The organism is Aeromonas sp. QDB63 (genome assembly GCF_027707425.1).
Taxonomy (GTDB): domain Bacteria; phylum Pseudomonadota; class Gammaproteobacteria; order Enterobacterales; family Aeromonadaceae; genus Aeromonas; species Aeromonas caviae.
The window spans coordinates 1-53,792 of sequence record NZ_JAPCIS010000031.1 but is presented as its reverse complement, the minus strand read 5'-3'; the positions used below and the strand labels follow the sequence as shown (position 1 = coordinate 53,792).

Genomic DNA, 53,792 nt, shown 5'->3' with positions numbered 1-53,792 from the left:
GGCGGGACACGGAATGGATCTTAAGCTGTTGAGAAGATGTGAGATTATATCTTCATCACTTTAAGAACACAGCCTAGTAGCAGCCCCTTGCAGCGAGAAGTCTAAGCCCTCTGAGTTCGGCAGCGCCGGTGATTCCTGGTCAGATACTGGCTGGGAGGTCCGCATCGACTGGGAGCTGCTGGAGAAGCCAATCCGTCCGAAGGACCACCTGGAGTTGATTGTTCCCATCCTCCCCTCGAAAAACTCCCCTTTGCGGGCAAACGGGGATGGAAACCAGAGCTGCTACCTCGCCCGCATCAGCAATGAGCTGGGCAACCTGCTGCTCTCACTGGCCAACCGCGTGAACCCCGACTTTGTCGATGACATCGAGCAGCATCAGGCCGAACTGGAAGGTGATGCCATCGAGGCAGCCATCAAGGCCTCAACCCTGGAAGTCACAGAAAAGCTGCAGCTGACCAAGGCCCGTATCGGCCAGGGCGACTTCCGCAAAAAACTGGAAATTATTGAGCCTGTTTGCCGGGTCACCGGCGTCACCAACAAGGCCCTGCTCATTGCCAGCCACATCAAGCCCTGGTCTAAGTGCGATAACAACGCCGAGCGCCTGGATGGAAACAATGGCCTGCTGCTCTCCCCTCACATAGACAAGCTGTTCGACCGGGGTTGGATTACCTTCACTGACGCCGGCGACCTGCTTTGCTCTGAGCCCAGCATCGAGCAGGCGCTGCAGCAGTGGGGCGTTGAACTTCCCAAGAATGTCCGCCCGTTCAACTCCAAGCAAGCTGCATACCTCGCCTATCACCGTGACGAGATATTCAGGGCTGAACCGGTTCTTTCCGCTTAAGACCCCCAGGAGCAGGGCTTCATCCCTGCTCCACTAACGTCCTCAGCAGCCCTCCCCTGTGAATCTGTGATCCCCTTTCAAATCCCCCTTCTTTTCGCTCAACAACTGGCATCGTTTGAGATACGATTTCCGCACGGTGCCCAAGCTCCATGCAAGGCCTACCCATGACAAGGAACTGTCATCTGATCACAGGTAAAAATCAGCATCTAGGGGCTGAAACCTAAGGGCGGTAGCTACTCCGATCTACTTATCTTCTCTAAGCCCCTCCCCTCGATAGAAGTGGAAAATCCTAAATGGCGACATTGAACGAAAAGCCAGTACGTTTATTGATGCACGATATGATCGTTTCCATGGGCCTGCAACCCGGAGTCCCTTTCCTCCGAGAGCAAGCAATCCAATGGTTCAAAGAACACTATCCGAACGTAAAGCAAGGCACCGTTGCAGCCCATCTAATCAGGCAATCTATAAACGTCCCTACTCGTTTGCAGTACAGCCCGAGAACTGACGGTACAGACGATCTATTCTTCAAAATCGACACCTCGAATTATCGCCTGTACGAACCTGGCAGAGACCCAACGCCTATAACCCTTCTCACCCCGGTTGTCGATGAATCCCCCGTGGACACACCGCTCGAGGGCTGCTCCAGCGAGTTTGCCTACGAACATGACCTGAGGGACTACTTAGCCAAGAATCTGCACATCATTGAACCCTCACTAAAACTCTATATGGACGAAGGGATCACCGGCGTAGAGTTCCCTGTGGGCGGCCGCTTCATCGACTTGCTAGCTGTGGATGGTTCAGGCAACTATGTCGTGATAGAACTCAAGGTATCGAAGGGTTATGACCGTGTAGTCGGTCAGCTGCTGCGTTATATCAGCTGGATCAAGAAGAACCATGCCGAACCGGGACAGACAGTGCGTGGGATAATCATTGCCAAGCAGATCAGTGAAGACCTCAAGCTTGCCTGTTCAGAGGTCCCCTCTGTATCACTCTATGAGTACGCGTTGTCAGTTGCCGTTACGAAGGTATCGTAATCGTTCCAAGAGTTTCAGGGCTGCACCCTCGTGCGAGCTTTACGCTTCATACCCTGAGTGGGTACTTGTCTCCCACTCACTCTACCCCTTCAGCCCACACAAAATCTGTGATCCCCTCTCAAATCCCCCTTCTTTTCACTCAACAATCAGCACCGTTTGAGATACGATTTCCGCACGGTACCCAGGCTCCATGCAAGGCCTACCCATGACAAGGAATGGTCATCTGAACACTGGTCAAAAGCAGTATATGGGAACTGTAACCTAAGGGCGGTAGCTTTCCTGTCTTCTATCTATAAAACAGCTCAATAAATCTAACTTTGGGTGTAGTACAGTCCACGCTTTTTGGTGATACAACTCCCCCCCCCACCTCTTATCTATCTCACATACCATAAACAGTCTAATTTGCAATCATTGCAGGCTTTAAAATATGAATAACAAGAGTTTATACCCTGACATTCTGTTTCACTTCACTCAAGATAAATCGGCACTTTTCAATATTTTGAATTCAACCTTTAACATTTCTTATGCGCGAGAAAAAATAGAGGGTAAAACTACAGTTCGTGAGTTTGCTGTGCCAATGGTATCTTTTTGTGACCTGAGACTGTCAGAATTAAAATTTCATATGAGCAAGTACGGAAGATATGGAATTGGCTTAACAAAGGACTGGGCGAATCGACAAGGATTAAATCCTGTCATGTACATCAATAAACATTGCCCATTTACAGACAATTTCAATAATGCATTAAACAGTATTTATCAGAAAATCAATAAATTCACAGAGAATGACCATTTCAAAGGCATCTCAGATGTAAACATGAAAATTTTTGATGCTTATAGATATATAAAAAATTATGAGGGCTCTCTGAAAAGAAATGATATAAGCGAAGACCTATTTAGGTTTGCAGACGAGCGAGAATGGCGATATGTACCTCCAATCACTGAGAATGGAATCCCCCCGTTTATAGCTAAAAGCAGGATAGATACCCCTCAAAAAAAACAACAATTCAACCACCTCATTAGTGATCACAAATTACACTTCCAACCTAATGATATCAAGTATTTAATTGTAGAAAACGATAATGAAATAAATGAATTGATTGGACATTTACGCAGAGCAAAAATTAATTTTGATTCTTCAATAATTGAGAGGCTTTCTAGTAGAATTCTTACTGCAGAGCAAATAGAAAGTGATATGTAGCAGTGTCAAGAAACTAGAAATTCATACTATATATAATAAATAAGGTTATGTTATGGCTGAAAATGGACCTATAGAAGAACTAGCTAAAATTATATCAAAGGAAATATTCGATAGATTCCTTTGGAAAAGAGTTGGACCGGGAGATCAAGATTTCGACTGTGTAAATGAAGCAGAGCACAAACCACAAGATAAAGCACAAAAACACACACATCCAGTGGACGTCGTTTTTTCCTATAAGGACCCATATCTTAACAAAACAATTTATTTAAATACAGATTTAAAGAGTTACTCTAAAAAAACAATAACAGTAAAAAAAATAGAAGATGCTTTGATATCACTTGCAAACACTATCGACTGTGCAACATATAGTGAATTTTGGGAAGAGAAGTACATAACTGAAGTCGGTAATTACGACATAAGGGGGCTATTATTTATTTACAATCACGACAATGAATTTACACATAATTTTTACCATTACTTTAACCCTCCCAAACCCGAAGGTAAAGCTCGCAGACCAAATTCCATAAACACAAGTCGCATTAACATCAAAGAAAACCAACAGATTCACATTATTGAACCTGGCATTATTAATTATATGATGACATTACTGTCTGACATGGATAGTTTAATTGCAAAGAGTGAGTTTCCTAGTGAAGGGGGGTATGGTTTTTTCTACCCTCAATTAACATACCATAAAATACTTGTTAATGAACAACACCTTCCGGCTACTATTGAACTATTGACATCACCATTCCTTATTATCAAACATGATGAGGTAATGGGAGTCAATACTAAGACCATGACAGTTGAGTTGAAAAACGCAGAGGGATACATTGTATACTACAATAGAAGTGGCGATACGGACTTAGAGTTCATGTATCTATTTGAACTATTAGCAAACTATCAGATATTAAATTTCAAAAATAAAATCAAAATTAGAATAGCATCATTGAATAGAAGCGCATCTATCATATCAAATTATAAGCGAGCAGTAGAAAAATACGCACATGAATGGGGCTATGATTCAGATGCAAAAAAATATTTAGATAATATTGAACTGTTTTTGATTCCTACCGTTAAGAGTTTTTATTCATCTGAGGCATTATCCTGGGAGTAACTAGGTGAAGAATCTACATAGCGTTACTGACAAGGCAATATCTGATGCGTTAAGTCAGTCAAAAATTACCTCGAGTGAATTATCTGAATTGTTTTTAAGTAGAGGGATATTAATATCTAGAACAACTGAAAGAAAAGAACTTGCGAGATACTTTTCGAGATTCTATCATGATTACTATGATCATCAAACAATAGCCGCTCAGCTTGGTGTGCACTCTAGAAAAGAGCGAGTAACGTCTAAGATAATTCATCAAGAAATAAATCCAGATGACATTCTAAAATCAGCAAACCTCTTAAAGAAAGAGATTGAATCTCATGATGATTATTGCTCTGTCAGGAAAATTGACAACACTATTTATATAAATATAAAGTATCTCTCAACTGATTACACCAAAAGTGATTTTAGGCAAGTTGTAAATAAAGAAGCCATGTTAGAATTAGAATGTGATAATGGAAAGATAACAATCAGAAGACCTGATAACGATCAACTTGAAGAGTATGAAACTTCATTACTAAAAAAAATTGAAGCCAATGTAAAGAGCTCACTGCCTGAAGCACCTTCTTTAACAATCTCCGAAGTTACATTAATAAACATTCCATCCCCGATTGCAAGAACTAATTTTTTTATAAAATTGCTAAAAGAACTCAATGGCTATGAGTTTGATGATGTCACAGATGCATACGTATACCATCTTAAACCATCAAATATCACCCCACTTGATGAAAACGAAGATGGAGATGGAGATGGAGATGACATTGAATTCGGAGTGCATATTAGTAAGGCCTCATTAAAGGGCGAAGGTGTATTAAAATCAGAAGAATTAAGGCAGCTTTATGAAAGAGGATTTTACATATGTAAAATTCGATGGAGAATTAAAGAAAAAACGTATGACCATGATATATATGAAATAGAGGCGCAATTTAATAATCAAGAGGAGTGTTCTGGTTTCTCTTATGTAACCAAAGGTGTGAAAAGATACAGAAGCCAAGGGGAGCACACGAAAAATTTTGTACCTCTAACTAAATCAGAAGATTTGAAATTATGCCGTTTAATTGAACAGACAGCTTATTCAATAGTAAATAATCCAACAACAATCCCATCTGACACAATCATATCAGTAGATAAATCTTAGGAGTGGTTATGTCTTTACGTCTAAAACTATTAACGCTAAAAACCAGCTTGGAAATAAATTCACTCCACAGTATCTTAATACGTTGCCGATATGAGAGTGGCTTGTTTTTTGGATTCTTAGATGTCGATATGGCCAATGAAAAACTATCTGCCACTTATATAGAAATGGAGACTGTCCAGCAACAATTAACAGACCCTTTGGGTGAATCATACGAACAAACCATTACTATTTACAACAAATTCAAGTTCATTTTACAAAAGCTAGAAAACAATTCTTTTATTATGTGTGTTTTTGACCCTCCCAGAAACATTAAAAAATTCATTAATAACCTCTGTGGTGAAATCAATTCGCAATCAAGCATTAGCGCAGTCGAAATATCTATATCAAACCTCATAAAAAACATGGCCCTCTCAGAACATTTCTCATTAACCAAAATAACAAAGGTGAAGACTAGCGGACTAATAATCAACAGGGATTCAATCGCAAATTTAGAGATAACCTCTAGGATGGATGCAATCAAAGACTTGAACGACTATACCAAGCAAGAAATAACCTCTATTGATAGGATTGCAGGCTGTACAACACTTGATGATAACATGATAAATTTTGAAGCATCCAAATCTGGCGTGATTTATATAAACAATCCAAACTGTGATGTTTCAACACTAGTAATGACCGCAATAACTAAAGACAAATAACTCCAAATAATTTCACAATAAAATTCAGTGGCCGCTACTGCGGCCTTTGACTTACTGTTATAAAAATGCAATTAAATACCATATATCTTTTCTTCTTAAATAGTCCTCTGAAACATCCCCCCTCTTTCCAGCCTGCGGCTATTCTTACACAGTCTTTGAGCATGGCTCCGACTAAGTAACCACAACACCATTTTGATGCTTCTCAGCCAGCACCTGCTGCAGCTCCTTGGCCACAGCTTCGGCCGACACTGATTGATCCCGCATAAACACCCGCACCTCAGCCGCCATTTCACACGCCCTCATCGACACCTGATAGCCAGCCACAGAGGCTCGGGAAGCAGCACTGCGCTGCAAAATTGCAGCCCGCACCTCCGCCGGCCGCGGTGCGAACTGCCGATCGGCATCCTCCCCAAGCTGCAGCACTGCCTCGCGAATCTGCTGCGCATTGAAGCCCCTGAGCATGCTCCCCCAGGCCAGCGCCACGCCGCGGGCATTACCGTCCAGCTGGTTAGCACTGGCTGGCCAAAGCCCGACCATCAACGGCAGCAGCTCCTCGGCCAGGAACACCGACATCCGGGCGCTGACCTGCGCCACATCCCCTGGTGCGCTCAGGGCCGTCGTCTCGTTAGAGCGGAGTGCTGTCGTCATAGACCCCCCTCCCCGACTCTCTGAGTGCCTGAGCGGCCTGCTGGGCCGCCTGTAGGTTCTCCAGTGGCTTGCGCTGCGCAGTGGTCCGGAACGAGCTGGCAGCCCGGCGTATCCAGTTACGCCAGGTCTTCTCCCAGTCCAGCTTGACGGCCTTGGCGCCGGGCAGCGCCTGCCAGTAATCCGCGAACGTTGCCGCCTCCAGCAGGATCCGCTCTCTGGGGAGGCCAGTCTCCTGGATAGCCCACCTCCCCCACTCGCCAGGGAGCACCCAGTCATTCGGCAAACGGGTACCTCGTCGTGGCGACCCACTGTCTGGGCGTTTGTCCCCCTGGGGGGATACAGGGGGGATCTTTGGTTCAATGACTGGATCTAAAGAGTGACTGATTCTATGTGCATCTCCTGCACTAGGGGTTTGTGCATCTCCTGCACATACCATGTGAATCTCCTGCACATTTGGATGTGCAGCTCCTGCACTATCAAGTGTCAGGATATACACGTTGGATCGCTTACCTGCAGGCCCAATGCGAGAGCTCTTTTGTAACAACCCTGTCTCACAAAGCGCATCAATATGGGTAATGACTGAGCGCCTGGATATCTCACACTGATCGGCAATATGTTGATGAGAGGGCCAGCATTCGCCAGTATCGCTGGCGTTGTCCGCCAGCTTGATCAGCACCAACTTCCGAAGTGGATTGCCCACCTTGATGCTCATGGCCTTGGCCATCAGTAGCATGCTCATGCCGCCACCTTCCCTTTCTTCTTATCTTCCCTCGCCTGCTGGCGTTGTTTCTTCTGGACCAGCTTGGCCATGCGCTTGGCGACCCGCAGACACTCCGAGAACACGGCTCCCTTCCGGAAACCTGAACTCTTCTCGTAGTGGCTGACAGCTTCCTTACAGGCCAGGTGAGCAGCTTCGGCAGAGAAACCGTCAGCGAGCAGAAGTTTGCGAACATGGTGCTCGATGAACTCCTTAGGATGCATGAAGCACCTCCTGCTCGGTGTAGGCACAGGCCGGGCACTCAAAGGCGTGGTCATCGGTACTGGATCGGAGTTCACTGCCGCATCGCGGGCAGTGGTCGAGATCATGAGGCAATGGGTGGCCCCCATGGGCCATGGTTGAATTGGTCATTGGCTGGGTCCTGGTTTGTAAAGCCCGGTGGTGAGGCGGGCCAAGGAAATTAGGCGCTAGGCTGGTTCTCGGCGCGTTCAAGGGTGCGAGCCTCAAGCTCGCGGGCCAGGCGCAGGGCCTGCCGGTCGGTACCGGCGGCATGGGCAGTCGAAATCAGCGGCTCATCGAGGGCCAGGGCCAGCTCATGCATGACCGACTTCAGGATGATGTTGTCCCGATCGCTGACATGCTGGGAAGCCGGGCGCGGCGGGCGGAGTTGCGTGGTCATGGGTTACCTCCCGAGGATGAAGTTGATGAGTTTTTGCAGGGGGCGAAGGGGGCGCTCCTCGTTGTAGGTGGCCTCGTCTTCCGGGCTGAACTGGAGCAGGCCGCGCTCGGGAAGGCCGGAGCCGTCCAGGATCTCCTCGACGGTCACGGGCGGATATCCCTGTTCAAGCAGGCTCCGATTGGCCCGTTTCACGGCCCTCGCCAGGATTTGTGGCTCATGTTGAGATATGGCCTTGAGCAGGATCAGCAACGAGGTGCGGGCAAATGCGGTTTCGGTCATGCGCAGTTCTGCGCCGACTTCCTGCCACACCTGGCGCTGGCCCGGGGTGCCACGCACCTTCAGCGGTGACAGCGTGTCGAGTTTTTCATGATCGGGGAGCGATATTCTTCCCATGGAGTTGGTCCTCTGTGTTGGGTAGAAAAGCGGGCCGGTGGTTAGGCGGCCTGCTGGGTTGCGATTTGTTCTGGTCGGTAATCCTCCCATCCCATATCGAGTGAATGCCCGCTATGGATAACAAAGCTGACAGCGTGGTTTGCAGGCACTATGCCCTTGTTGTGCTTCCTCCACTTAGAGAAGTTGCACCGGTCAATGCCGATAGCCTCACTGGCCTTGGCTGCATTGCCGAAATACTGTTCGACATCTTCAATGCGCATGGGTTGGTCCTCATCATATGGTCTTTGAAGCGCCATTTTGTTGCCAAAAGGAAATTTAAGTCAAGATGATCAGTGCCCCTTTGACAATCACCACCGCGGTAGACTTGGTGCAAGAAAGCAACATTGGTGAAGTGATGAAGAATTTTGCTGAGCGCCTTGAGGCTCGAATGAAAGAGATGGGGGTGTCACCTGCCGATCTCAGTAGAAAGAGCGGGGTGAGCAAGGCCGTTATAAGTCGCATGCTCAATGAGCCCGGGCGTGAGATAAGGGCTAGTAGCCTGATGTCCATCGGCAAGGCGCTCCGGATAGACCCGGTGTGGCTGTTCTTGGGACGCTCAGCAGACAGCTTGATCAGTGACATTGAAGCCGGTCCAGGTCTTGTACCTGTATGGACTATGGCTGCCCTTCAAAGAGACCATATCAGCGACGCATGGCCGCACACCAACACAGGAAAATCACTTGCTACAGAACGTGAAGGCCACCTGTTTGCTCTCGAAGCTGATGATGATCAACTGAAAGATGCAGGCATAATCACTGGTGTCACCTGCCTTGTTGACCTCGGAGACACAACCCCAGATCACGGTGACATCATGCTGGTTAAGATCATTTCCAGTGACCAGTTCCGCCTTCTACGAGCCATCAAGGGCTTAGACTGCTGGAGGTATGGAGTTGATGACCCTAGGGTCGGGAGCCTCACAGCTAAAGAGTTGATCACACTCGGCAAGGTCGTAGAAATCCGCAGATAACCACCTCCCTCCGCCATTCAATGAAGCCCGCCATGAGCGGGCTTTTTGTTGCCTTCTATAAATTTTTCAGTTTCCTTTTGGAATCAATGTTGACACGCAGTTGTCTTTTGGCAACAATGAATTTGTTCCAGATTGGCAACTACTTGTGAGATGCGATTTCAGGAAGCAACCAAGACAAAAATCACTACCCAGAGGACCAACTCATGAAAATCAATGACCCTGTGCAGTACACCAACCCCCGTACCCGCGTCTCCGTGCCGGCCGTGATCACCGACATCACCGACCTCGGCAAACGCCGCGGGGGTGGCCTGTTCTACACCGTCAAGACCGAGGCGGGTAAGGAACACCGGGCCCGGGCAGCCAGCTTGCAAGCGGCTGCGTAACGAGTCGCTCCCGCCAAGAGTGGGAGCACTCAACCGCATGAGCATTGGCTCAGTGTTCAACCGGTTGAGAAGCATCATCGACAACCAGCAACAGGACCCAGCCCCTGACCAGGGCAGAAGTGAGGCGCCTCACCAGCGCGTAAGAACGACAAAGCCCGCACGAGGCGGGCTTTGAAGGACTGGGGTACCACCCCAATCGGATGTTGCTAGGGGACCAACCCTAGCAACAGGACCCAGCATGACGAATCACGTGGGAATTAGCGAGGACCAACTCGCCAACAGGAGTGAATGTACCATGACCAAGCGCATTTTTTCCAGGGCCGCGAAACGTGCAGACCAGATTGTAACTGCCATCGCTGACCGCCTTAACGGCAACGCTGCCCGCCGCCGAGCCATCAAACAGCGCCTGCACCTGGCCATGATGGCCACCGAGCAACACCACATCGTCGCCGCTCGTGCTGCCCAGAAGCGCACCGCCGGCATCACCAAGCACAGCGCCCTCCTCCACTGGCGGGCCGAGTTCCACCGCAACGCCATCTGACCCGGGTCTGGCGCTTCCCTCATAGCGCCGTAGCCAAAGCCTCTTTCTCAAGCACCGCAAGGATGCTTTGGCTTCGCTCACGCCAAATTCGGCTGGGCTCGCTCTTTAACAACCAGGACAGGGCCGTCACCGCACGCAATCTGCTGGCCCGGCAGATCCCCGCTAACCCGTTCAAACCGGAATGCGGGGCTGGAAGGTGACACGGTGCCGGCTTGCGAGCCGGTATCCGAAGGTGGCTCTGGTGTAGCCGTGGCCGCCTTCGGATAACCACCACAGGACCCAGACCATGAAAAAGCGTACCGACCAAAGCAACATGACCATCCCTCCGCTCAATGATGCTTGCCGCAAGCGCCTGCGTCAGTTGCGTGAACGCCTCGGCTTCAGCCGGCCGGAGTTCGCCGACAAGTTGGGCATCCCGGCAACCACGCTCAAGAACTACGAGCTGAACTACCGGGAAATCAGCGGCGGCACCCTGCTGTTGATAGCACAGCACCCCGAGCTTTCGGCCCACTTCGCCTGGCTGACGACCGGCCAAGGAAAAGAGCCAGCAAAGACGGAGATATCAGAATGAAGATCCTTGGCCTTAGTAACCCTAACTGTATCGAGAGCATCGCTGTCCAGCGCAGAGTCGTGTCCATCCACATGCAGAACGATGGGGTTGGCGATCGTCGATTCGTCCCTGAAGTTGCACAAGCACTTCGCGAGATTGCACAAGCCCTGGACGATGGGCTCATTGGTAATGAAGCCGTGGACTTTCTAAAGAGTTCCGGAGGGACTGAAATCACCATGCATGGATTTAGCCTCTTCATGGGTGCTAGCGCAGTTGAACCGCAGGTCCAATCCGAAGAAAACCCACCGCTCTTGGTATTTCAGGTGAGGAGCCGTGACGGGAGAGTCATCAACATCTACAGCGATGGCTTTATCGATGGCGATGGGACTGCCGAATTTGGCTTCGTCAGGAACTACTTCACCCCTCGGTTCGATGCGATCAGGGGGCTACTCGTTCGGATGAAGGATCGAGAGATCTCCGATGACGAGCTTAAGCGAATTTTCGCTGGCTTTTGAGGGCATCTCACAAGGCACCGCCTTAAGCGCCAACGCTATCGGTTCAAACTCAGCCGAAAGAAAGTAAGTCAGCTGACCATTGTCTTCGTTAAAAGCGGAGAAAACGGTATGCCCTAGGATGCCCTGATCAATTAACACACTGTCCCACTCAGTAATTTGCTTGTGTTCAGCACCGCTAGTGCTGTCCGTAACCACCTTAAACCACGCCATAACTCCCCCAGCAAATGAAGTGCCAAATGATTCCAAGTTAACGTTTCTTGCTGGCGATTACCACCAGGACCCAGACCATGAAGCCACTGACCGAAGCCCAGATGATGGGATTTCGCGGCTCAATGCCGCCCCGCACCCAGCATCGCTACAGCGTGACCGTCGAACCCGGCGCAGCAGAGCGCCAGCTTGCCCACCAACGCACTGCAACCCGCCGCGCCATCGAGGAGTATCACGAGGCGCGAGCCCTGCAACTGGAAATGGAGATGTAGCCATGACCAACGAAACCGCCCTGCTTGCCCTGCTGGAGAGCCAGGAGGCCGAGGCCAACGCCAAGGCCGAGTGGGTCGCCGAGTGGATCGCGGCCAACCGTCCCCTGCTACTGGCCGGGGAACTCGATACCGACCTGTCCACCCTGCTGGCCGAGGTGAACCACGACCAGGGCCTGCAGCTCAACCAGGCGATGTTCCTGCTGATGACCGAGGGCGATCCTGCCCCGCTGATGCAGTTCACCAAGCAGTTGATGGACGCTGCCCTGGCCGCCCTGGCCCAGGCCGCCTGGCGCAGTCACCTCGCCGCCCTGCACGACGCCATGAGCGAGGAGCAATGGGAGCAGTACCAGCACAGGAGCGCAGCATGAATGCCATCGCCGACACCTCCGCCGCGCACCCGCTTGGCCGGGTGTTCGGCCTCTCCAACGAGGAGTACCACGCTGGCCCCGGGGTCAGCAAAAGCCAGCTCGACCAGATAGCCGAGAGTCCGGCCACCTATATCTGGGCCAAGAATGCCCCGGTAGATGAGGAGAAGCTCAAGGCCTTCGACATGGGCAGCGCCATCCACTGCCTGCTGCTGGAGCCCGACGAGTTCAAAGACCGCTTCATCATCGCCCCACCGTTCAACCGCCGCACCAACGCCGGCAAAGCAGAAGAGGCAGAGTTCCTGGCCAGCTGCGCCGAGCTGGGCAAGACGGTGATGGATGCCGAGGAGGGACGCAAGCTCTACCTGATGCGCGACAGCGTGATGGCCCACCCGGACGCCCGCTGGCTGCTGGAACAAGAGGGGCACAGCGAGGCCTCCTTCTACTGGATTGACCCCCAGACCCAGGAGCTGTGCCGGATCCGCCCCGACCGCCACCTGAGCGATCACCCCATCATGATCGACGTGAAGTCGGTGGACGATATGGGGCGCTTCGAGCGCCATGTCGAGGACTTCCGCTACCACGTGCAGGATGCCATGTACTCCGAAGGCTTCCACCGGGTGATGGGCGAGGAGCCGGAATTCGTCTTTCTGGCTGTCAGCACCAGCGTGAACTGTGGCCGCTACCCGGTGCGGGTGCGCCCCCTGACGGATGACTGGAAAGATGCGGGCAAGGACCTGTTCCGCCGCGACCTCCATCGCTTCCACGACTGCCGGGTCAACAACGACTGGCACGACTTCAAACCCCTCCAGCGCCCAGCCTGGGCGACAAGGAAAGCAGCATGAATGACGTATCAAACGTAGAGACTTTGGTGCCATTAGAGGGCAGCTCTGGCCACTTCTTCGCAATGATTGCACCCCAGCTTCGCAGCCAGGGCATTGAGGCCCTTCTGCCGTCAGGCGTGAGCTTTGAGGCTTTTGTGCGGGCCGCCGCCACTGCCATGGCACAGAACCCAGAGTTGGCAAACGCCGACCAAAAGTCAGTCATCCAGTCCCTTATCCGGTGTGCGACACACGGGCTTGTGCCGGACAACCGAGAGGCGGCACTGGTCACCTTCAAGGAGAAGCAAGGCACCGACTTCGTCCTCAAAGCGCAGTACATCCCCATGGTTGACGGCGTGCTAAAGCGCGCCCGCATGAGCGGTCAGATTGCCGTCATTGCCGCCAAAGCCGTGTTTGATGGCGACGCCTTCGATTACTGGATGGACGAACAAGGTGAACACATCAACTACCGCCCCACCTTCAAAGGCCGGGGCAAGTTCTCACTGGCTTTCGCTTTTGCCAAGCTGCACTCAGGCGAATTGATTGTCGAGGTCATGCCAAAAGAGGATATCGAGCGCGTCAAAAGTGCCAGTAAGACCGGTAATAGCGAATACGGGGCTTGGGCCAAGTGGTACGACAGGATGGCGGTAAAAAGCGTCCTACATCGCCTCGCCCGACGTCTCCCGTCCGCATCAGAACTGGTTACCTTGCTGGAGTCTGGCGATGAGTTCGACTTCTCGCGGCAGCCAGAGAAACCCATCCCAAAACAAGGCGGTAGCCGCGCCTTGGATGCCATCCGCGGCCAGAGCACCGAATCGGTCACCCTGGAACATGAGCAGATGGCCGAACCCGCCCAAGCGGACCACGCCAACGCCTACGCCGACCACTGCGCCGCCATTGAGGGGGCCAGCGATACCGTCGAGTGGCAACAGGCCTACACAGGCGCCTGGGCATGGGCCAACGAAACCGGCGACCAGAACATCATCGCCGGCATCAAGCAGATCGCCGGCGAGCGCAAGAAGCAGCTCAGTACCGGGCACAGCGCCCAGCAATAACCAACAAGGCCCGCTCACTGCGGGCCTTTTCAATCCGAAGGACCCGCCATGACCGAACAAGCCAAAACAGAGACAACCCAGGCCCAACTGGTTGTCATCGAACCCACCTCCGCCGTCGCCCTGTTCACCGAGGGCCAGGGCGTGGCTGAACTGCTGGCAGACATTCGCCAGAAGGCAACCAGCCTGGTGCCCGACATCACCACCGCCAAGGGCCGCAAGGAGGTCGCCAGCATCGCCCATGCCGTCGCCCGCACCAAGACCTACCTGGACGGGCTCGGCAAAGAGCAAACGGACAAGTTCAAGGAGATCCCCAAGCGCATCGACGCCAATCGCAAGCAGATCCGCGACACCCTGGACGCCCTGAAAGACGAGGTGCGCGCCCCGCTCACCCAGTACGAAGCGGCAGAGGAAGCCCGAGTGGCAGCACTGCAATCCCGACTGGCCCGCCTCAATGAACTGGGATCCTCTGCCAGCATCGAGATCGCCGCCGCCGACCTGCAGGTCATGCTGCAGGAGGTCGAGCAGAACGCCCTGGACGACTCCTGGCAAGAGCTGCTGCCCCAGGCGACCGTCGCCAAGGAGCTCGCAACCAAGCGCCTCGGCGAGGCCCTGGCAGCCCGCCATAAGTACGAAGCAGAGCAGGCCGAGCTGGAGCAACTGCGCCAGAAGCAGGCCGAACAGGATCGCATCGACCGCGAGCGCCTGATAGCCGAGCAGGCGGCGGAGCAAGCCCACCGGGAGGAAGAGAATCGCCAGCGCCTGGAGCGTGAAGCCGCCCAGCACCGCGAGCAGGAGGCCCAACGCCAAGCCCAGGTGGCACAACAGGCTGCAGAGAAGGCCCGGCGTGATTCCGAAGCCTCTGAGATGGCCCGCCAGCAGGCCGAAGCCAACGCTGCTCGCCAGGCGGAAGAGGCCGCCGCTCGCGCTGCTGAGCAAGAGCGTCAGCGCATCGCCGACGAGCAGCGCCAGAAAGCCGCAGAGGATGCTGCACGCGCCGCCGATATGGAGCACCGCCGCACCATCAACAACGCCATCCTGATGGACCTGATGGGCCTGGGAATTGAGGAAGAAAAAGCCATCAACCTTATCAAGCACATCGCTGGCAACAAGATCGACCACCTGACAATCAACTACTGATGACACGGTTCCAAAAGGAGAGGTTCCAATATGGCAGACTACCGTGGCTCCACTACCCCCACCGGCACCCGGGACATGACCCAGACACCGCTCTGGCTGTTCCGGGCGCTGGATCTGGAATTCAACTTCGCCCTTGATGCCGCCGCACTGCCGGAAACGGCGCTCTGCGAGAAGTACCTGACACCGGATATCGACGCCCTGAGCGTGGACTGGGGCGACTTTATCAGCCCGTCAGTGCGCTCACCTTGGGCATGGCTCAACCCGCCCTACTCCGATATCGGGCCGTGGGTGGAAAAAGCCATCGAGCAGCAGGGGCGCGGCATCGGCACCGTCATGCTGGTCCCCCAGGACACCAGCACAGAATGGTATCCCGGTATGCGTGCCAGCGAGGTGCGGCACATCACTGGTTACCACGATGAGAACGGCAAGTGGCGCAACGGCCGGGTGAGCTTCATCAACAAGGCAACCGGCGAAGAGATGAAGGGAAACCCCAAGGGCTCCATGCTCCTCATCTTCGCCCCCAACTGGCGCGGCGAATGCCGGATCCGCGATGTCAGCAAGCTGACGCTGCTGCTGTCTGGTGTGGAGCCGATCAGCACTGCCGCCTGATCCCATCTCTCTCACACCCTGGATTCCGGGGATAACGAAATCACGGCCCTTCCTTCAATCAAATTGGCGCCCCATCCTCTGAAACAGGAGGGCCACGCCATGCAACAACTTCAACTGACCATCGACCAGGACAGCCAGCTTCTCAATGAGCTGGTCAGCACCGTGCGCTCCCCCACCCTTTCCCGATCGGCCAAGCTCGCCGAGATCGGCCGCATCCTGGCGCACTTCGACCTGCCCATCGAAGCTCCCCGGGTTGCCGGCCAGCTCTGGAGCGCCACCGACCTGGGCAAGGAGCTGGGGGTCAGTGCCCAGGCCATTGGCCGGCTGGCCAACCAGCACCAACTCAAACGCCCGGCGTTCGGGGAGTACCGCCTTGACCAGGCGGTCAGCAGCAGGAAGCAGGTTGAATGCTTCCTCTACAACCGAGCAGGCCGGGATGAAATAACCAGACTAATGAGGACCAACAGATGCAGCAATTCGTCTACCCATGTGCCAGGTGGGTGAGGCCGAAATTATTCGCCGAACTGACAGGCATGACAGAAAAAGCCGCCGAGGGACGGCGCTTAAAAGGAGAGTGGCCGGAAGGGCGGGTATGGTGCCGAGCCCCGGATAACCAGATTCGTTACAACGTTGCGGAGTATGACAAGTGGGTCGAGTCAAACATGATGATCTAGTGGCTGGAGTCACTGGATTGGAGGTTCATGGCAAAAAGCTGCGCATTACCTTCACCTATAAACGGGCGCGCTGCCGGGAGGTCCTCGACCTCCCCATCACCAAAGCGAACGTGAAGTTTGCCACCAACAAGCTGGCGACCATCAAGCATGAGATTGCGATCGGCACCTTCAGCTACGCACATCATTTCCCCGACAGCCCAGCACTGACTCGATTTGGAGGAAGCCGGCGAAACGTCACCATCTGGGAGGCCTATCAGGATTTCTGGCGGCTTCACAAACCCATGCTGAAGCCTACCTCTCGTCATGGCTATCCGTTCGCCATCGAGGCGTGCATCAATGTCCTGGGTAAGGACCGACAGGTATCAACACTGATGCCCAAGGACATTGAGCTGATCCGCAATGAGCTGCACATCTCACTCAAACCCAACTCCATCGTCACCTACCTTGGGCGATTCAGGCAGTTGCTTCGCTGGTGTGAGAAGAACAACCTTCTTGCGGATGCAGCAAAACTCACGGGAGGAGTGAGGCCCGTCACCACCAGAAAAACCTCACCGGCAGACCCTTTCGAATTTGATGAATACACCCGGCTGCTGGAAGCATGCTCCCACGAGCAGCAACGAAACATGATCACCCTTGCCATCTATACTGGCCTTAGAACAGGCGAGTTGAGGGCTCTTGCTTGGGAGGACATCGACCTCGAAAAAGGGGTCATGGTCATCAGCAGGAACATCAGTAACGAATCGGACTATTTCAAACTGCCCAAGACCAACGAGCCCCGGGAGGTTGATCTGCAACCGCCCGTGATCGCAGCTCTCAAGTCACAGATGGCATTGTCGTTCATGCGTGCTGTGGTGTCGGTAGATGTGGACATGAACGGTCGTATCGAGAGCCAGAGCATCAGGCCGGTATTCACGCCTAAGGTGACGGGCCCCCATGTTCCACACGCCAAAGAGTTCTTCACCGCCGCCGGGGTGTCTCATGCCTGGAGCAACATCATGAGGAGAGCCGGAGTAAGATACCGGCGCTTCTATCAACTTAGGCATACGTTTGCTAGTTGGAACCTGACGTCGCATGGAAATCTCGCGTATATTGCAGCGCAAATGGGTCACGCTGACCTTGAAATGTTACAATCCGTCTACGGAAAGTGGATCGCCTCGGCGAGCAAATCTGAGGCGGTCAGGATCTGGGAGCAGATGCAATCAAAAGGCCTTTTTGCCCCAATGACGCCCCAAGAAAAAAAGATCCAACAGTAAGCGATTGATTTATTAGATAAATAGTCAACCCCCACAATTCCCGGCAAAGGAACTGGAACCCCCCATGAACAAATTGCTTATCAAGAATGCCACCCTGGTCAACGAAGGCCGCATCTATGCCTCCGACGTCCTGATCGAGGGTGAGCGGATCGCCCGCGTCGCCCCGGACATCAGTGCCCCCGATGCCGTGGTGATCGATGCAACGGGCCGTCATCTCATCCCCGGGATGATCGATGATCAGGTCCACTTCCGGGAGCCCGGCCTGACCCACAAGGGAACCATCGCCAGTGAATCCCGGGCCGCCGTGGCCGGTGGCACCACCAGCTTCATGGAAATGCCCAACGTCAATCCCCAGACCACCACCATCGACGCCCTCGAAGCCAAATACCAGATCGCCGCCAACTCCGCCGCCGCCAACTACAGCTTCTACCTGGGTGCCACCAACGACAACCTGGAAGAGATCAAGAAACTCGATCCCAAGCAGTCCTGCGGCATCAAGATCTTCATGGGGGCCTCCACCGGCAACATGCTGGTGGACAACCAGGAGACCCTGGCAGCCATCTTCCGCGAAAGCCCGGTGATGATCGTCACCCACTGCGAGGACACCCCGTCCATCAAGGTGCTGGAAGACGAAGCTCGCGCCAAGTGGGGCGAAGACGTGCCCATGCGCGAGCACGGCCGCATCCGCAGCGCGGACGCCTGCTACAAATCCTCCAGCATGGCGGTCTCCCTGGCCAAGCAGTACGGCGCCAAGCTGCACGTGCTGCACCTGACCACGGCGAAAGAGCTCTCGCTCTTTACCGCCACCCCGGATCTGAAGGATCTCAAGGACAAGAACATCACCGCCGAAGTGTGCGTCCACCACCTCTTCTTCAACGAGGCGGACTACGACACCCTGGGCAGCCAGATCAAGTGCAACCCGGCGGTGAAGAGCGCTGCCGACCAGCACGCCCTGCTGGATGCGGTACGCAACGATGTGCTCGACATCATCGCCACCGACCACGCCCCCCACACCTGGGAAGAGAAGCAGAACAGCTACTTCAAGGCGCCGTCCGGCGTGCCCCTGGTGCAGCACTCCCTGCAGGCGCTGCTGGAGCTCTACCACAACGGGGTCTTCAGCCTGGAAACCATCGTCAAGAAGACCTCCCACGCGGTGGCCGAACGCTTCCAGGTGCAGGATCGCGGCTACATCCGGGAAGGCTACTTCGCCGACCTGGTGCTGCTGGATCTCGGCAAGCCCTACGTGGTCACCGACAGCAACCTGCTCTATCTGTGCGGCTGGTCCCCGTTCAACGGCTACCGCTTCCAGAGCACCATCGAGATGACCCTGGTGAACGGCCAGATTGCCTGGCAGAACGGCCAAGTCACCGACAAGGTATTGGGCAAGCGTCTCACCTTCAACCGCTGATCTGGATGATGACCGCTTCCAGCGCGCCTTGCTTGAGATGACCCTGGTCAACGGGCAAATAGCCTGGCAGAACGGCCAAGTCACCGACAAGGTATTGGGCAAGCGACTCACCTTCAACCGCTGATCTCGGCTTGAGAGCATCACGCCAAACGGCCGCCCATCAGGGCGGCCGTTTTTCATGCTAGACGGCGGTGATGTGCCGACAAAATGCACCACTGGTCGCACTTTGATCCGAAGTTGCTCGCAAAGCAGGCAAACGATCTCGAACCTGGATTTCCCCTGTTGACAGGGTCGGGGCATCTCCATAAACTCCCTCCCCGTCAGCCGAGCTGACTCCGTCGGTGTGTAGCGCAGCCAGGTAGCGCATCTGCATGGGGTGTAGAGGGTCGGAGGTTCGAATCCTCTCACACCGACCAAATTCCCCGAGAAAGGCCTTGTCAGACGACAAGGCCTTTTCTTTTATGGTCTTCCACCGCGATTGTCTCTCCGATCCCTTTGTGCTGTAGTAAAACCCCCTTTGCCAAGCGGCCCGCATCATGTTGCCTTCCCTTCGTACTTTCTGCACCCTTGCCCTCAGCGCCCTGCTGGTCGGCCAGCTCGCGGGCTGCGCCACCGCCTATGACAGTGAAAAATCGTTCTGGAATGGCCAGACCGGTTTTTCACAGACCCAGCTTGGCCCGGCCCGCTGGCAACTGGAGTTTGTGGGAAACGATCTGGTGGACAGGGAAACGGCGCGCAAATACGTGCTCAAGCGGGCCGGTGAGGTGGCACTGGCAAAGGGATACCCCTGGATTCGGGTCGAGACGCTGACCCTGTCGCGGGATGCCGTCAGGGTCACCCCGACCCGCCCCCAATTCGGGTTCGACGAGTACGAGCCAGACACCTTCATGGACGACATGCAGGTGGAACATCGCACCTCGGCCCTGCTCGTCTTCACCCTGGAGGCCAGCCCCCGGGACGCGCAGAGCATGGAAGCCGTTTATCTCGCAAAAATTAAAATAAACAGCGATTAATACAAATAAATCACAAGATGCATATCAAATGCAGCTAATAACAGCACAAAACTCCGAAACAAGTCACTGGATTTCCCCTTCGCGATTAGGCATTCTCCAGCACACCGGCTGTCTGGATTCCACCGCCCGGATCACAAAAAAGGACTGAGGCGGCCCCTCGCCGCCTGCACAGGCATTGCACCTATCGAAACCGGAACTCCCCCATGAAAATGAACAAGTTGACCGTTGCCATCCTCATTGCGATGTTGCTTGGCATCGTGACCGGGCAGGGTTATCGCCTGCTCGCGCCCGCACAGGCCGCAGGCTTTGCCGATGACATCACCCTGCTGACCGACATCTTCCTGCGCCTCATCAAGATGATCATCGCCCCCCTGGTGTTCACCACGCTCGTGGTCGGCATCGCCAAGATGGGTGACACCCGCACCGTGGGCCGCATCGGCGTCAAGACCCTGGGCTGGTTCATGCTCGCCTCCCTGATGTCCCTGACCCTGGGGCTGGTGATGGTGCACCTGATGCAGCCGGGGGTGGGGCTCTCCCTCTCCCTGCCCGATGACGGCACCAGCTCAGGCGTGGTTGCCACCGCCATCTCCCTCAAGGATTTCGTGACCCACGCCATCCCGAAAAGCGTGGTCGAGGCGATGGCCACCAACGAGATCCTGCAGATCGTGGTCTTCTCCCTCTTCTTCGGGCTGGCCGCCGCCGCCCTGGGGGACGACGCCAAGCCCGTGGTCAAGCTGATGGCCAGCGGCGCCGAGATCATGCTCAAGGTGACCGGCTACGTGATGAACTTCGCCCCGTTCGCGGTGTTTGGCGCCATCGCCGCCATGGTCGCCAAGGAGGGGCTCGGCATCCTCGCTACCTATGGCACCTTCATGGCCCAGTTCTATCTGGCGCTGGGCTGCCTATGGCTGCTGCTCATCGCCATGGGCAGCCTCTTCATCCGCCGCCGCATCCTGACCCTGCTGGCCCTCATCCGCGAGCCCATCCTGCTGGCCTTCTCCACCGCCAGCTCCGAGGCTGCCTACCCCAAGACCCTGGACAGGCTGGAGAAATTTGGCTGTGACAAGCGCATCGCCAGCTTCGTGCTCCCCATGGGCTACTCCTTCAACCTGGACGGCTCCATGATGTACTGCACCTTCGCGGTGATGTTCATCGCCCAGGCCTATGGCATCGAGCTCTCCACGGCCCAGCAGATCACCATGCTGCTGCTGCTGATGGTTACTTCCAAGGGAATGGCCGGGGTGCCCCGCGCCTCCCTGGTGGTGATTGCCGCCACCCTCAACCAGTTCCACATCCCGGAAGCGGGCATCCTGCTGCTGCTCGGTATCGACCACTTCCTCGACATGGGGCGCTCCGCCACCAACGTGCTGGGCAACGCCATCGCCGCGAGCGTGGTAGCCAAGAGCGAAGACAGCCTGGGGGAGACCGCCCCCCTCGGCGAGGTGGACACCGCCAAGGCGTGATCCCCCCTGACCCCCATGACAACGGCCCGCCTCTGCGGGCCGTTGTCATATGCCTGATGGGGCACGCCGCGCCTCAGCACCAGCGCCTGACCTGTCGGCAATAGTCGTCATAGGCATCGCCGAATTGTCGCCGCAGCGCCTGCTCCTCCGCCAGGATCTGGAAGCGGGTAAGCCAGCCCCAGAGCAGCAGCGGCCCGAGCCACACTGCCATGCCTCCCAGATAGCACGCCAGCGCCAGGGTCCAGCAGAGCAGCCCCAGATACATGGGATTGCGGCTGATGCGATAGACGCCCCGGGTCACCAGCACCCGGCTGCTCTCCAGCCGCTGGGGGTGCACGGCGGTGCGCTGCTGCCAGAAATGCAGAAGCGCACCGCCTCCCAGCAGGGCTCCCGCCAGCCACAGCGTGGCGACCAGCACCAGCCACAGTGGCGCCGCCCTCCCCTCGCCCCGTCCCAGCCACATGGCGAGCACGATGACGACGAACAGCAGCAGCGGTGGAATCCGCAACGTCAGCTTCATATTTTCTTCCTGCAACACGTGCCACGATTGACGCCGTTGAGATACACTCCCAGAGTCGGCATCTGGATAAAAAGTGAAATATATCATTAGCATAGCAACATGCTATCACCAGCCCTGCCGCAGCTCGCCTCAGCGATGAGCCCAGCCTCAACTCAAGACAATAAGAAAGGACTTGCCCCATGCACAAGAAAACACTGCTCGCGACCCTGATCTTTGGCCTGCTGGCCGGCCAGGCGGTCGCCGCCCCCTATCTGCCGCTCGCCGACGACCACCGCAACGGTCAGGAACAGACCGCCGCCAACGCCTGGCTGGAAGTGGATCTCGGTGCCTTCGAGCACAACATCCAGACCCTGAAGAATCGCCTCGGTGACAAGGGCCCGCAGATCTGCGCCATCATGAAGGCGGACGCCTACGGTCACGGCATCGACCTGCTGGTCCCTTCCGTGGTCAAGGCAGGCATCCCCTGCATCGGCATCGCCAGCAACGAAGAAGCACGTGTTGCCCGCGAGAAGGGCTTCGAAGGTCGCCTGATGCGGGTGCGTGCCGCCACCCCGGATGAAGTGGAGCAGGCCCTGCCCTACAAGCTGGAAGAGCTCATCGGCAGCCTGGAGAGCGCCAAGGGGATCGCCGACATCGCCCAGCGCCATCACACCAACATCCCGGTGCACATCGGCCTGAACTCCGCCGGCATGAGCCGCAACGGCATCGATCTGCGCCAGGACGATGCCAAGGCCGATGCCCTGGCCATGCTCAAGCTCAAAGGGATCACCCCGGTCGGCATCATGACCCACTTCCCGGTGGAGGAGAAAGAGGACGTCAAGCTGGGGCTGGCCCAGTTCAAGCTGGACTACCAGTGGCTCATCGACGCCGGCAAGCTGGATCGCAGCAAGCTCACCATCCACGCCGCCAACTCCTTCGCCACCCTGGAAGTGCCGGAAGCCTACTTTGACATGGTGCGCCCGGGCGGCATCATCTATGGCGACACCATTCCCTCATACACCGAGTACAAGAAGGTGATGGCGTTCAAGACCCAGGTCGCCTCCGTCAACCACTACCCGGCGGGCAACACCGTCGGCTATGACCGCACCTTCACCCTCAAGCGCGACTCCCTGCTGGCCAACCTGCCGATGGGCTACTCCGACGGCTACCGCCGCGCCATGAGCAACAAGGCCTATGTGCTGATCCATGGCCAGAAGGCCCCCGTCGTGGGCAAGACTTCCATGAACACCACCATGGTGGACGTCACCGACATCAAGGGGATCAAACCCGGTGACGAGGTGGTCCTGTTCGGACGCCAGGGTGATGCTGAAGTGAAACAATCCGATCTGGAGGAGTACAACGGTGCCCTCTTGGCGGACATGTACACCGTCTGGGGCTACACCAACCCCAAGAAGATCAAGCGCTAAGCAAATTGCTGGCATGAAAAAGGGCTCCCGAGGGAGCCCTTTTTACTGCACCGTTCACGCCGCCTTTTTGCGGGTCATCAGCAGACTCAGCCCCATGGAGGCCAGCAGGATCAGCGCCACCACGCCAAGGGCGATGCCGGTCGGTATCTTGAAGATATCGAGCAGCAACATCTTGACCCCGATGAACATCAGGATCAGCGCCAGGCCGTATTTGAGCAGGGCGAAGCGATCGGCCACCCCGGCCAGCAGGAAGTACATGGCGCGCAGCCCCATGATGGCGAAGATGTTGGAGGTGAGCACGATGAAGGGATCCGTGGTCACCGCGAAGATGGCCGGGATACTGTCCACCGCGAAGATGAGGTCGCTCACCTCCACCAGCACCAGGATGAGCAGCAGCGGGGTCGCGTAGCGCACACCGTCACGCCAGACGAAGAACTTCTCCCCCTCCAGCGTCTCGGTCACCTTGAAGCGACGACGCATCCAGGCGAGCAGGGCATTGTTCTCGAGATCCGGCTCCTTGTCGGCCGCCCACAGCATCTTGGCACCGGTCAGCAGCAGGAAGGCCCCGAACAGGTAGAGGATCCAGTGGAACTGCTCGATGAGCCAGCTGCCCGCGAACACCATGCCGGCGCGCATCACGATGGCCCCCAGCACCCCGTAGAGCAGGACCCGGCGCTGCAGCTCCGCCGGGATGGCGAAGTAGCCGAACAGCATCAGCCAGACGAAGACGTTGTCCACCGCCAGTGCCTTTTCGATGAGGTAGCCGGTGAGAAACTCCAGCCCCTTCTGGTTCGCGATCTCGCGCCCGGCACTGTGATCCAGCCAGAGCCAGATGGCCAGGTTGAACAGGAGCGCCACGCTGACCCAGATGAGAGACCAGATGCCCGCCTCTTTCAGCGACACCTTGTGCGCCTTGCCGCCACCGACAAAGCGGATATCAATCCACAACAGGACCAGCACTATGCTGAAGAAACCGGTCCACATCCACCATTCACCCATTTTCACTTCTCCCAAAACGACAAAACCCACGGCCGGGAGGCAGTGGGTTCGCGTTTGGAGCAGATACACCTTGCCTCTCGGCAAGGTCTCACTTACAGCCGACTTGCGTCAACTGCCCGGCTGCCGGATGCACTGCAGGATATGGGTGCACCGTAATGACGACAAACCGGCGAGAAGTTACTCCCCTTGTGCGGCGGATAGTAACAGTCCGGGAAGATGGCGCCAAGAGGCATCTTATCCCCCATGCAATAAAAAGGGCGCCAGCACGCGCCCTTCTCGATACGGTTCTCCTTAGAACCTGTTTACGAGCTGTCGCGAGAGGTCGTCAACAAGGTAAAGAGCAGCGCAGGAACCGGAATGTATATGAATACATGAGCACTCTTTGTTACAAACAAGCGAGCAGCGCATGAGCCTTGATCACGGCCTCGCAGCAAGATCGTTAACAGGTTCTCAGAGCGGGTCCACCTTGAGGCAGGAGACCGCGTGGTCGAAGTTGCCCTCGAGCTGGGGCCGGGTCTTGGCGCACTCCGGACCTGCCACCGGGCAGCGGGTACGGAACACGCAACCGGAGGGCGGATTCATGGGGGATGGCAAGTCCCCTTCCAGGATCTGGATGACCTTGCTGCGTTCCAGATCCGGATCCGGGATGGGGACCGCCGACATCAGCGCCTTGGTATAGGGGTGCAGGGGATTGGCGAAGATCTCCTTGCCGGTCCCCAGCTCCACCGCGTTGCCCAGGTACATCACCAGCACCCGATCGGAGATGTGTTTGACCACTGAGAGGTCGTGGGCGATGAAGATGAGGGAGAGCCCCATCTCCTTTTGCAGGGATTTGAGCAGGTTCACCACCTGAGCCTGGATGGAGACATCCAGCGCCGAGACCGGCTCGTCACAGATGATCATCTTGGGCTCGAGGATGAGCGCCCGGGCGATGCCGATGCGCTGGCACTGGCCGCCGGAGAACTCATGGGGGTAACGGTTCACCAGGTTCGGCAACAGACCCACCTTGGTCATCATGGCGCGCACCTTCTCCTTCACCTCTTCCCTTGGCAGGGTCGGGTAGAAGGTGATGAGGGGCTCGGCGATGATGTCGCCTATGGTCATGCGGGGGTTCAGGGAGGCCAGCGGGTCCTGGAAGATCATCTGGATCTCCTTGCGCTTCTCCCGCAGGGCGTTCTGCTCGAGCTTGGTCAAGTCCTGCCCAAGCCACACCACCTTGCCGTCGGTGGCCGGTACCAGGCCGATGAGGGCACGGGCGAAGGTGGATTTGCCGCAACCGGACTCCCCCACTACGCCCAGGGTCTCCCCTTCGTAGAGGCGCAGGGTCACCCCGTCCACCGCCTTCAGGGCGGAGGGCTTGGCCCAGGGCCAGGCCTTGTCACTCTTGATATGGAAGTGAACCTTGAGGTCGGACACTTCCAGCAGCAGTTTCTTGTCAGTACCCATTTAGTTCACTCCCTTGATCATGGCATCCGATACCCAGTGGCACGCCCGCTCCCGGCCGTCGTTGAACGGTGTCAGGATCGGCGATTGCTGGCCACAAATCTCGCTCACCCGGTGGCAACGCTCCTGGAAGGGACAGCCGGTGGGCAAACGCAGCAGGTTGGGCGGATTGCCCGGAATGGTGGGCAGCTCTTCCCCTTCGGTGTCGAGGCGGGGAATGGCGCGCAGCAAGCCTTCGGTATAGGGGTGGCTCGGGCGATAGAAGATATCGTTGACCCGGCCGTACTCCATGGTCCGGCCTGCGTACATCACCAGCACCTTGTCGCAGATGCCGGCCACGACGCCAAGATCGTGGGTGATCATGATGATGGCGGTGTTGAACTCGCGCTTGAGCTCGTTCATCAGGGTCATGATCTGGGCTTGTACCGTCACGTCCAGCGCCGTGGTCGGCTCGTCGGCGATGAGCAGCTGCGGCCGGCACAGGAGCGCCATGGCGATCATCACCCGCTGGCGCATGCCGCCTGAGAACTCGTGGGGGTACATGTTCATCCGCTTGCGCGACTCAGGGATCTTCACCGCGTCCAGCATGCGCACCGACTCCTCGAAGGCGGCAGCCTTGGTCATCCCCTTGTGCAGCATCAGCACTTCCATCAGCTGATCCTTGACCTTCATGTAGGGGTTGAGCGACGTCATGGGGTCCTGGAAGATCATGGCGATCTTCTCGGAGCGGATCTTGTTGAGCTTGTGCTCCGGCAGATTCAGGATCTCGTCCCCCTGAAATTTGGCCGAGCCGGTGATGACACCGTTCTTGGCCAGCAGCCCCATGATGGCAAAGGCAGTCTGGGACTTGCCTGAGCCTGACTCCCCGACGATCCCCAAAGTTTCGCCAGCAGAAAGAGAAAAGTTGAGGTCGTTGACGGCCACCACATTGCCGTCCGGGGTCTTGAACTCGACCCGCAGATCTTTCACATCCAGTAATTTCATCTCAGTACTCCTTATCGCGCTGTCGTGATGGGGGCCTGCCCGTGGTGAACGCGGTGCGTTCCCTGAACGGGTCTGATGGCCCCTTGGCGTCTTGCCGGTCCCTGGGTATCAGCGATCCTTGGGATCCAGGGCATCACGCAGACCATCCCCGAGGAAGTTGAAGCAGAACAGGGTCACCACCATGAAACCGGCGGGGAACAGGAGTTGCCAGATGGCCACTTCCATCGACTTGGAGCCTTCATCCAGCAGGGCGCCCCAGCTGGTCATGGGCTCTTGCACGCCCAGACCCAGGAAGCTCAGGAAGGATTCGAACATGATCATCCCCGGCACCAGCAGGGTGGCGTAAACCGCCACTATCCCGAGCACGTTGGGCACGATATGACGGGTGATGATCTTCCACTTGGAGACGCCGCAGACGTGGGCCGCCTCGATGAACTCCTTGCTCTTGAGACTCAGGGTCTGGCCGCGCACGATACGCGCCATGTCGAGCCAGCTCACCGCGCCGATGGCGAGGAAGATGAGGGCCAGATTGCGACCGAAGAAGGTCACCAGCATGATCACGAAGAACATGAAGGGGAAGGCGTTGAGGATCTCAAGCACGCGCATCATCAGGCTGTCGACGCGACCGCCGATGAAGCCGGACGCGGCGCCGTAGAGGGTGCCGATGATGACAGCCACCAGGGCCCCCATGATGCCGACCATCAGGGAGATGCGTCCGCCGAGCAGGGTACGCACGAACAGGTCGCGCCCCAGGCTGTCGGTGCCGAACCAGTGGCCGGTCTCCATGTCCGGGGCACTCTGCATGGCCCCCCAGTCCGGGTCATCGAACGTGTACTGGGACAGGTGGGGCCCCACGATCACCGCCAGACCGATGATGGTCAGGATGATGAGGCTGGTCAGGGCCGCCTTGTTGCGCAGGAAACGGCGACGGGCATCCTTCCACAGGGAGCGTCCTTCCACCACTTCCACTTTCTGGGCGAACGCCTCGACGGCTTCGCGCTTTTCAGTTGTGACTACCATGATGAACTCCCGGCTTAGTAACGGATCTTGGGATCGATGACGGCATAGAGAATATCGACCACGGCGTTAAAGGTGATGGTGAGGGCGCCGACCAGAATGGTCAGACCGAGCACCATGGAGTAATCACGGTTGAGGGCACCGTTGACGAACAGCTGGCCGATCCCCGGCAGGCCGAAGATGGTCTCGATGACCACGGAGCCGGTGATGATGCCCACGAAGGCCGGTCCCAGGTAGGAGACCACCGGCAGCATGGCCGGGCGCAGCGCGTGCTTGAGGATGATGTGACGCAGGGGCAGCCCCTTGGCGCGGGCGGTACGGATGAAGTTGGAGTTCATGGTCTCGATCATGCTGCCGCGCATGATGCGGGAGATGGCGGAGATGTAGTACATCATCATGCCGAACACCGGCAGTACCATGAACTGGGCGCCGCCCCCCTGCCAGCCTCCCGCCGGGAACCAGCCCAGATAGATACTGAAGAAGAGCACCAGCAGCGGTGCCAGCACGAAGCCGGGTATCACCACCCCGGCCATGGCCGACGACATCAACAGGTAGTCGATGAGGGTGTTCTGTTTCAGGGCCGCAATGGTGCCGAAGGTGACCCCCAGGGTCACTGCCAGCAGGAAGGCGACCGAGCCTATCTTGGCGGAGACAGGCAGGGCCTGGCTCACCAGATCATTGACGGTGAAGTCCTTGTATTTGAAGGAGGGCCCCAGATCCCCCTGGACCAGGTTGCCGAGGTAAGTGAGGTATTGCATGCCGATGGGCTTGTCCAGGCCATATTTGGCTTCGATGTTGGCCAGGACTTCCGGCGGCAGGGCGCGTTCGCTGGTGAAGGGGTTACCCGGGGCGAAGCGCATCATGAAGAAGGAGACGGTGATCAAGACCAGCAGAGTCGGGATCGCTTCCAGTAGACGTTTAAGGATGAATTTCAACATAGACATTTCCTGTCCTGTACTGCTTCCAAAGGGTCGCGGTTGTAATAAAGGCCCGCCGTCTGGCGGGCCCTGCTTGTTATGCGACTTGTTTCTTTACTCAGTGAGCAACGATGTACATGTCTTTGCTGTAGATGTTGTCCAGCGGGTTGGCCGGGTAGCCGCCCACGTAGGGCTTGACCATGCGGGAGGTCACGTACTGATAGATGGGGGCGATCGGCATGTCCTTGGCCAGGATCTCTTCGGCCTGGACATAGAGCTTGTTGCGCGCCTCGGCATCCACCTGGTTGCGGGACTCGCTCATCAGCTTGTCGAACGTCGGGTTGGAGTATTTGCCGTCGTTGTTGCCGTGAGTGGTCTGCATCAGATCCAGCATGGAGGAGGCTTCGTTGTAGTCCGCAATCCAGCCGGCGCGGCCCACGTCGAAGTTACCCTGCTTCTTGGTCTCCAGGTAGGTCTTCCACTCCTGGTTCACCAGGCTCACCTGCACGCCGAGCTTCTTCCACATGGAGGCGACGGCCACGGCCACCTTTTTGTGGTTGTCGTCGGTGTTGTAGAGCAGCTCGAACTTGAGCGGCTTGCCCGGGCCGTAACCGGCTTCGGTCAGCAGCTCTTTCGCCTTGGCATCGCGCTCTGCCTGGGTCAGCTTGGACCAGGCCGGCGCCACCGGCTTGAAGCCATCTACAAAGTCAGGCACGAGCGTGTAGCCCGGGGTTTCGCCCTTGCCCATCACCTTGTCGGCGATCACGTTGCGATCGATGGCATAGGAGAGGGCGGTACGCACCCGCACGTCGTCAAACGGCTTGTGCTTGAAGTTGTACTGGTAGTAGTAGGTGCCCACATAGCCGCTGACCTTTACTTCGTCCGGCAGCTCTTTCTTCATCTGCTTGAAGCGTTCGATGGGCATGTTGTAGGTCAGATCCACTTCGCCAGCCAGATAGCGGTTCAGCTCGGCGTTGGTGGACTGGATGGGCAGGTAGGTCACCTTGTTGATGACGGTCTTGCCGTTGTTCCAGTAGTTGGGGTTGCGCTCGACGTCGACGCGCTCGTTGACCACCCAGTCCTTCAGCACGTAGGCGCCGTTGGATACCATGTTGCCGGGCTGGGTCCACTTGTCACCGAACTTCTCGATCACCTTCTTCGGGACCGGATAGGTGGTGGTGTGGGAGAGCATGCTGACGAAGTAAGGCACCGCCTTCTCCAGCTGCACCTCGAAGGTATGATCGTCCACCGCCTTCACACCCAGAGTGTCGGCCGGCTTCTTGCCCGCGATGATGTCGGAGGCATTGATGATGGTCGGGATCTCCATGTACCAGGAGTAGGGAGAGGCCGTCTTGGGATCCACCGCGCGCTGGAAGGCAAAGACGAAGTCATGAGCGGTGACGGGATCCCCGTTGGACCACTTGGCATCCTTGCGCAGGTGGAACACGTAATGTTTGTTGTCCTTGGTTTCCCAGGACTCGGCGACGCCGGGCAGGGTCTCACCCTTGGGGCCGGAGGAGACGAGACCTTCGAACAGGTCACGCAATACGTTGGATTCGGGGGTACCTTCCACTTTCTGGGGATCCAGGGTGGCGGGTTCGGAACCATTGCCTTTCACCAGGGTTTGCTCGGGAGCAAGCTTGGTACCGGCGGGGACATCGGCGGCGTGAGCCAGGGTGGCGCCACCGAAAAGTGCAGTCAATAAAAGGGTATTAATAATTGTTTTTCTATGAGTCATTTCCATACTCCAACAAGAACATTCCATGCATTTGTTATCCACGAGACAAACACCTCGCTGCCCGCATAATTCCCTGACAATTCTGATAATGCAATAGATATCATCAGGAACAGGCCGCTTTCATGGTCAAAAAAACAACTTAAAACCATTTATTCAGCATTTAAATATCCCGCAGCGGTCATTTTTCGTACAAGGCCGCTCGATTCTAGGAAATGACCAACAAAAAAGAAACAATAAAAAGCCGGTCACAAGGACCGGCTCCGACAAAAACGGACCTGGCTCACACCAGACCGGGGAAGACTCCCTTGATGCCCGCCACGATGATCTCGATGCCAAGGGACATCATGATGAGACCCATGATACGGGTCACCACGTTGATGCCGGTGTTGCCCATCAGCTTGAACAGCAGGGGAGCGGCGCGGAAGATGAGCCAGGAGCAGCAGGCAAACGCCACCACCACCACGAACATGCCGGCCATCTGGGGCAGGGTCTTCTGGCTGGCATAGACGATGGAAGAGGAGATGGCACCGGGTCCGGCCATCAGCGGCAGAGCCAGGGGCACCACGGCAATGGATTCACGCGCAGCCAGTTCACCCTTCTCCTGCTTGTTGTGCTTCACCTCCCCCAGCTTGCCCTGCAGCATGGACCAGGCGATCAGGGTGATCAGCGAGCCACCGGCAATGCGAAACGATGCCAGGGAGATGCCGAAACTGTCGAGGATGAGCTGTCCCATGCACATGGAGACCATCAGGATGATCATCACGGCAATGTGGGCGGTGGTGTTGGTCTTGCGTCGCTCCTCCGGCGACATGTGGCCCGTCAGGCTCACAAAAACCGGCAACAGACCCAGCGGGTTGATGATCGCAAACAGGCCGACGAAAAATTTCAGGTATAAAGAGAAGTCTATTGCTGCCATAGGCGCCATCCAGAACCAATACGAGCCACAAGGGGCCAACCCCCAAACTACGCGTAAATTTACACCATGGCTTTTCCCTTCTCCAATCAAATAATCTCACCCTTACCGGGGCTTTTTAGTTAGTTCCGCTAATGTATCGACAAAATTCAACATATCGGGTTGTTAAGGGAGAGTGGCCACCATTAACATCGCCGGGTGCCATGACAGCGCGTTATATCAACCCTCAGCCAAGAAACGATATTTTCGGCAAATGGCACCCTTGCTTCTCACCACACCTGCTTGCCGCCCCCACCCGCTCCTGTGACCCCGATTTTGGCCTTTCTCACCCTGGTGCGGTGCCAGTGGGGCCGGCTGTGCAGAGGTGACAAGCTCCCTGCCACCGCCAGATGTGCTGTTTCGCCAGGGCGACTGGATGAAAACAACAACCCCTTTCTCAACATAAATGAAACGTCAGGGGGCTAGGCGTTCTGCCGCCATCATGGCAATGCCACCTTCCCCCATCCCGGTCAAGGCGAGAATTCATCGGATCCCCTTCCCTGAGCAGATATTTCAAGGGCGCGTGACAGCAGCTCGTGATGCCAAGAAAGGATGACACACTCCCGTAACATAGTGGTGCGATAAGGGGTGAAACAAAATTTCTTTTGTTCTTTTGTTACATATGATCCAGATCAATCTTTTCTGACACATCCCGACCCTATAATCGAGTCAGAAAACAGTTTACTAAGGCATGTAAATACCCCGTTATGGTGATTCTCGCCTTGACAAGGTGGCTATAATTGCCGGGCATTGCCAAGGTCTTACTAAACAGTTTTCAAATCATCAGGAGATAAACATGGCAGTAACCAATTTGGCTGAACTGGATGCACTGGTTGCCCGCGTCAAAGAAGCACAGCGTCAATTCGCCAGCTTCTCGCAAGAGCAGGTAGACAAGGTCTTCCGTGCCGCCGCCCTGGCCGCCAGCAACGCCCGTATCCCCCTGGCCCAGATGGCCGTGGCTGAATCCGGTATGGGTATCATCGAAGACAAGGTTATCAAGAACCACTTCGCCTCCGAATACATCTACAACGCCTATAAAGATGAAAAGACCTGCGGCATCCTGAGCCAGGACGACGAGATGGGCACCATCACCATCGCCGAGCCGGTAGGCATCATCTGCGGTATCGTACCGACCACCAACCCGACTTCCACTGCGATCTTCAAGGCCCTCATCTCCCTGAAGACCCGCAATGCCATCATCTTCTCCCCGCACCCCCGCGCCAAGAACTCCACCAATACCGCTGCCAAGCTGGTACTGGATGCAGCCGTGGCTGCCGGTGCGCCGAAAGACATCATCGGCTGGATTGATCAACCCTCCGTCGAACTCTCCAATGCCCTGATGCGTCACGACGACATCAACCTGATCCTGGCCACCGGTGGCCCGGGCATGGTGAAGGCCGCCTACTCCTCCGGCAAACCCGCCATCGGCGTGGGTGCGGGCAACGTGCCCATCGTCATCGACGAAACCGCCGACGTGAAGCGTGCCGTCGCCTCCATCCTGATGTCCAAGACCTTCGACAACGGCGTGGTCTGTGCCTCCGAGCAGGCTGTCATCGTGGTCGACTCCATCTACAACCAGGTCAAGGAGCGTTTCGCGACCCACGCCGGCTACATCCTCTCCAAGGACGAAGCGGACAAGGTGCGTAAAGTGCTGCTGATCAACGGCGCCCTGAACGCCGACATCGTGGGCCAGCCTGCCACCAAGATCGCCGCCATGGCCGGTGTGACCGTGCCTGCCACCACCAAGATCCTCATCGGTGAAGGTCTGGAACTCTGCGCGGAAGACGAGTTCGCTCACGAGAAACTCTCTCCAACGCTGGGTATGTTCCGTGCCAAGAACTTCGAAGAAGCCGTCGAAATGGCCTGCGACATGGTCAACATCGGTGGTATCGGCCACACCTCCGGTCTCTATACCGACCAGGATCGCAATGCCGACCGCATCAAGTACTTCGGCGACAAGATGAAGACCGCCCGTATCCTCATCAACACCCCCTCCACCCAGGGTGGTATCGGTGACCTGTACAACTTCGCGCTGGCCCCGTCCCTGACCCTGGGTTGCGGCTCCTGGAGTGGTAACTCCATCTCCGAGAACGTCGGTCCCAAGCACTTGATCAACAAGAAGACAGTCGCAAAACGGGCAGAAAATATGCTGTGGCACAAACTTCCGAAATCCATCTACTTCCGTCGTGGTTCCCTGCCGATCGCCCTGGGCGACCTGGAAGGCAAGAAGCGCGCCATGGTGGTGACCGACCGATTCCTGTTCAACAACGGCTATGCCGATGAAGTGGTTCGCCTGCTCAAGAAGCTGAACATGGAAGTGGAGATCTTCTACGAAGTGGAAGCCGACCCCACCCTGTCCGTGGTCCGCAAGGGCGCCGAGATGGCCAACTCCTTCAAGCCGGACGTGATCGTCGCCCTGGGTGGTGGTTCACCCATGGATGCCGCCAAGATCATGTGGGTCATGTACGAGCACCCGGATACCGCGTTCGAAGACCTGGCCATGCGCTTCATGGACATCCGCAAGCGTATCTACAAGTTCCCGAAAATGGGCGTGAAGGCCGAACTGGTCTGTATCACCACCACGTCCGGTACCGGTTCTGAAGTGACCCCGTTTGCGGTCGTGACCGACGACGCCACCGGCATGAAGTACCCGCTGGCCGACTACGAGCTGACCCCGAACATGGCCATCGTGGATGCCAACCTGGTGATGGGCATGCCCAAATCCCTGTGTGCCTTCGGTGGTATCGACGCCGTGACCCACGCCATGGAAGCCTATGTCTCCGTGCTGGCCAACGAATACTCCGACGGTCAGGCGCTGCAAGCCCTGAAACTGCTCAAAGAGTACCTGCCGTCCAGCTACATCAACGGCGCCAACGACCCGGTTGCTCGCGAGAAAGTACACAACGCTGCTACCATCGCCGGTATCGCGTTCGCCAACGCCTTCCTGGGTGTGTGCCACTCCATGGCCCACAAACTGGGTGCCGAGTTCCACATTCCGCACGGCCTGGCCAACGCCCTGCTGATCAGCAACGTCATCCGCTACAACGCGAACGACAACCCGACCAAGCAGACCGCGTTCTCCCAGTACGACCGTCCGCAGGCTCGCCGTCGCTACGCCGAAGTGGCTGACCACCTGGGCCTGACCGCTGCAGGTGACCGTACCGCCGCCAAGATCGAGAAGCTGCTGACCTGGCTGGACGAGCTGAAGGCCACCCTGGGGATCCCGGCCTCCATCCGCGAAGCCGGCGTGAACGAAGCGGACTTCCTGGCCAAGGTAGACCAGCTGGCGCTGGAAGCCTTCGATGACCAGTGCACCGGCGCCAACCCGCGCTACCCGCTGATCACCGAGCTGAAAGCAATCCTGATGGACACCTACTACGGCCGTCCCTTCATCGAGGAAGCCCCTGTTGCCGCCCCGGTTGCAGCCAAGGTCGACACCAAGGTGGACAACAAGAAAAAATCCAAGGCCTGATAAACGCCACGGATGACAAGAGCCCGCGCACATGCGCGGGCTTTTTTGTTTGTCTATCTGTTTAATTTTGCTAGCTTGTTGATAGGCAAATTCGACAGAAGAGCTAGTCCATGGCGCTGATACAGGCCTCCATCGAGCAGTTGAGAGTCGGCCACTACATCCATCTTCCCACGGGATGGACGAGCCACCCTTTCATGTTCAACGCCTTCAAAATCAAGGACCAGCAGCAGCTCGACATCATCCGCCACCTCGACCTGACCCTGCTGATGGTGGATCCCGACAAGAGCGATCTGCCGGTAGAGCCCCTGCTGCGGGCCGAACCCGTTCCCTCTCTTGAGATGAGCGACACCGGGGATACCGCCCCCTCTTCTGAGGGCCCCACCTTCGACGAAAAGGCGTTCAGGCGCTCCCTTCGCATCGCGGACAAGGCGTTCGGTCAATCCCTGTCAGATCTTCGCGACGCCCTTGGCGCCCTCAACCTCAAACCGGACGAAGGCCTGGCCAATACTGCGCAGATAGTGCGCAGCACCGCCGCCCGTCTGGCAGAACACCAGGGGCCGCTCGGTCTGCACCTCATCCGCAGCCAGAACACGGATACCCTGCTGCAACACAGCCTGAGCGTGGCCTTCATCGCCATGCTGGTGGCACGGGAGCTTGGCATGAATCCCGTCGAGATCGAGGAGACCGGTCTGGCGGGCCTGATCCACGACATCGGCGAGCTCAGGATCCCGAGCCAGATCATCCAGAAGCGGGGGGAGCTCAGCAAGGCGGAGCAGAATTTCCTCAACATGCACCCCCAGTACGGACTGGTGATGCTCAACCAGTTGCAGGCTTTCGAACCCAGGATCCGTGAGGTCGCCTACCTGCATCACGAACGCCTCGATGGCAGCGGTTTTCCCCTCGGGATCAAGGGCGACAAGATCCCCCCCCTCGCCCGCCTCATCGGGCTGGTGGATCACTATGACGAGCTGCTTCACCCGCGCAGCGGCCTCAACCCGCCGGGGCCCAGCCAGGTGATCGGCCAGCTCTACAAGCTCTCCCAGAAGAAGTTCGAGCAAACCCAGGTCAGGTTGCTGATAAAGGTGCTGGGGGTCTATCCACCGGGTTCCCTGGTGCGCCTGGATGACGATGCCCTGGCCCTGGTGCTCTCCACCGAGCCCAGCATGCCCCTCAGACCCAAGGTGCTGCCCTACCTCAAGGGGCAGCGGCCGGAAGGAGTGGCCATGATCGATCTGCGGGAAGATGCGCGAAGCATCGTCGCCACCCTCAGACAGGAAGAGCTGGACGACGCGCAACGCGCTTTTTTCGGTCTGGGTCGGCGGGTCTGTTACTATTTCGCCTTCTGAGTTATCCCCAGAAGCTGGGGATAACTCATTGGACAAACCTGAATAATTGCTCAGGTCCCCTCGAAATCGTCCACCATTGGAGCTGGATAAAAAACGCCCAGCCGATGGCCGGGCGGAGCATGCCACCTCCGTGTGGCGTATCCGGTGGATACCTTCATGCTCGCATCAGCAATATCAAGCGGGCATCGATTACACAAATATCAATTTAACGTGCTGATTTTATATGGTTTTATTTTTCCATTCTGGCAAACTGCCGCAGCGTTCAGCCCGCAGCCCGCATCAAGACGGGCTCAGGCTCACCCTGCGTCATGACAACGCCCGGCTCCGGCGTGGTGTTTGAGGAAGCTTTTTTATGCAACTAGTCCTCTCTCTGCTCCAGCAGATGAGCGTCAGCCTGGTCATCGCCTACCTTTTTTCCAAAAGCCCCCTGTTGCGTCCCCTGGCCAACTACTCCGTCAGGCTGCCCCACAAGGTGCTCATCTATGTCATCTTCTCCTGCTTTTGCATCCTGGGAACCTATGTGGGCCTCGACATCGATGACGCCATCGCCAACACCCGGGCGGTCGGTGCCGTACTGGGGGGACTGCTGGGCGGCCCCCTGGTGGGATTCCTGGTGGGGCTGACCGGCGGCCTGCACCGCTATACTCTGGGGGGGTTCACCGATCTCGCCTGCGCCATCTCCACCACCTGCGAGGGGCTGTTGGGGGGGCTGGTGCACTGGCGGCTGATGCGGGCAGGCAGGGTCAATGACCTCTTTGCACCCAGGGTCGCCTTCTTTACCACCTTCGTGGCCGAGATCATGCAGATGGTGATCATCCTGCTGGTCGCCACCCCCTTCGACAAGTCCCTGCTGCTGGTGCGCACCATCGCCACCCCCATGATCCTCGCCAACTCCTGCGGGGCGGCGCTCTTCATCAGCATGATCCGCGACCAGCAGCGGATGTACGAAAAGTTCTCCCGGGTCTTCTCCGCCAAGGCGCTCACCATCGCCAACCGTACCGTCGGCATCATGAGCCAGGGGTTCACTCCGGAGGCCAGCGGCAAGATAGCCCATATCGTTCAGGAAGAGACCGGCGTCGGCGCCGTCGCCATCACGGACACCGACAAAATCCTCGCCTTCATCGGCACCGGGGAAGATCACCACAAGCCGGGCACCCCCATCACCTCGGCGATCACCCTGCAAGCCATCGCCCAGAACAAGGTGCTGTTCGCAGATGGCAACAGCCAGCCCTATCGTTGCAGCATCTCCCCCCAGTGCCAGCTCGGCTCCGTGCTGGTGATCCCCCTGCAGGGTGACGAGGGGGTGATCGGCACCATCAAACTCTATGAGCCCAAGAAGCGGCTCTTCCTCAAGATCAATCACACCCTGGGAGAAGGGATCGCCAACCTGTTGTCCCAGCAGCTGCTGGCAGGCCGCCTGGAGCAGCAGCAGCGCCTGCTGGTGCAATCCGAGCTCAAGCTGGTACAGGCACAGATAAACCCCCACTTCCTGTTCAACACCCTCAACACCATCAGCGCCATTACCCGCCGCGATCCGGGACGGGCACGGGAGCTGCTGCTGCACCTCTCCCGCTTCTTTCGCAACAACCTCAAGCGCCAGAGCGGCCTGACCACGCTGCGTGAGGAGCAGGAGCACTGCCTCTCCTACCTGGAGATAGAGCAGGCCCGCTTTGGCGAGCGGCTCACCGTCATCAACGAGATCCCGCCCCACCTTGCCGAGGTGCAACTGCCGAGCTTCACCCTGCAGCCCCTCATCGAGAATGCCATCAAGCACGGCATCTGCTCCCTGCTGGGAGAGGGGCGACTTCGCCTCTTCGCGAGGGAAACCCCCGAGGCGATCACCCTTTGCGTCGAAGACAACGCCGGGGCCTGGCAGCCATCCGGCCAGGGGGATGGTCTGGGGATGAGCCTGGTGGACAAGCGCCTCAAGAGCGCCTTTGGCGAGCGCTATGGCATTGACGTCCAGTGGGAGCCGGAGCAATGGACCCGGGTCTCCCTGACACTCCCACGACAACCCCGCACCACCGCCAAGGAGATGACATGATCCGCACCCTGATCGTCGATGACGAGCCCTATGCCCGCGAAGAGCTGGCAGAGCTGCTGGCCAGCGATCCCGACATCGAGATCCTGGGCATGGCGGGCAACGCCATCGAGGCGCTCGGCCTCATCCAGCAACTCAAGCCGGATGTGGTGTTTCTCGATATCCAGATGCCCAAGCTCAGCGGCATGGAGCTGGTGGCCATGCTCGATCCCCTGCCCCGCATCGTCTTTGTCACCGCGTTCGACGACTACGCCATCCAGGCCTTCGAGGAGAACGCCTTCGACTACCTGCTCAAGCCGGTGGAGCCGGCGCGCCTCGCCAAGACCCTGGCGCGGCTCAGGCAGGACATCACCCCGCAACCGGTCGGGACCCTGGCCCCGACCATCCACCATATCCCCGGATACCTGCACAACCGGGTGCGGCTGCTCCCAACCTCCCAGGTGGAGTACGCCTTCTCCGATCTCGGCGGCGTCCATGTCGCCTGCCAGGGCGAGCTGTTTCACACCCAGCTCACCCTCAAGTCCCTGGAGGAGAAGACCCCGCTGCTGCGCTGTCACCGCCAGTATCTGGTGGCCCCGGCCGCCATCTTCGAAATCCGTTTGCTGGAGAATCAACTGGCGGAGATCGTGACCCCGAGCGGGGCCCGGGTACCGGTCAGCCGCCGCTACCTCAAGGAGCTAAAAGACGAGCTGGGACTGGAATAAAGCGGGGCGCGATGTGCGCCGGATCACAGCGGGCAACCACTCGGGTCGCCATGTCGCCGCTCACCCCCTTTCACCTGCCGTTAACAGAAGTCCCCACCTACACTGGCTGCGCACACCAAAAAATAACAAAGCAGGAGCGTAGCAATGATCTGGTTCTTCCTCTGTGTCGGCTTGTTGATAGCCGGCTACTTCATATACGGCAAATTCATCGAACGGATATTCGGGCCCAAACCCGAGTTGAAGACCCCCGCCATCACCATGGCGGACGGGGTGGACTATGTCCCCATGTCGGACAAGAAGGTCTACCTGGTTCAACTGCTCAACATCGCCGGCGTCGGCCCCATCTTCGGCCCCATCCTGGGTGCCCTCTATGGTCCGGTCGCCATGCTCTGGATCGTGTTCGGCTGCATCTTCGCCGGTGCGGTCCACGACTATTTCTCCGGCATGCTGTCGGTGCGCGCCAGGGGCTCCTCGGTGCCGACCGTGGTCGGTGAGCACCTGGGCACCGCCGCCAAGCACTTCATGAACCTCTTTGCCGTGGTGCTCCTGATGCTGGTGGGCGTGGTCTTCGTCCTGAGCCCGGCGGGCCTGCTCGCCAACCTCACCTCCACCGATCTGGTCTACTGGATTGCGGCCATCTTCGCCTACTACATCCTCGCGACCATCGTCCCCATCGACAAGATCATCGGCCGCTTCTACCCCATCTTCGGCGCGCTGCTGGTGTTCATGTCGGTCGGCCTCATCATCGGCCTCATCGTCTCCGGCAAGGGCTTCTACAACACCGGGATGGACTTCTCCAACCTGCACCCGACGGACCTGCCGCTCTGGCCGCTGCTGTTCATCACCATCGCCTGTGGTGCCGTCTCCGGTTTCCACGCCACCCAGTCCCCGCTGATGGCGCGCTGCATGCAGAACGAGAGCTCCGGTCGCTTCATCTTCTACGGAGCCATGATAGGGGAAGGGATCATCGCCCTCATCTGGTGCACCCTGGGTCTCTCCTTCTACGACAGCACCGAGGCACTCAACGCCACCCTGGCCAGCGGCGGCCCCTCTGCCGTGGTGCACGAAGTCTCCACCAGCCTGCTCGGTACCGTGGGCGGCATCCTGGCGATCCTCGGCGTGGTGATCCTGCCCATCACCTCCGGTGACACCGCGTTTCGCAGTGCCCGCCTCATCGTGGCGGACTTCCTGAACCTGACCCAGAAGCCCATGGCCAAGCGTCTGCTCATCGCCATCCCCATGTTCATCCTTGGTTTCATCATCTCCAAGGCCGAGTTCGGGGTGATCTGGCGCTACTTCGGCTGGGCCAACCAGACCACCGCCGTTATCATGCTGTGGGCTGCGGCCGCCTACCTCATCAAGGAAGGCAAGCTGCACTGGGTATGCACCATTCCCGCCATCTTCATGACCGCAGTGGTCATCACCTACCTGGCCAACGCCCCCATCGGTTTCGGCCTCGAGATGAATGTTTCCACCATCATCGGTCTGGTGAGCACCGCCCTCATCACCCTCGCCTTCCTGGTGAAATTCAGGCCCTCCCAACTGAGAGAGGCCAAGGAGAACTGAGGCGTCAGCTTCTCTTCATGACAAGAGGCCCGGCATTGCTGCCGGGCCTCTGCTTTTTGTGGTCACTCCCTGACGGGGGGCTCGGCGGGATCGGGCGCCCGGGCCGGCGCCTGATACCACTGCTCCCTGGCCACCAGCACAGCCTGCTCCGGCTGGGCAATGAAGTTGGGGGACATGATCTGCACCCCGAACTCGTTGAAGACATCCTGAATATGGCCATGGAGCTCCGTCTTGACCACCGCAGGGAGTTCGCTTGCCTTCATCCTCACCTGCAACTCGTACTCCACATACCAATCCTGCAGATTCAACTGCCGCACCAGGGGAGCTTCATCCTGATTGAGCCGGGTGCAGCGCCGCGCGGCCAGCTCCAGCATGGCATGTACCTGACGCCAGGGGGTGTCATAACCGATGGTCACCTTGGTCAACAGGGCCACCCCCTTCTCGCCCGCCAGCCGTGTCAGGTTCACCACCTTGCCCCCCACCACCACTGCATTGGGCAGTGTGACCTCGTGATCCTGGCGCGTCACCAGCTTGGTCGAGAGGGCATTGAGCTCGCTCACCATCCCCTCCACCTCGCCGATCTGCACCAGATCCCCTGGCCGCAGTGCGCGGGAGTAAATGAGCACCAGGCCGCTCATGGCATGGTTCATGATACCGGCCGATCCCAGTGTCACCATCAGACCGAAGAAGACGCTGATCCCCTTGAAAGCATCGGAATCCGCCCCCGGCAGATAGGGGTAGGCCACGGTCAGGGCAAACAGCCAGATCACCACTGACAGCAGTCGCCGGGTGGCGCCTATGGTTTCGGCGTGCAAACCCTGCACCCGAAACTGGCCACGCTCGATGCGGTCGAAGAGGATGGCCAGCATCTTGATGAAGAAACGGGTGATGACCACGATAAGCAGCACGGTTACCAGACCGGGCATGGCGGCAATCATGCCCTCCAGCATGTCGCCACACAGGGCAAACAGGGATTCCCCAAGCTGATAGCTCCAGGCCCGGGTCTGGGGGAGCAGGCCGAGCACATAGGTCAGCCAGCCATAGGTGAGCATGAAGATGAGCAGCAGAGTAATGAGGCCGAGCAAGCGGACCTCGACATTCCCGGTGACCTGGCGCCAGGAGTGGGGGACCAGCCCCTTCTGCAGCAACAGGCGGTTGGCCAGCCACTTTCTGACTCGCCGATGCCCCCGCTGCAACAGCCAGATGAGACCGAAGAAGATCAGGCTGACCACCACCGCCAAGCCGACGGCTCTGAGCAAATAGGGGGTCGAGTGCAGCTCGAGATACTTGATGCGCACGCCGTCGAGCCGATGCAGGACGCGTTCGGCCGCCTGATCCAGGGTCAGCTCGTCGAATTCATCAAGGTCCCCTTCCAGCAGCACCAGAATGCGCTTGCCATTGACCAGAAACTCCCGGCTCTCCTGGCCGTGTCGGCTGCCTTTCGTCACGGCCACAGGCGTCATGAGGTCGCTTGGCTCCATCCGCTGAACTCGCTCATGGGCCAGCCGTACCCTGGCCGCCCCATCCAGGTTGCCATATTTAGCCGTCAGCATGACGATGGGTTCATGAAGCAGGACCAGGGTCTGTGCCCGCTCCTGCTCATTGGGCTCCATTCTGGGTTCGGCGGTCCAGCCGAGGCGGGACCACAACAGGCAGATCAGCAACAGGCCAAGCCGCCATCCTTTGCCACTGCACCATTCGTTCATCAGGTTCACCTCTCACCTTGCCCGGGCATCCATTGCTGTTTGATTTTATCTAACCAAATCAATTTTGTGTGTTAAATGAGCAACCGATGAACCATGCCTGTACCGCCACACCAACTCTCCGATTGCAGACTTGCACCGACGGCATATGCTGTCATTATTGCCGAAGCCTCGACTCGACAATCGAAGCATTGTTAGCGACTCAGACGGGAGAAATCGATGGTACTTGACTACATTGCCCTGGGGATCCTGGTGTTTGTCGTCTTGGTCATGTTCTATGGCATTATCGTCATTCACGATATTCCATATGAAATTGCCAAGCACCGTAATCACCCCCACCAGGACGCCATTCACGTGGCAGGCTGGGTCAGCCTGTTCACCCTGCACGTGCTCTGGCCCTTCCTCTGGATCTGGGCCACGATTTATCGCCCCGATCGCGGCTGGGGCTTCTCGCAACGCCTACAACATGACGAAACAGAGATCAGCGCACTCAAAGAGGAGCTGGCAGCACTGCAGGCTCGCATGACCACGCTCGAACAGACCGACAAATAGGTAACGCCCCATGGACCTGCTACTTATTCTCACCTATACAGCCCTCTGCATAGGTATTTTCAAGATCTTCAAGATCCCGCTCAACAAGTGGACCGTGCCGACCGCCGTGCTGGGTGGCGTCATCATCATCGGCACACTCATCATGCTGATGAACTACAACCACCCCTATTCCGAGCTGGCTCGCAACTATTATGTCTCCACCCCGGTCGTGCCCCTGGTCAAGGGACGAGTCACCGACGTCCCGGTCAAGCCCAACCAACCGGTCAAGAAAGGGGATGTGCTGTTTCGCATCGACGCTGAGCCCTTCCAGGAGAAGGTCGCCAGCCTGACGGCGCGCCTCGCCTCCAACACCGATTTTCTGAAGGCTCTGGACGCCCGCCTGCGCTCCGCCAGCCTGGACAGGGATCGCGCCCAGGAGCTGATGCGACGGGGCATCGGCAAACAGCGCGACCTCGACGTCACCCAGGCCAACGTGGATGACATCGTCGCCCAGATTGATCAGCAGAAAGCGACCCTCAATGACCTGAGTGCCCAGCTCAACATCGCCAAGTACGATCTGGAGCAGACCGTGGTCTACGCCCCGAGTGACGGTCATGTCGTGCAACTGGCATTGCGCCCGGGCATGATTGCCGCCCCCTTCATGTTCCGCCCCGTGATGACCTTCATTCATGAAGATGCCAATGCCTATGTCGGCTGGTTCTGGCAGAACAGCATGCAGCGGCTCAAGGCGGGTGACGAGGCCGAAGTCGTGCTCGACGGCATTCCGGGTCGCATCTTCAAGGCCAAGGTGCAGTCCGTTATCCCGGCCATGGCACCGGGCAATATCCAGGCACAGGCGGGTCTTATCGATCAGACCTCGGCCCAGGTACCGGGTCGCCTGCCCATCGTGCTCGAGATCACCGATCCCGAGTGGGCAAACTACCAGGTGATCGCGGGTTCCAGCGGTCAGGCCGCCATCTATACCGAGCACTTCCACCACGTGGCCATCATGCGCAAGATCCTGATGCGCATGGGTAGCTGGCTCAACTACCTGTTCCCCTTCCACTGAGGTCCCTGACCTGCACGGGCCGGCATCTTGCCGGCCCGCTTCCTGTCAGCACGCCCCCCTCACTGCATTTTCCCCGCAAGATCCCTATAATGGCGCCACCTTGCACCACAGCCGTTCCCCATGTTCGTTCTCAGACCCTATCAGACCGACGCGGTCAACGCCGTCATCAGCCACTTTCGCAAACACCCGGATCCCGCCGTGGTGGTGCTGCCCACCGGGGCCGGGAAGAGCCTGGTGATCGCCGAACTGGCCCGCAAGGCCCGTGGCCGGGTGCTGGTGCTGGCTCACGTCAAGGAGCTGGTGGAGCAGAACCACGCCAAGTACGAAGCCTGGGGACTCCGGGCCGACATCTTTGCGGCCGGGCTCGCACGCAAGGAGGCGAGCGCCCAGGTGGTGTTTGGCTCGGTGCAGTCGGTGGCGCGCAATCTGGATGCCTTCGACGGGGCTTTTTCGCTGCTCATCATCGACGAGTGCCACCGGGTCTCGCTCGATGACGACAGTCAGTACCATCAGGTGATAGACCACCTCAAGGCCGCCAATCCGGCCCTCAAGATCCTCGGTCTCACCGCCACCCCCTATCGACTCGGGCTGGGCTGGATCTACCGGCGCCACTACCACGGCATGGTCAAGAGCCACGGCGAGCGGCTCTTTGGTGACTGCGTGTTCGAACTGCCCCTGCGCTTCATGGTGAAAAACGGCTACCTGACCCCGCCGCGCCTGGTGGACGCCCCCATCGTCCACTACGACTTCAGCAAGCTGGTGCCGCGGGAGAACGGCCTGTTCAGCGAGGCGCAGCTCAACGGCGAGATCAAGCGCCAGGAGCGGGTCACCCCCCATATCCTGAGCCAGGTGCTGGAGTATGCGGCCGACCGGCAGGGGGTGATGATCTTCGCCGCCACAGTCGAGCATGCCCGGGAAATTCATGGCCTGCTCGGTGCCAGAGGCCAGCAGGCCGCCCTCGTCACCGGCGAGACGCCGGGACCGGAGCGCGACGCTCTAATCAGTGCCTTCAAGGCGCGCGAGCTCAAGTTTCTGGTCAACGTAGCGGTGCTCACCACCGGTTTTGATGCCCCCCACGTCGACCTTATCGTGATGCTGCGTCCCACCGAATCGGTGTCGCTCTATCAGCAGATTGTGGGACGGGGCCTGCGCCTCTCACCCGGCAAGAGCGATTGCCTGGTGCTCGACTACGCAGGCAACAACTTCAACCTGTTTGCCCCCGAAGTGGGGGAGCCCAGGCCCCACGCCGGCACCGAGCCGGTTCAGGTGCCCTGCCCCGCCTGCGGCTTTGCCAACACCTTCTGGGGCAAGACCGACGAGGATGGCAAGGTGATCGAGCACTATGGCCGCCGCTGTCAGGGACTGTTTGAAGATGACGAGGGCAACCGCGAGGAGTGCGACTACCGCTTTCGCGCCAAGATCTGCCCCGGTTGCGGCGCTGAAAACGACATCGCCGCCCGTCGCTGCCAAAGCTGTGACCAGCTGCTGGTGGACCCTGACGACAAGCTCAAGGAAGCCCTCAATCTCAAGGACTGCATGGTGATCCGCTGCGCCGGTTTGACCCTGAGTGCCGGGCGCGGCAAGCAGGGGGAGCGGCTGGAGGTGACCTACCACGACGAGGATGGCCTGACCCTGACAGAGTACTTCCCCTTTCACTCCCGGGGTGCACAGCGCTTGTTTCAACAACGCTTTGTGCGTCATCATTGGCCCGCCCCGGGCCTGGAGCCCGAATTCACGACCCTGGCGAGCGTGATGCTCGCGGCAAACCAGTTCCGTCACCCGGATTTCGTCATCGCCCGCAAGTCGGGACGCTTCTGGCAGGTGAAGGAAAAAATATTCGATTACGAGGGGCGTTACCGGACTGCCAACGCCCCGGCCTGACCCCATGGCAGGCGATACCCGGCAGTCACCCGGTTTGATTATCGGGGCGGTTTCTGATGCCGCCCTTTCGTTCAGTTAGAGGATCCTATGCAGCGGCTGTTGATTGGTTTTTGTGCTCTCTTTTCTCTGGCGGTCCACGCCGCCCCGCTGACCCCGCCCAAGGGGGGCCAGTACGCCGTCATCGTACAGGGCAACAACGGGGTAGAATTTGCCCGTCACGCCGATGACATGATAGCCCCCGCCTCCACCATGAAGGTGCTCACCGCGCTCGCTGCACGCCTCGAACTCGGTGCCGACTTCCGCTTCGCCACCGACATCCAGGCCCAGCCCGGCGCCAAACAGGGCACCACCATCAACGGCGACATCTGGATCAACTTCGTCGGCGACCCGACCCTGTCGCGCATGGATCTGGTTGCCCTGTTCAAACAGTTGGGCGTCACCCGCATTCAGGGCAACGTCTATGTCAACACCGGTGCCTACAACGGCTATGAGCGTGGCAACGGCTGGTCCTGGGGGGATCAGACCCTCTGCTTCGCCGCTCCCGTCTCCTCGGTCATCATCGACAAGAACTGCGCCTACGGCACCATCACCGCCACCCAGATTGGCAAGCCTGCGGTGGGCAACGTGGCCACCGGCGTGCCCATCGGCATCGGCGCCGACAACGTGGAGGTGATGAGCTATGGCGACATGGCGCGTCAGTTCTGCGCTCTGGAAGTAGACATGGCCAAGGGCAACTTCTACGAGCTCAAGGGCTGCATCACCCCGAACAAGGAGCCACAAGGGCTGCGCTTTGCCATCCATGACGTGGAGGCCTGGGGCTGGGACAACATCCGCTGGGCCATGAACCGCGCCGGGATCAGCCACGACGGCCTGCTGCGGGTCACCCATCAGTCCCCTGTCGGTGCCCAGACCCTGGCGACCCACTACTCTGTCTCCCTGCCGGTGATGCTCGCCAAGATGTTGAAAAAGTCCGACAACCTCTACGCCGATACCTTCCTCAAAACCGTGGGGCGTCACTACTACAACAAGCCGGGCAGCTATCGCAGCGGCACCATGGCGGTGCGCGCCATCCTGACCAAGCACGGCATTGACCTTGGCAACGCCACCCTGGCCGACGGCTCCGGCCTCTCCGCCCACAATCTCATCAGCGCACGCCAGATGTTGTCGGTGCTTAACTTCATCCAGAAGAACGATGCCGAGCTCGACTTCATCAAGCTGCTGCCAAGCTCCCAGGTGGACGGCACCCTGGCCTGGCGACGCAGCGTCACCGCCCCCATGATGAAGAACAAGGTACACGCCAAGACCGGTACCATCACAGGTACGTCGAACCTCGCCGGTTTCATCGACACCGCCGGTGGCCAGCGCAAGGCTTTCGTGATGTTCCAGCGCGGTCTCTCCCAGGATCCGGCGACCCACGAGCGCTACCGCGCCAGCAAGGCGCCCTGGCCCTGGACCGTCTTCGAAAAAGGCGTGCTAGAAAGCATCTACCAGCAACAACCCATCCAGATCGTCGAGCAGTGATAGACGGGCTGCCTTGCCGGCAAGGCGGCCCGATTCCCCGGCCTTGGGGCGAAACAGGGACGCTGGCGCCGTCATCAGCAGTGGGTGCAATCGGAGATGGCGAACGTAAGCATCGCTATTTTCAGCTTTGACTGACAGGGCGCCACGGCTATGCTGTGCCCCGCCTCATCTCAATGGCCTTCTTCAACGGCTTGTTTAATGGAGAGAAAAGATGTTTGTAGAGATTTTTGGTCGTCCCGGTTGCCCCTATTGCGTGCGTGCCAAGCAGATTGCCGAGCAACTGACCGAGGAGCGCGATGACTTCGAGTTCCGCTACGTGGATATCAACGTGGCCGGGCTGACCAAGGACGATCTCGCCGCCAAGGCGGGCAAGCCGGTCACCACTGTGCCGCAGATCTTCCTGGATGAGCAGCACATCGGCGGCTGCACCGATTTTGAGGCCTATGCCAGAGCCAATCTGGGTCTGTAAGCCCCACACCATGAAAAAAGGCGCCTCTGGCGCCTTTTTTCGTCTTGTTCTGCCGGGTTCACGCCACCGGCGTAAAGCGGCTCACCACCTGCCCTTGGTGTTCAATCCACTCCATGAACATGGCGACGGGACGGGCATAGACCTGACCGTCCTGCTCCGATTGATAGACGACCAGGGATTCCCCGGTCTCGGTATGCAGGGCCAGGGTGAGCACCCGGTAGTGGCCCCCCTTGAAGTGACGATAGCGACCGGGTTGGGGTGCTTGCATGGCAGTGCCTCCATGGGTTGATGAGAACCAGTCCGACGGGAAACGGGCTTGGCCGAAAGGGTCTGGCGACGTTTTTCGGCCCAGCCAATCGTGCCAGATGGTGTGGAGATTTCAATACACTCCGGTGGCATTATGGGATCACCCCTCATCTTTCACTGGTTTCTCGCGAAACAGGCAAAAGATCCTGCTGAATTTAACACCTCAGCAACCCTGTTTTAGGGGTAAATATCAGGGATTTATTCCATAAATTAGATTGTTCTAGCATTCAATTCTGTGAAGAATAGGGGCAGAGAAATTTGATACTAAAAACCGCTTTTCTGCCAACGCGCCCCACGGGGAAGGAATCACGCTCACCATGTTCACTATCGACAAGTCGCACAAGCTCGACGATGTCTGCTATGACATCCGCGGCCCGGTGCATAAGGAAGCTCGCCGTCTCGAAGACGAAGGTCACCGCATCATCAAGCTCAACATCGGCAACCCGGCCCCGTTTGGCTTCGAAGCGCCGGAGGAGATCATCAAGGATGTGATCCTCAACATGCCCCAGAGCCAGGGCTACTGCGACTCCAAGGGGCTCTTCTCGGCCCGCAAGGCGGTGATGCAGTATTACCAGCAAAAAGGGATGCGCAAGGTCGACATCGACGACATCTACATCGGCAACGGCGCCAGCGAGCTCATCGTGATGGCGATGCAGGCGCTGCTCAACAACGGCGACGAGATGCTGGTCCCCTCCCCCGACTATCCGCTCTGGACTGCGGCCGTGACCCTCTCCGGTGGTCATGCGGTGCACTATCGCTGCGATGAAGGGGCCGACTGGTATCCGGATCTGGACGACATCCGCGCCCGCATTACCCCGCGCACCCGCGGCCTGGTGCTGATCAACCCGAACAACCCGACCGGCGCCGTCTACGGCAGCGAGTTCCTGCTGGAGGTGATCGAGATCGCCCGCCAGCACAACCTCATCATCTTCGCCGACGAGATCTACGACAAGATCCTCTACGACGACATCTCCCACACCAGCGTCTGCACCCTGTGTGACGACGTCATGGTGGTGACCTTCAACGGCCTCTCCAAGGCCTACCGCGCCTGTGGCTTCCGCCAGGGCTGGATGGTCATCACCGGGCCCAAGGGCCGTGCCAAGGGCTACATCGAAGGGCTGGAGATGCTGGCCTCCATGCGCCTCTGTGCCAACGTGCCCATGCAGCACGCCATCCAGACAGCTCTCGGGGGTTACCAGAGCATCAACGAGCTGATCCTGCCGGGCGGTCGCCTGCGCCGCCAGCGCGACAAGGCCTGGGAGCTTTTGAACGAGATCCCCGGGGTCTCCTGCGTCAAGCCCAAGGGGGCGCTCTACATGTTCCCGCGCCTCGACCCCAAGGTGTACGACATCCGCGACGACCAGAAGATGGTGTTCGACCTGCTGCAGCAAGAGAAGCTCCTGCTGGTGCAGGGAACCGGCTTCAACTGGCCCGCACCGGATCACTTCCGCCTGGTGTTCCTGCCCCGGGAAGAGGAGCTGGAGGAGGCCATCGGCCGCCTCGCCCGCTTCCTCAAGGGCTACAAGCAGTAAGCAAGGCTCATGAAAAAGGCTCCTTCGGGAGCCTTTTTATTGTCTGTCGTGTGACGTCCCATCAGCCGTGCAGCAGGGCACCGGCCACCAGCACCCCCATGGTGATGAGGGCCACCCCGATGATGAAGGGCAGCACCCAGCGCACGAAGCGATCGTAGGGGATCCTGGCGAGCGCCAGCCCCGCCACCAGGTGGGCGGCGGTGGGGGCAAACAGGTTGATCCAGCCGGAGGCGGACTGATAGGCGGTGATCACCAGATCCCGGGAGATGCCGGAGAAGTCCGCCAGCGGTCCCATCAGCGGCATGGAGACGGTCGCGAGCCCCGAGGTAGAGGGAATGAAGAAGCTCAGGATGATGTGCACCAGATAGGCCATCAGGATGAAGACCGACGACGACAGTCCGCTCACCAGCCCCTCGGCCCAATGCAGTATGGTGTCGATGATGACGCCGTGCTCCATCACCACATAGATGCCGCGCGCCACCGCCACCACCAGGGCCACCCCGATGAGATCCCGCGCCCCGTTCAGGAAGGTCGCCACGTAGTTGGACTCCGGCATCCGGTTGATGAGGGCAATCAGGATGGAGGCGCTGAAGAAGAGGGTGGAGAGCTCGTCGAACCACCAGCCCAGGGTGGGCAACAGATCAATGCCCAGATCCGACCAGGGCACCACCGCATAGATCATCAGCAGGAAGGTGCCGAAGAAGACCAGCATGGTGAGCTTCTGCTTGCCGCTGAAGGCGAGGTTGCCGCTCTTCATCTGGGAGAACTCGTCGTCATAAACGATATCGGCCAGCACGGAGCGGGACTTGTCCTGCTGCACCTGCCTGGCGTAGCGCATCACGAACCAGGAGGCGAAGATCACCAGCAGCAGCCACTGGATGACCCGTAGCCCTATCCCCTCACCGATGGGGATACCCGCGAAACCGGAGGCGATGCCGGTGGCAAACGGATTGACGGTGGAGGCGAGCACCCCGACCCCGGAGCCGAGCAGGATGATCCCGGCCGCCACCATGCGATCGAAGCCCGCCGCCATCATCACCGGCACGATCAGTGCCCAGAAGGCCACCGTCTCCTCCGCCATGCCGAAGGTGGAGCCACCCAGGGCGAACAGGGCGATCAGCACAGGGATGAGCAGCCGCTCGCGCCCGGCGAAGGTACGCACTATGGCCCCGACCCCGGCATCCAGCGCCCCGCTCTGCATGGTCACCGCCAGAAAGCCGCCGATGATGAGTACGAACAGTGCTACGTCCGCCGCCTTGTGAAAGCCCTGGATGGGCGCCTTGAGCACATCGAATACCCCCTGGGGTTGGGAGGGGAGCTCGGTGTAACTGCCGGGTACCGGCAGCAGTCGCTCGTCACCGCTGTAGTCGGCCACGGCCGCCGCAGCCACCGGCTGCTGGGTATTGGCCGTCACATAGTTGTATTTTCCCGCCGGCAGCACCCAGGTGAGGGCCGCCATCAGGGCGATGATGATGAAAAGCAGGGTATAAACCGTGGGGAGCTGGCGCTTCTTAGGCGCCTCATGGGATGTGGTCATGACTTTCGTACCTCGGCGGTGCCGTCTGTGATCCGGACAGCGCAAGCCTAGCGGGTTTGTTCGGGGAAAAAGGTGATCGCGGATAATAAACCTGAGGCAACAGGTTGAGTCTGCTGCAAAAAAACAGGGCCCCGCAGGGCCCTGTCTGTGCTGGCGACCGACTTACAGCTCGACCACGTCGAATTGCACATCCGGATTCACGTCCGCATCGTAGTCCACCTCGTCCAGGCCGAAACCGAACAGGCGCAGGAACTCCTGCTTGTAGCCGGTGTAGTCAGTCAGCTCGGAGAGGTTCTCGGTGGTGATGGAGGGCCAGAGATCACGGCAGGTCTGCTGCACGTCTTCACGCAGTTCCCAGTCATCCATGCGGATGCGGGCCTGCTCGTCCAGCGCCATGTCGGCGCCGTACAGGCGGGTGCGCATCATGCGGTCTACCTGCTCCATGCAGCCCTCGTGAATGCCCTTCTCCTTCATGATCTTGAAGGCCATGGAGATGTAGAGCGGCATCACGGGAATGGCAGAGGAGGCCTGGGTCACCACGGATTTGAGCACGGCCACGTGGGCGGTCCCCCCCTTGGCAGCCAGATCGCCACGGATGGCGGTGGCGGCGCGGTCCAGATCTTCCTTGGCACGGCCCAGAGTACCATGCCAGTAGATGGGCCAGGTCAGGTCGGTACCGATGTAGGAGTAGGCCACGGACTTGGCACCGTCAGCCAGCACACCCGCATCGCGCAGAGCCGCCATCCACAGTTCCCAGTCCTGGCCGCCCATGACGGTGATGGTGCTCTGGATCTCTTCCTCATTCGCCGGCTCGACGGTGGCGGTGATGATCTGATCCTTGTTGGTGTCGATGGCGGTGGAGGTGTAGACCTCGCCGATGGGTTTGAGGGCGGAGCGCACCACTTCGCCGGTATCCGGCAGCTTGCGCACCGGAGAGGCCAGGGAATAGACCACCAGATCAATCTGACCCAGATCCTGCTTGATGAGCTCGATCACCTTGGCACGGCACTCGTGGGAGAAGGCATCGCCATTGATGCTCTTGGCGTAGAGGCCGGCCTCTTTGGCGGCCTTGTCGAAGGCGGCGGAGTTGTACCAGCCGGCGGAGCCCGTCTTGGTCTCGGAGCTCGGCTTTTCGAAGAAGACACCGATGGTAGCAGCTCCGCTGCCGAAGGCTGCGGCAATGCGGGAGGCCAGACCATAGCCGGTGGAAGCGCCGATCACCAGCACCTTCTTGGGGCCATTCTCGATGGCGCCCTTGGCTTGGGTGTAAGCGATCTGGCGACGAACATTGGCTTCACAACCGACCGGGTGGGTGGTGGTGCAGATAAAGCCGCGAACCTTGGGTTTGATGATCATGTGTTGTCTCTTATCCGTTTGATGGATGAAATCGGGGCATAAGATACCTCATTGCGGCCCGTTATGGTGCTCTGATGTGTTGAACTGCGGGGAAACAGGCTGGGATCCGTCGCTTTATGCCGCCATGGCACACCCATTGCGCAGGGGATCTACCCCGCCATGGACCAGAGAAAAGCGACGTGAGGACCGGAATGTCGCTCCCGAAACGGGGCCGTTGTCTGACCTTGCGCCATGTACTAGTGTGCAAGGAAGAGGATTCAAGGAGGAGTCTATGTCACGCATGCTGGTCATCTCTCTCGCCTGCCTGGGGCTTGCCAACGTCCCCGTTGTCCAGGCGGCTGTCTATCAATGCGCCCGCGACGGGCGGATCACCTTCAGCGACATCCCCTGTAGCAGCGACGCCAAACCCATGGCACTCAATGTCTATACCCCCTCCCCCGAGGCAGTGGAGCAGGCGGCCAACCAGACCCGGGAGATAGAGCAGAGCCTGGCGAACGGCCAGAAACAACGCCAGGCCGAGGCGCTGCGCACCGAGATCGAGGCCAAAAAGCAGAAGATGAACAACGAGATGACCCAGATCACGGAGAACAAGGCAAGATCCCGCAATGTCTCGGCAGAGATGCAGTCGGTCACTACCCGATATCAGAAAGAGATTGAGTCCCTGAACCAGAAACTCTCCACCTTGCAGGCAAAATAAACACGCCCTGTTTCGGGACAGAAAATATACCTAAGCGGCAATGTCGTCACGGGTTCACACATGCCGCACATCCAGAACATCACACCCTTGGCCGTTTATTTCTCACACCAGAGGATCAGATAGCGGCTATTTCCAGATCCCCGCCTCCACCTATTTCACTGTGCCCATATAAGACTCATTAAATCCCCATGTAGGCCACATGGCGCGCCACTGGGTTCATATGAAGGCGATATATAGAATAGTCAGTGCCAAAAGAGGCGCCTTCATGCCAATATTCCCTAGGGAAGGTGCGAATAAGCGGGGAAATTCTTCTCGGCTGACTCAGTCATTTCATTTTTTCAGTTTGAGCCGATCT

53 protein-coding genes, 1 tRNA gene and 1 pseudogene are annotated in these 53,792 nt (G+C 58.0%); 36 read left to right on the top strand and 19 right to left on the bottom strand.

Going from position 1 to position 53,792, the window contains the following annotated elements:
- Positions 1 to 214: 214 nt before the first annotated feature.
- The 6 genes from PG879_RS16690 (at position 215) to PG879_RS16665 (ending at position 6,020) form a co-directional block, all read left to right on the top strand.
- Complete coding sequence (locus PG879_RS16690; protein WP_270830454.1) at positions 215 to 841, top strand: HNH endonuclease; 627 nt, start codon at positions 215 to 217, stop codon at positions 839 to 841.
- A 293-nt stretch (positions 842 to 1,134) separates the two neighbouring features.
- Positions 1,135 to 1,875, top strand: a complete 741-nt coding sequence (locus PG879_RS16685; RefSeq protein ID WP_270830453.1) for an endonuclease NucS domain-containing protein — start codon at positions 1,135 to 1,137, stop codon at positions 1,873 to 1,875.
- Between the two features lie 427 nt (positions 1,876 to 2,302).
- Positions 2,303 to 3,073, top strand: coding sequence for an abortive infection system antitoxin AbiGi family protein (locus PG879_RS16680; protein ID WP_270830452.1), 771 nt, complete (start codon positions 2,303 to 2,305; stop codon positions 3,071 to 3,073).
- 52 nt (positions 3,074 to 3,125) lie between these two features.
- A complete protein-coding gene (locus PG879_RS16675) occupies positions 3,126 to 4,190 on the top strand; it encodes a hypothetical protein (RefSeq protein ID WP_270830451.1) in 1,065 nt (354 codons plus the stop codon).
- Positions 4,191 to 4,194: 4 nt separating this feature from the next.
- Positions 4,195 to 5,322 carry a hypothetical protein gene (locus PG879_RS16670; protein ID WP_270830449.1) on the top strand — a complete coding sequence of 376 codons (1,128 nt, stop codon included), beginning with the start codon at positions 4,195 to 4,197 and terminating at the stop codon, positions 5,320 to 5,322.
- Between the two features lie 8 nt (positions 5,323 to 5,330).
- Positions 5,331 to 6,020: a hypothetical protein gene (locus PG879_RS16665; RefSeq protein ID WP_270830448.1), complete on the top strand. Its 690-nt coding sequence runs from the start codon at positions 5,331 to 5,333 to the stop codon at positions 6,018 to 6,020.
- 171 nt (positions 6,021 to 6,191) lie between these two features.
- Here the strand turns inward: PG879_RS16665 and PG879_RS16660 are convergent, their stop codons facing one another.
- The 7 genes and pseudogenes from PG879_RS16660 to PG879_RS16630 form a co-directional block, all read right to left on the bottom strand.
- Complete coding sequence (locus tag PG879_RS16660; RefSeq protein ID WP_270830447.1) at positions 6,192 to 6,668, bottom strand: hypothetical protein; 477 nt, start codon at positions 6,666 to 6,668, stop codon at positions 6,192 to 6,194.
- Positions 6,646 to 6,951, bottom strand: a complete 306-nt coding sequence (locus tag PG879_RS16655; protein ID WP_270830455.1) for a hypothetical protein — start codon at positions 6,949 to 6,951, stop codon at positions 6,646 to 6,648. The genes PG879_RS16660 and PG879_RS16655 overlap by 23 nt, the downstream gene beginning before the upstream one ends.
- A gap of 267 nt (positions 6,952 to 7,218) precedes the next feature.
- Positions 7,219 to 7,380 (bottom strand): annotated as a pseudogene (locus PG879_RS16650) (helix-turn-helix domain-containing protein); the annotation flags it as partial.
- A 23-nt stretch (positions 7,381 to 7,403) separates the two neighbouring features.
- A complete protein-coding gene (locus PG879_RS16645) occupies positions 7,404 to 7,649 on the bottom strand; it encodes a hypothetical protein (protein WP_270830446.1) in 246 nt (81 codons plus the stop codon).
- A 197-nt stretch (positions 7,650 to 7,846) separates the two neighbouring features.
- Positions 7,847 to 8,065, bottom strand: a complete 219-nt coding sequence (locus PG879_RS16640) for a hypothetical protein (protein WP_045525499.1) — start codon at positions 8,063 to 8,065, stop codon at positions 7,847 to 7,849.
- 3 nt (positions 8,066 to 8,068) lie between these two features.
- Positions 8,069 to 8,458, bottom strand: coding sequence for a hypothetical protein (locus tag PG879_RS16635; protein WP_270830445.1), 390 nt, complete (start codon positions 8,456 to 8,458; stop codon positions 8,069 to 8,071).
- Positions 8,459 to 8,499: 41 nt separating this feature from the next.
- Entirely contained in the window at positions 8,500 to 8,718 is a 219-nt protein-coding gene (locus PG879_RS16630) for a hypothetical protein (RefSeq protein WP_201891206.1), read from the bottom strand.
- 65 nt (positions 8,719 to 8,783) lie between these two features.
- Between PG879_RS16630 and PG879_RS16625 the strand changes: the two genes are divergently transcribed.
- The 17 genes from PG879_RS16625 to PG879_RS16545 all read left to right on the top strand — a co-directional run bounded on the left by PG879_RS16625 (position 8,784) and on the right by PG879_RS16545 (position 21,730).
- A complete protein-coding gene (locus tag PG879_RS16625; protein WP_168756620.1) occupies positions 8,784 to 9,464 on the top strand; it encodes a helix-turn-helix domain-containing protein in 681 nt (226 codons plus the stop codon).
- A gap of 203 nt (positions 9,465 to 9,667) precedes the next feature.
- On the top strand, positions 9,668 to 9,847 hold the full coding sequence (locus tag PG879_RS16620; protein ID WP_201891205.1) for a hypothetical protein: 180 nt from the start codon (positions 9,668 to 9,670) through the stop codon (positions 9,845 to 9,847).
- Positions 9,848 to 10,142: 295 nt separating this feature from the next.
- On the top strand, positions 10,143 to 10,388 hold the full coding sequence (locus PG879_RS16615) for a hypothetical protein (protein WP_106887162.1): 246 nt from the start codon (positions 10,143 to 10,145) through the stop codon (positions 10,386 to 10,388).
- 286 nt (positions 10,389 to 10,674) lie between these two features.
- A complete protein-coding gene (locus tag PG879_RS16610; RefSeq protein ID WP_270830444.1) occupies positions 10,675 to 10,959 on the top strand; it encodes a helix-turn-helix domain-containing protein in 285 nt (94 codons plus the stop codon).
- Complete coding sequence (locus tag PG879_RS16605) at positions 10,956 to 11,453, top strand: hypothetical protein (protein ID WP_270830443.1); 498 nt, start codon at positions 10,956 to 10,958, stop codon at positions 11,451 to 11,453. The genes PG879_RS16610 and PG879_RS16605 overlap by 4 nt, the downstream gene beginning before the upstream one ends.
- A gap of 287 nt (positions 11,454 to 11,740) precedes the next feature.
- Positions 11,741 to 11,932: a hypothetical protein gene (locus PG879_RS16600; protein WP_270830442.1), complete on the top strand. Its 192-nt coding sequence runs from the start codon at positions 11,741 to 11,743 to the stop codon at positions 11,930 to 11,932.
- A gap of 2 nt (positions 11,933 to 11,934) precedes the next feature.
- Positions 11,935 to 12,300: a hypothetical protein gene (locus PG879_RS16595; RefSeq protein WP_270830441.1), complete on the top strand. Its 366-nt coding sequence runs from the start codon at positions 11,935 to 11,937 to the stop codon at positions 12,298 to 12,300.
- Positions 12,297 to 13,142 (top strand): PD-(D/E)XK nuclease-like domain-containing protein, encoded by an 846-nt coding sequence (locus tag PG879_RS16590; RefSeq protein ID WP_270830440.1) that lies wholly within the window; start codon positions 12,297 to 12,299, stop codon positions 13,140 to 13,142. Before PG879_RS16595 ends, PG879_RS16590 begins: the two co-directional genes overlap by 4 nt.
- Positions 13,139 to 14,173: a recombinase RecT gene (locus PG879_RS16585; protein ID WP_270830439.1), complete on the top strand. Its 1,035-nt coding sequence runs from the start codon at positions 13,139 to 13,141 to the stop codon at positions 14,171 to 14,173. The genes PG879_RS16590 and PG879_RS16585 overlap by 4 nt, the downstream gene beginning before the upstream one ends.
- A gap of 48 nt (positions 14,174 to 14,221) precedes the next feature.
- Positions 14,222 to 15,310, top strand: coding sequence for a hypothetical protein (locus PG879_RS16580; protein ID WP_270830438.1), 1,089 nt, complete (start codon positions 14,222 to 14,224; stop codon positions 15,308 to 15,310).
- Between the two features lie 30 nt (positions 15,311 to 15,340).
- On the top strand, positions 15,341 to 15,919 hold the full coding sequence (locus tag PG879_RS16575) for a phage N-6-adenine-methyltransferase (RefSeq protein WP_216987036.1): 579 nt from the start codon (positions 15,341 to 15,343) through the stop codon (positions 15,917 to 15,919).
- Between the two features lie 99 nt (positions 15,920 to 16,018).
- The gene (locus tag PG879_RS16570) at positions 16,019 to 16,423 is read left to right on the top strand and encodes a hypothetical protein (RefSeq protein ID WP_270830437.1); all 405 of its coding nucleotides are present in this window, start codon (positions 16,019 to 16,021) and stop codon (positions 16,421 to 16,423) included.
- 169 nt (positions 16,424 to 16,592) lie between these two features.
- Complete coding sequence (locus tag PG879_RS16565) at positions 16,593 to 17,846, top strand: site-specific integrase (RefSeq protein ID WP_270830436.1); 1,254 nt, start codon at positions 16,593 to 16,595, stop codon at positions 17,844 to 17,846.
- A 64-nt stretch (positions 17,847 to 17,910) separates the two neighbouring features.
- Positions 17,911 to 19,254: a dihydroorotase gene (locus PG879_RS16560; RefSeq protein WP_039038976.1), complete on the top strand. Its 1,344-nt coding sequence runs from the start codon at positions 17,911 to 17,913 to the stop codon at positions 19,252 to 19,254.
- Between the two features lie 339 nt (positions 19,255 to 19,593).
- Positions 19,594 to 19,670: transfer RNA gene (locus PG879_RS16555), tRNA-Pro, on the top strand.
- Positions 19,671 to 19,790: 120 nt separating this feature from the next.
- Positions 19,791 to 20,267 (top strand): CC0125/CC1285 family lipoprotein, encoded by a 477-nt coding sequence (locus tag PG879_RS16550; protein WP_041212844.1) that lies wholly within the window; start codon positions 19,791 to 19,793, stop codon positions 20,265 to 20,267.
- A 203-nt stretch (positions 20,268 to 20,470) separates the two neighbouring features.
- On the top strand, positions 20,471 to 21,730 hold the full coding sequence (locus tag PG879_RS16545; RefSeq protein ID WP_045525467.1) for a dicarboxylate/amino acid:cation symporter: 1,260 nt from the start codon (positions 20,471 to 20,473) through the stop codon (positions 21,728 to 21,730).
- Between the two features lie 73 nt (positions 21,731 to 21,803).
- On the opposite strand, the gene PG879_RS16540 is transcribed toward PG879_RS16545, so the two are convergent.
- A complete protein-coding gene (locus PG879_RS16540) occupies positions 21,804 to 22,250 on the bottom strand; it encodes a methyltransferase family protein (RefSeq protein WP_270830435.1) in 447 nt (148 codons plus the stop codon).
- Between the two features lie 179 nt (positions 22,251 to 22,429).
- Between PG879_RS16540 and alr the strand changes: the two genes are divergently transcribed.
- The gene (alr, locus tag PG879_RS16535) at positions 22,430 to 23,656 is read left to right on the top strand and encodes an alanine racemase (protein ID WP_039038980.1); all 1,227 of its coding nucleotides are present in this window, start codon (positions 22,430 to 22,432) and stop codon (positions 23,654 to 23,656) included.
- Positions 23,657 to 23,710: 54 nt separating this feature from the next.
- Here the strand turns inward: alr and PG879_RS16530 are convergent, their stop codons facing one another.
- From PG879_RS16530 to PG879_RS16500, 7 genes are all read right to left on the bottom strand, one after another.
- A complete protein-coding gene (locus PG879_RS16530) occupies positions 23,711 to 24,655 on the bottom strand; it encodes a TerC family protein (protein WP_219604663.1) in 945 nt (314 codons plus the stop codon).
- Between the two features lie 450 nt (positions 24,656 to 25,105).
- Entirely contained in the window at positions 25,106 to 26,101 is a 996-nt protein-coding gene (oppF, locus tag PG879_RS16525; protein WP_010674333.1) for a murein tripeptide/oligopeptide ABC transporter ATP binding protein OppF, read from the bottom strand.
- Positions 26,102 to 27,082: an ABC transporter ATP-binding protein gene (locus tag PG879_RS16520; protein WP_039038983.1), complete on the bottom strand. Its 981-nt coding sequence runs from the start codon at positions 27,080 to 27,082 to the stop codon at positions 26,102 to 26,104. It lies immediately after the preceding gene.
- Between the two features lie 108 nt (positions 27,083 to 27,190).
- Entirely contained in the window at positions 27,191 to 28,102 is a 912-nt protein-coding gene (gene oppC, locus PG879_RS16515; RefSeq protein ID WP_010674331.1) for an oligopeptide ABC transporter permease OppC, read from the bottom strand.
- A gap of 14 nt (positions 28,103 to 28,116) precedes the next feature.
- Positions 28,117 to 29,037: an oligopeptide ABC transporter permease OppB gene (oppB, locus tag PG879_RS16510; RefSeq protein ID WP_010674330.1), complete on the bottom strand. Its 921-nt coding sequence runs from the start codon at positions 29,035 to 29,037 to the stop codon at positions 28,117 to 28,119.
- A gap of 97 nt (positions 29,038 to 29,134) precedes the next feature.
- On the bottom strand, positions 29,135 to 30,754 hold the full coding sequence (locus PG879_RS16505; RefSeq protein WP_041212840.1) for an ABC transporter substrate-binding protein: 1,620 nt from the start codon (positions 30,752 to 30,754) through the stop codon (positions 29,135 to 29,137).
- Between the two features lie 280 nt (positions 30,755 to 31,034).
- The gene (locus PG879_RS16500) at positions 31,035 to 31,670 is read right to left on the bottom strand and encodes a YchE family NAAT transporter (RefSeq protein ID WP_010674328.1); all 636 of its coding nucleotides are present in this window, start codon (positions 31,668 to 31,670) and stop codon (positions 31,035 to 31,037) included.
- An 832-nt stretch (positions 31,671 to 32,502) separates the two neighbouring features.
- Here PG879_RS16500 and adhE point away from each other — a divergent pair.
- The 5 genes from adhE to PG879_RS16475 all read left to right on the top strand — a co-directional run bounded on the left by adhE (position 32,503) and on the right by PG879_RS16475 (position 40,835).
- On the top strand, positions 32,503 to 35,178 hold the full coding sequence (gene adhE, locus PG879_RS16495; RefSeq protein WP_010674327.1) for a bifunctional acetaldehyde-CoA/alcohol dehydrogenase: 2,676 nt from the start codon (positions 32,503 to 32,505) through the stop codon (positions 35,176 to 35,178).
- 110 nt (positions 35,179 to 35,288) lie between these two features.
- The gene (locus PG879_RS16490) at positions 35,289 to 36,524 is read left to right on the top strand and encodes an HD-GYP domain-containing protein (protein ID WP_041212839.1); all 1,236 of its coding nucleotides are present in this window, start codon (positions 35,289 to 35,291) and stop codon (positions 36,522 to 36,524) included.
- A gap of 352 nt (positions 36,525 to 36,876) precedes the next feature.
- Positions 36,877 to 38,568 carry a sensor histidine kinase gene (locus PG879_RS16485; RefSeq protein WP_041212838.1) on the top strand — a complete coding sequence of 564 codons (1,692 nt, stop codon included), beginning with the start codon at positions 36,877 to 36,879 and terminating at the stop codon, positions 38,566 to 38,568.
- On the top strand, positions 38,565 to 39,269 hold the full coding sequence (gene btsR / locus PG879_RS16480; protein ID WP_010674324.1) for a two-component system response regulator BtsR: 705 nt from the start codon (positions 38,565 to 38,567) through the stop codon (positions 39,267 to 39,269). Before PG879_RS16485 ends, btsR begins: the two co-directional genes overlap by 4 nt.
- A 144-nt stretch (positions 39,270 to 39,413) precedes the next feature.
- The gene (locus PG879_RS16475) at positions 39,414 to 40,835 is read left to right on the top strand and encodes a carbon starvation CstA family protein (RefSeq protein ID WP_270830434.1); all 1,422 of its coding nucleotides are present in this window, start codon (positions 39,414 to 39,416) and stop codon (positions 40,833 to 40,835) included.
- Positions 40,836 to 40,897: 62 nt separating this feature from the next.
- Here the strand turns inward: PG879_RS16475 and PG879_RS16470 are convergent, their stop codons facing one another.
- A complete protein-coding gene (locus PG879_RS16470; RefSeq protein ID WP_270830433.1) occupies positions 40,898 to 42,541 on the bottom strand; it encodes a mechanosensitive ion channel family protein in 1,644 nt (547 codons plus the stop codon).
- A gap of 216 nt (positions 42,542 to 42,757) precedes the next feature.
- On the opposite strand from PG879_RS16470, the gene PG879_RS16465 reads away from it, so the two are divergent.
- From PG879_RS16465 to PG879_RS16445, 5 genes are all read left to right on the top strand, one after another.
- Positions 42,758 to 43,090 carry a DUF3302 domain-containing protein gene (locus PG879_RS16465; protein ID WP_039038991.1) on the top strand — a complete coding sequence of 111 codons (333 nt, stop codon included), beginning with the start codon at positions 42,758 to 42,760 and terminating at the stop codon, positions 43,088 to 43,090.
- Positions 43,091 to 43,100: 10 nt separating this feature from the next.
- On the top strand, positions 43,101 to 44,138 hold the full coding sequence (locus PG879_RS16460; protein WP_039038992.1) for an HlyD family secretion protein: 1,038 nt from the start codon (positions 43,101 to 43,103) through the stop codon (positions 44,136 to 44,138).
- Between the two features lie 120 nt (positions 44,139 to 44,258).
- Positions 44,259 to 46,019, top strand: coding sequence for a DEAD/DEAH box helicase (locus tag PG879_RS16455; RefSeq protein WP_270830431.1), 1,761 nt, complete (start codon positions 44,259 to 44,261; stop codon positions 46,017 to 46,019).
- Between the two features lie 87 nt (positions 46,020 to 46,106).
- The gene (gene dacB / locus PG879_RS16450) at positions 46,107 to 47,540 is read left to right on the top strand and encodes a D-alanyl-D-alanine carboxypeptidase/D-alanyl-D-alanine endopeptidase (RefSeq protein WP_201972217.1); all 1,434 of its coding nucleotides are present in this window, start codon (positions 46,107 to 46,109) and stop codon (positions 47,538 to 47,540) included.
- 211 nt (positions 47,541 to 47,751) lie between these two features.
- Entirely contained in the window at positions 47,752 to 48,009 is a 258-nt protein-coding gene (locus tag PG879_RS16445) for a GrxA family glutaredoxin (RefSeq protein ID WP_010674029.1), read from the top strand.
- 58 nt (positions 48,010 to 48,067) lie between these two features.
- Here the strand turns inward: PG879_RS16445 and PG879_RS16440 are convergent, their stop codons facing one another.
- A complete protein-coding gene (locus tag PG879_RS16440; RefSeq protein WP_209791671.1) occupies positions 48,068 to 48,277 on the bottom strand; it encodes a DUF1653 domain-containing protein in 210 nt (69 codons plus the stop codon).
- Positions 48,278 to 48,632: 355 nt separating this feature from the next.
- Here PG879_RS16440 and PG879_RS16435 point away from each other — a divergent pair, with 355 nt between their 5' ends.
- Positions 48,633 to 49,847: a pyridoxal phosphate-dependent aminotransferase gene (locus PG879_RS16435; protein WP_005302243.1), complete on the top strand. Its 1,215-nt coding sequence runs from the start codon at positions 48,633 to 48,635 to the stop codon at positions 49,845 to 49,847.
- 61 nt (positions 49,848 to 49,908) lie between these two features.
- Here the strand turns inward: PG879_RS16435 and PG879_RS16430 are convergent, their stop codons facing one another.
- Entirely contained in the window at positions 49,909 to 51,384 is a 1,476-nt protein-coding gene (locus PG879_RS16430) for a YfcC family protein (protein WP_270830430.1), read from the bottom strand.
- Positions 51,385 to 51,546: 162 nt separating this feature from the next.
- Positions 51,547 to 52,740, bottom strand: a complete 1,194-nt coding sequence (gene fabV / locus PG879_RS16425; RefSeq protein WP_041212832.1) for an enoyl-ACP reductase FabV — start codon at positions 52,738 to 52,740, stop codon at positions 51,547 to 51,549.
- Positions 52,741 to 53,011: 271 nt separating this feature from the next.
- Here fabV and PG879_RS16420 point away from each other — a divergent pair, with 271 nt between their 5' ends.
- A complete protein-coding gene (locus PG879_RS16420) occupies positions 53,012 to 53,437 on the top strand; it encodes a DUF4124 domain-containing protein (protein WP_042017203.1) in 426 nt (141 codons plus the stop codon).
- Positions 53,438 to 53,792 lie beyond the last annotated feature (355 nt).

Bases quoted from the DNA above. Each gene is read 5' to 3' on its own strand.
- PG879_RS16430 (WP_270830430.1), bottom strand. From the start codon at position 51,384: ATGACCACATCCCATGAGGCGCCTAAGAAGCGCCAGCTCCCCACGGTT.
- adhE (WP_010674327.1), top strand. From the start codon at position 32,503: ATGGCAGTAACCAATTTGGCTGAACTGGATGCACTGGTTGCCCGCGTC.
- PG879_RS16470 (WP_270830433.1), bottom strand. From the start codon at position 42,541: ATGAACGAATGGTGCAGTGGCAAAGGATGGCGGCTTGGCCTGTTGCTG.
- PG879_RS16570 (WP_270830437.1), top strand. From the start codon at position 16,019: ATGCAACAACTTCAACTGACCATCGACCAGGACAGCCAGCTTCTCAAT.
- PG879_RS16595 (WP_270830441.1), top strand. From the start codon at position 11,935: ATGACCAACGAAACCGCCCTGCTTGCCCTGCTGGAGAGCCAGGAGGCC.
- PG879_RS16435 (WP_005302243.1), top strand. From the start codon at position 48,633: ATGTTCACTATCGACAAGTCGCACAAGCTCGACGATGTCTGCTATGAC.
- PG879_RS16465 (WP_039038991.1), top strand. From the start codon at position 42,758: ATGGTACTTGACTACATTGCCCTGGGGATCCTGGTGTTTGTCGTCTTG.
- PG879_RS16685 (WP_270830453.1), top strand. From the start codon at position 1,135: ATGGCGACATTGAACGAAAAGCCAGTACGTTTATTGATGCACGATATG.
- PG879_RS16575 (WP_216987036.1), top strand. From the start codon at position 15,341: ATGGCAGACTACCGTGGCTCCACTACCCCCACCGGCACCCGGGACATG.
- PG879_RS16545 (WP_045525467.1), top strand. From the start codon at position 20,471: ATGAAAATGAACAAGTTGACCGTTGCCATCCTCATTGCGATGTTGCTT.
- PG879_RS16680 (WP_270830452.1), top strand. From the start codon at position 2,303: ATGAATAACAAGAGTTTATACCCTGACATTCTGTTTCACTTCACTCAA.
- PG879_RS16660 (WP_270830447.1), bottom strand. From the start codon at position 6,668: ATGACGACAGCACTCCGCTCTAACGAGACGACGGCCCTGAGCGCACCA.
- fabV (WP_041212832.1), bottom strand. From the start codon at position 52,740: ATGATCATCAAACCCAAGGTTCGCGGCTTTATCTGCACCACCACCCAC.
- PG879_RS16460 (WP_039038992.1), top strand. From the start codon at position 43,101: ATGGACCTGCTACTTATTCTCACCTATACAGCCCTCTGCATAGGTATT.
- PG879_RS16585 (WP_270830439.1), top strand. From the start codon at position 13,139: ATGAATGACGTATCAAACGTAGAGACTTTGGTGCCATTAGAGGGCAGC.
- PG879_RS16485 (WP_041212838.1), top strand. From the start codon at position 36,877: ATGCAACTAGTCCTCTCTCTGCTCCAGCAGATGAGCGTCAGCCTGGTC.
- PG879_RS16615 (WP_106887162.1), top strand. From the start codon at position 10,143: ATGACCAAGCGCATTTTTTCCAGGGCCGCGAAACGTGCAGACCAGATT.
- PG879_RS16580 (WP_270830438.1), top strand. From the start codon at position 14,222: ATGACCGAACAAGCCAAAACAGAGACAACCCAGGCCCAACTGGTTGTC.
- dacB (WP_201972217.1), top strand. From the start codon at position 46,107: ATGCAGCGGCTGTTGATTGGTTTTTGTGCTCTCTTTTCTCTGGCGGTC.
- PG879_RS16420 (WP_042017203.1), top strand. From the start codon at position 53,012: ATGTCACGCATGCTGGTCATCTCTCTCGCCTGCCTGGGGCTTGCCAAC.
- oppC (WP_010674331.1), bottom strand. From the start codon at position 28,102: ATGGTAGTCACAACTGAAAAGCGCGAAGCCGTCGAGGCGTTCGCCCAG.
- PG879_RS16520 (WP_039038983.1), bottom strand. From the start codon at position 27,082: ATGAAATTACTGGATGTGAAAGATCTGCGGGTCGAGTTCAAGACCCCG.
- PG879_RS16505 (WP_041212840.1), bottom strand. From the start codon at position 30,754: ATGACTCATAGAAAAACAATTATTAATACCCTTTTATTGACTGCACTT.
- PG879_RS16605 (WP_270830443.1), top strand. From the start codon at position 10,956: ATGAAGATCCTTGGCCTTAGTAACCCTAACTGTATCGAGAGCATCGCT.
- PG879_RS16590 (WP_270830440.1), top strand. From the start codon at position 12,297: ATGAATGCCATCGCCGACACCTCCGCCGCGCACCCGCTTGGCCGGGTG.
- PG879_RS16640 (WP_045525499.1), bottom strand. From the start codon at position 8,065: ATGACCACGCAACTCCGCCCGCCGCGCCCGGCTTCCCAGCATGTCAGC.
- PG879_RS16645 (WP_270830446.1), bottom strand. From the start codon at position 7,649: ATGCATCCTAAGGAGTTCATCGAGCACCATGTTCGCAAACTTCTGCTC.
- PG879_RS16675 (WP_270830451.1), top strand. From the start codon at position 3,126: ATGGCTGAAAATGGACCTATAGAAGAACTAGCTAAAATTATATCAAAG.
- PG879_RS16490 (WP_041212839.1), top strand. From the start codon at position 35,289: ATGGCGCTGATACAGGCCTCCATCGAGCAGTTGAGAGTCGGCCACTAC.
- oppF (WP_010674333.1), bottom strand. From the start codon at position 26,101: ATGGGTACTGACAAGAAACTGCTGCTGGAAGTGTCCGACCTCAAGGTT.
- PG879_RS16530 (WP_219604663.1), bottom strand. From the start codon at position 24,655: ATGGGTGAATGGTGGATGTGGACCGGTTTCTTCAGCATAGTGCTGGTC.
- PG879_RS16540 (WP_270830435.1), bottom strand. From the start codon at position 22,250: ATGAAGCTGACGTTGCGGATTCCACCGCTGCTGCTGTTCGTCGTCATC.
- btsR (WP_010674324.1), top strand. From the start codon at position 38,565: ATGATCCGCACCCTGATCGTCGATGACGAGCCCTATGCCCGCGAAGAG.
- PG879_RS16455 (WP_270830431.1), top strand. From the start codon at position 44,259: ATGTTCGTTCTCAGACCCTATCAGACCGACGCGGTCAACGCCGTCATC.
- PG879_RS16665 (WP_270830448.1), top strand. From the start codon at position 5,331: ATGTCTTTACGTCTAAAACTATTAACGCTAAAAACCAGCTTGGAAATA.
- PG879_RS16620 (WP_201891205.1), top strand. From the start codon at position 9,668: ATGAAAATCAATGACCCTGTGCAGTACACCAACCCCCGTACCCGCGTC.
- oppB (WP_010674330.1), bottom strand. From the start codon at position 29,037: ATGTTGAAATTCATCCTTAAACGTCTACTGGAAGCGATCCCGACTCTG.
- PG879_RS16560 (WP_039038976.1), top strand. From the start codon at position 17,911: ATGAACAAATTGCTTATCAAGAATGCCACCCTGGTCAACGAAGGCCGC.
- PG879_RS16445 (WP_010674029.1), top strand. From the start codon at position 47,752: ATGTTTGTAGAGATTTTTGGTCGTCCCGGTTGCCCCTATTGCGTGCGT.
- PG879_RS16635 (WP_270830445.1), bottom strand. From the start codon at position 8,458: ATGGGAAGAATATCGCTCCCCGATCATGAAAAACTCGACACGCTGTCA.
- PG879_RS16440 (WP_209791671.1), bottom strand. From the start codon at position 48,277: ATGCAAGCACCCCAACCCGGTCGCTATCGTCACTTCAAGGGGGGCCAC.
- PG879_RS16625 (WP_168756620.1), top strand. From the start codon at position 8,784: ATGATCAGTGCCCCTTTGACAATCACCACCGCGGTAGACTTGGTGCAA.
- alr (WP_039038980.1), top strand. From the start codon at position 22,430: ATGCACAAGAAAACACTGCTCGCGACCCTGATCTTTGGCCTGCTGGCC.
- PG879_RS16600 (WP_270830442.1), top strand. From the start codon at position 11,741: ATGAAGCCACTGACCGAAGCCCAGATGATGGGATTTCGCGGCTCAATG.
- PG879_RS16500 (WP_010674328.1), bottom strand. From the start codon at position 31,670: ATGGCAGCAATAGACTTCTCTTTATACCTGAAATTTTTCGTCGGCCTG.
- PG879_RS16630 (WP_201891206.1), bottom strand. From the start codon at position 8,718: ATGCGCATTGAAGATGTCGAACAGTATTTCGGCAATGCAGCCAAGGCC.
- PG879_RS16610 (WP_270830444.1), top strand. From the start codon at position 10,675: ATGAAAAAGCGTACCGACCAAAGCAACATGACCATCCCTCCGCTCAAT.
- PG879_RS16550 (WP_041212844.1), top strand. From the start codon at position 19,791: ATGTTGCCTTCCCTTCGTACTTTCTGCACCCTTGCCCTCAGCGCCCTG.
- PG879_RS16475 (WP_270830434.1), top strand. From the start codon at position 39,414: ATGATCTGGTTCTTCCTCTGTGTCGGCTTGTTGATAGCCGGCTACTTC.